The organism is Actinacidiphila polyblastidii (genome assembly GCF_036353415.1).
In the GTDB taxonomy this organism is placed as follows: Bacteria; Actinomycetota; Actinomycetes; order Streptomycetales; family Streptomycetaceae; genus Actinacidiphila; species Actinacidiphila polyblastidii.
This window is the reverse complement of record NZ_JAZEWV010000042.1, coordinates 1-57,671: the sequence shown is the minus strand read 5'-3', so window position 1 is coordinate 57,671 and position 57,671 is coordinate 1. Positions and strand designations below refer to the sequence as shown.

The following is a 57,671-nucleotide window of genomic DNA, read 5'->3' as shown; positions in this document are numbered from 1 at the left end:
CTCCCTTCGGCCGGCGCTTCCGGTGTCCGCACGTAGCTGCCCCGGCCGAGGACGGAGTAGATCAGCCCTTCGCCCTTGAGGAGCCGCAGGGCGTTTTGGACCGTCGAGCTGGCGATGCCGAAGCGCCGTTGCAGCTCGCGCGCGGAGGGAAGTCGCTCGCCCGGGCTCAACTCGCCGTCTTGGATCGCGGCGCGCAGGACGTCGGCGGCCTGGACGTACGGCGGCCGGGGGTCCTCTCCCAGGGGCAGCTTCATAGCACGAGGGTAGCGGCGGCGGCACTCGCGGGACACCCGGGCGTCCTCTGCGTCTCAGCCGCGCAGGTGTAGCGATACGAATCGACCGTTGCGCGCGTAGTGGGTGTGTCGCTAGAGTTGCGGCGAGCCGATCAAGCGGCTCCATCGAACGAGGATGTGATGGCGTGGCCATGACTCGAATCCGTGTTGCCCTGCTGCCGTCGGCGGTGTGCATCGCGGGCACCGAGCCGGTGCTGAAGATCAAGGACCAGCAGACCGGGGAGGTCGCCACCGACCGGGAGACCGGGGCGTCGCTGTACACGGTGACCGTGATGCTGATGGAGGACGGCCGGGCCGAGGTCCTGAAGATCACGGTCCCGGAGACGGGCCTGGCCGCCGGGCTCAAGCCCGGTGCGATGGTGCGGCCGGTGGAGTTGTTCGCGACTCCGTGGGCGCGGATCTTCAACGGTCAGCTCTCCGACGGCGTCGCCTACCGGGCCGCCCGCCTGGAACTGGTGATGGTGGAGGCGGCCCAGTGATCCGCTTCGGTGATCCCGCTCCGGAGCGGGAGACCTATCCGCTGCGGCCCCTGCCGGGCACCGAGAACGCCCTGACGTGCTCCGTGTCCCGGGCCGTACTCGATCTGCTGGGCCTGAGCCCGGCCGACGCTGCGGCCCTCGACCTTGGCGACGTGTTCCGTCTGCTGAGCGAAGCCGGGGGCGTGACATGGGAACCGTGATCGCCCACGCGCCGGACGTACTGCCGGTCGTCATAGCGCTGGTGGCAGGCTGGCTGCTGCTGGGTTTGCTGCGCTACGTGCGCGCCGACCGGGGCACCCGGGCCAGTATCCGGCAGGCCGTGCGGGTGTGCTTCGGGTGGATGCGCCTGGCGCGGATGGCGGGCCTGACCGTCACCGACAAGACTCCCGGCCTGCTGGGGCAGTTGACCGCGCCGAAGGGCACGACGCCCACGCCGCGCGTGCTGACTCCGAAGATCAAGGTGGCGGCTGATCAGTTCGGGGTGGTCGTGCGGGCAAAGTGCCTGCCGAAGGTCGGATTGGAGGAGTTCCAGGGCGCGGCCCGGTTCTTGGCCGACTCCTGGCGGTGTACCCGGGTGTCCGTGCTGCCGGACGGCCCCGGCCGGGTGGTGATCCGGGGCGTTCGCCTGGATCCGCTGGTCACGCAGACCGAGCACCGTCCCACCGGCCGCCCGCCCACGGACCTGTCGCGGTGGGAGCTGGGCGTGGACGAGTACGCCGCTCCGGTGTGCGTCTCGCTGGCCAACGTGCCCGGCGTGACTGTGGCCGGCGTCCCCGGTGCGGGCAAGACCTCGCTGATCAACCGGCTCGTCTGTGACCTCGCGCCGTCGCGGGCGGTGCAGTTCGCGGTGGCCGACGGGAAGGTGTCGGCCGCCTATGAGGGTGACTACGCCGACCTGCGGAGCCGTCTGTTCGCGTTCGTCGGTGACGACCTGGACGAGGCGAACGCGCTGTTCAAGCGCCTGGTCGCGCTGCGGCGTACTCGGTCCTCGGCGATCCGTGACGTGCTCGGGGTGAAGAACATGTGGCACGTCGGTCCCTCGGAGGTCTGGCCGCTGACCGTGCTGATCATCGACGGGGCCCACACCTACTTGCGCGACTACAAGGGCAACGACCCGCAGACAAAGCACCTGGCGGCGCTGACGGCGGACAACGCGCGCCTAGTCGAAGACCTGGTGAAGAAGGGCCGCAGCGTCGGCTTCCTGGTCATCCTGGTCAGCCAGAAGGTGACCGGCGACGCGATCCCCACCTTCATCCGCGACGTGTGCCCGGTCGGGCTGTCCTTCGCCCAGAAGACGGCGGAAGCCGCCGTTGCCGCGCTCGGGGACGACATCCGCAACTGGCCGGACGCCAGCCCGGTGACCTTGCAGGACCCCGCCTACGTCGGCGTCGCCGTCATGGCGATGCAGGGCCGCCCCGGCTTCACCCGCATCCGCACCCCCTATGTGCCGGACGCCGACGCGGCCCGCATCGCGGAAGCGACCACCCACCTCGCCATCGACCCGGCCCTGTACCTGGAGTCCGTCCCCGGCCCTCCCGGTTGGGCCGGCACCGCGCCGACGGACCGCACAGTCGTGCCGCTGGCCAAGCGCCTTCCGTGATCATCCCCGAACCCCACCCCGGAAGGAGGCCCCACACATGACCGAGGAACGGTTCACCCGGCGCACCGTGACCGTGGTCATGGCGGTCATCGCGGCCCTGGCCTTCGTCTTCTCCTTCGGCAACGTGTGGGCGCTCGCCCTGCGGCTCGGCGTACCCCACCCGATCGCCCCGCTGGTGGCGCCGATGGTGGACCTGTCGGTCGTCAGGCTGCCGGTCGCGCTGCGATTCCTCGCCCTGCACGGCGTCACCGAAAACGAGTTGAAGGCCGGTACCCGGCTGCTGCACCTGTGCGGGCTGCTCACCCTCGCGCTGAACACCGCCGAGCCGCTGCTGACCGGACGCTACGGACGCGCCTGCCTGGACACCGTCGCCCCACTCCTGCTCCTGGGCTGGGGCCGCGTCGGCCCCTCGTTCCTCGCCCAGTTCCACACACTCACCCAGCCACCCCCGCCCCCGGAGGCCGCCGCCGAACCCGTCCGCATCCCCGCCGCTGAGACGGTGCCCGCTGGGGCCTTCGCCCCTGCCACCCCATCCCCAGCCCCTGCACCGGTCACCGAACCCGCCCCGGCCCCTGATCCAGCTCCGGTCACCCCGACCGTCGAAGCCCCGGAGCCCAACCTTGCTCCGGCCCAGGCCAGCACGCCGGTCGCCATCGCCAGGACAACCGCGACCGCCTCCCGCCCGGCCCTGCCCACCGCTCTGCTCAACGCCGCCCGGCGCATCGCGGACACCCACCACGCCGAGCACGGTCAGCTCATCACCGCCGCCCAACTGGGGACCCGCATGGGCGTCGCCCTGCCAATCGCCACCGCCGCACTCGCTCACCTCTGAGCCCCGCCCCTCACCGGCCGAATCCCCCTCGCTGAACCCCACGCCCGCCTATGGGCCTGTTCGTCATGCCCCGAGCAGCACCAACCCGCCTCCCTGACCGGCTGGTTGCTGCTCGGGACCACCCCCCGACAGAAGGGACACGCCCCGAATGGTCACCCTGGACCTGCGCCACGTGGCAAGCCCCGCCGTGCGGGACCTGATCCACCTCGTCAACCACCCCGACTTCGACCGCGCACAGCGCCAGATCGAACACCTCGGCGGCTGCACCGAGCCCGTCCGCCTAACTGGCCAGAGCACGACCGTCGACACCACCACCGGCGAAGTTCTGCGCTCCTACACCTCCTCCGACGAACCCACCGGCAATCTGCTCACCACATGCGGGAACCGCAGGGCCTCGCGCTGCCCGGCCTGCTCCCGCCTCTACGCCGCCGACACCTACCACCTCATCCGCGCCGGCCTGACCGGCGGCAAGACCGTGCCCGACACCGTCCGCACCCACCCCCGCGTCTTCGCCACCCTCACCGCCCCCTCCTTCGGCCCCGTCCACAACCGCCCCACCACGCCCGGCGGCGACATCCGGCCCTGCCGCTGCCGCACCCGCCACGAGCCCACGGACCCGCTGCTCGGTACGCCGCTGAACCCCGCGACGTACGACTACGCAGGGGCAGTCCTCTTCAATGCCCACTCCGGAGCCTTGTGGGCCCGCTTCACCACCTACCTGCGCCGGGAACTCGCCGCCCGGCTCGGCATGACCCAGAAAGCCGCCCGCTCGGTCCTGCGCATGTCCTTCGCCAAGGTCGCCGAATACCAGAAGCGCGGCCTGGTCCACTTCCACGCCGTCATCCGGCTCGACGGCCCCGACGGCAGCACCCAGCCGCCACCCCCGCACGCCACCGCCACCGCGCTCACCGACGCCATCCGAGCCGCCGCACCCCGCGCGCGCATCTCCGTCGCATCGGACGCAGTCGGGGAACGCGAACTCGCCTGGGGCGAACAGCTCGACGTACGCGAGATCGCCGCCTTCGGCACCGACGCCGAACTCACCGACCAGGCCGTTGCCGCCTACGTGGCCAAGTACGCCACCAAGTCCGCCGACGCCTCCGGCACCCTCGACCACGCCCTGTTCTGCCGCCCCTGCCACGGACGCGGCGCCACTCTCCTGCCCCACGACACCCCACTCCCGTGCACCGCCTGCGACGGCACCGGACAGGCCCGCCCGCTGCCACGCCTCGGCGTCGCCCGCCACGTCCGCCAGATGATCCACACCTGCTGGGAGCTTGGAAAACGCCCAGAGTTCGCCGACCTCAAGCTCTGGAAATGGGCGCACATGCTCGGCTTCCGCGGCCACTTCTCCACCAAGTCCCGCCGCTACTCCACCACCCTCGGCGCGCTGCGCGCCGTCCGCCGCACCTGGCGCACGGAGCAGGCCCGCGCCCACGCCGGCCTGCCCGAGTCCGACCCGGCGACCACGCTCGTCGTCGGCCACTGGGACTACCTCGGCTCGGGCTACAGCCCCGGCGCGCGACTCCTCGCCGCTGACGTTTGGCACCGCCAAGGAACTGGAACGGCAGTTCTCGGCCGAAGGGGGCTCTTGATGGCCTCACGCCCGCTCGCCGTCCTCCACGCAGAGGGGGCGCCGGTGCTGGACCTGCTCACGGTGCCCCAGGTCATGGCCCGCCTCCAGCTCGGCCGCTCCGCCGTCTACGACCTCCTCCGCTCCGGCCAGCTCGCCTCGATCACCCTTGGCCGCGCCCGACGCATCCCCACCCACGCCCTCACCGACTTCATCCGCACCCGCCTCGACCAGGAAGCCGCCTGATGACCACGCCCCGAGACAGCAGCCCCTCCCGCCGCGCACGCGCCAACGGCGACGGCAGCGTCTACCAGCGCAAAGACGGGCGTTGAGAAGCCCGGATACGTCCTCGCGGCAGGCGACACCCGCAAGCGCGTCCGCGTCTACGGAGCCACCCGCAAGGAGGCCCTGGCCAAGATCACCGAGAAAATGGCCGCCAGCAACCGCGGCCTTCCCATCCCGTCCGCGCAGGGCAGCGTGGCCGCGTACCTGACGTACTGGCTGGACAACGTCGCCGTCCACCACCTCCGTGAGACCACCCACACCCGCTACACAGCCGTCGTCCATCAGCACCTCATACCGGGGCTGGGCTCGAAGAAGCTCTCGAAGCTCACTGCCAAGGACGTCCGCACCTGGCTCAACGAGCTGCGGACCGTCTGCCGGTGCTGCGCACGCGGCATCGACACCAGCCGCGACCAGCCCCAGTGTTGCGCGGCTGGGAAGTGCTGCCACAAGCGACTCTCCCCGCTGACCCTGGCCTACGTACACTCCGTGCTCAAGTCCGCCCTGGAGCACGCCGTCCGCGAGGAGGAGATTCCCCGCAACGTCCGCATGGGCACACCTCGCCCCCGCCGCTTCGAACCCCTCACCGCCAAGGAAGCACGAGCGTTCCTCGCCGCCGCCCAGGGGCACCGTCTCGCCGCGCTATTCGAACTGGCGCTGCGCACCGGGCTACGGAAGGGTGAACTGCTGGGCCTGCGCTGGGGAGACCTCGACCTCGACGGCGGCACCGCGAGCATTCGCCGCACCCTTCAGCGCACCCGCAGCAGCGGCCTGACCGGACTGCCGACCAAGACCATCAGCTCCGAGCGACGTATCGCCCTGCCGTCATCCTGCGTCACCTCGCTCCGCGCCCACCGCGAGCGGCAGGCCGGGGAACGGGACCAGACGGGCGCGGAGTGGCAGGGCAGCGGGTACGTCTTCACGCGGCCCGACGGGCACCCGATCGAGCCCGCCACACTCACCCGGCACTTCAACGCCCTGCTCCGCGACGCACACCTGCGGCCGATCCGGTTCCACGACCTCCGCCACTCAACCGCGACGCTCCTCCTGGAGCAGGGCGTCGAACTCGTCATCATCAAGGAGCTGCTGGGTCACGCGCACATCGGCGTGACCGCGACGGTCTACGCACACGTCCGGCTCCGCCTCCAACGCCAGGCCATCGACCTCCTCGGCCACGCCCTCGGCAACCTCGACCAGCCCTCTCCCGAGTCCGACGACGGCGACGGCGACGACCCGCCGGTTTGTGCAGCACCCGTCCGCTGACGTTGCCGTCAACTACTGCCGTCAACACTCCGGGACCCGCTCAGAAGGCCATCTGAGCGGGTCCCGGAGACATCTTCGCGAATTCATGCTGTTTGATGGTCCGACGACCCGTGAAGGTTGACGAACATCACGCTTAGAGCACCGTCGCGAAATGCTTGACGTCACCCAGGGCATCTTCAGCGATCCCGCCCAGCACGGGATCTCCCAGTAGCCCCTCAAGGGTGGCGAAAAGCCGAGCGCTCACAATTCCGCGCATCCTCCCAAGATGCCCCATGCACGTGACTGCGAGAGATCGCAACTGGGGATCATTTCCCTCTCGCAATTGCCCCAGTAGAAGTTCTTCAACCCAGGAGCGATCCGGGTCGTTGTATGTCAGCGACAGGAGGGCTCGAGTCGACCGAGAAGCGTCGCCGCTCGCAAGGTCATCCAGCATCTCCGCACGCCAGGCGTGGTCTGCAGATGTGTCGTCGCTCATGGCACTACTATATCCCCTGTCTTGATAGCGCGCCGCAATGCATTCCTTGCAGCTTGCATCCCTGGGTCAGAATTGATATCTGTGCGCACATGCCCGTGGAACAACTCGTTTGTACCGCCGCAGTCACAGGGGGCCTCAAGATGCCGATCGAGAATTACAACATCACCGTTACTGGGGTCAATTCCGACGCGGCGAGGCGATGTCCCCTTAATCTGAACCGAATTATCCAGTGCACCCTGGCCATCAGCGGGCTCAGCGCTACTCCCACCGCGGGAGGTCGCTCGCGCTTCAGACCCGTGCTTCGGATTCGCCTCGTAAATCTGGTTGTCACAGTTGTGAACCAGGACCGGCGTAACCCCAGCCAGCACATAGTACGTGTGCAGTTGGTCGACAGTGAGGTTGTACATGTCGGCCGCGCCGGGGACCACGTGGACGGCGGTGACGCGGACGTGGGCGTTGTGGTCTGTTTCGAGGGCGTGGCCGGGGATGAGACGGCCGGCGGCAACCCAGGTGTGGCGGGTGTCGTCCCAGAAGGGGTGTTTGGAGGTGGTGTGGATGGTGGTGACCGTGCCGGGGCTGGTCTCGACGGTGAGATCAATGAGGTCGTGATCGTGGTTGACGTGGGTCGCCGTTACCGTACGTGGACCCTGATGGCGCCCGTTGGCAGGGTCGGCAGCTTCGACGTGGTCGCCCGGCTTAATGTCACCGATGGGCTTAGTTTTGCCGCCATCCATCAGGACCGGAGTCGTGGGCGTGAAGCTGCATTTGACACCCTCTTCGACAGCCTGGGCGCCTTCGGCGGTCGCGTCGGCGGCGGCTTCCTCGCCCACCTCTTCCACGCCCCTGTAGGCGGCGATCTCCAGTTCGTCCTCACCGCCGGTGAGAACGAACCCCGCGGTGATCGCCGCGGCTGTGGCACAGCCTCCCACACTGGGATCGGTCACGCAGCCGACCACGTCCGAGGCGCCGCTCACGTGATACACGACGCGGGTCCCCTGCACGAACGTCCGGCTGGTTTCGTGGGCAGCGGAGGAGACCCAGCTGGTGAACCCGTTGTGGTGGTGGTGGGTCCGAGCGGGGGGTATGTCGTAGTCGACGTTGTCGAACCAGTCGTTCTTCGCGTTGCTGGGGCCGTGCGCCATGCCGTCGGGACTGCAGAACGGCGGACAGTCGTTGGCGGAGTGCCCGCCGACATTGCAGTTCGTCCCACAGTCACCGCCGCCGTCACGCATCAGCCCCGTGGGGTCGGAGGCGGTGATCGGGGTGTTGTCCGCGTAGGCGTAGCCGTTCAGCGACTGTGGGTCTGCCGCGTTCAGGACTGGGTCGGCGGAGAGGAACCGGCCGAGATCGGGGTCGTACTCACGTGCGCCCAGGTTGGTCAAACCGGTGGTGGTGTCGGGGGTACCGTCGACGTAGCCCTTGCCGCCCGGCCAGGTGGTCGGATTGCCGCCGGCGGTGCGGTCCTGTCCGAAGGGGGTGTACGCACGGCGGGTAACGGTCTTGTTGTCGGCGGTGATGTCGGTCAGCGCGCTGCCGTGGGGGTCTGCGGCCTGGAAGTGCAGCACCGTGCCGGTCTTGCCAGTGGTGGCGGTGCGTACAGCGGTGGGCCCTCCGGCGACGGCGTAGTAGCGGGTGTCGGATGTGGCGTTACCCGTGCCGTCGAGGGTGAGCTGGTCGGCGCCAAGGAAAAGCGTGGTGGTGGTTGTGCCGGTGTTGACGTCCGTGCGCGCCAGGAGATTGCCGCCAGCGTCGTAGATGTACGTGGTGGCGGCGGTGCCGCTGCTACCGGCCTGGGTGGTAGTGGCAAGGCGGCCGGTGTCGTCGTAGGTGAACTTCAGGTCGTCGGCAGACCGGTCGTATGTGGAGGTTTTGGTGTCCCAGTACTCGGTGCCGTCGCTGGTGGTGACGACGAGTCGGCCGTCGTCGCCGAGCCTGGCGAAGGAGCCAGCGGTGACGGTGGAGACGGGGGCGGACCACAGCGTGGTGCCGGTTGCGGTGTGGACGGTGAAGTTGCCGTCCGTGCCCATGGTTGCCACTGCCCCGGCGTGCCCAGCTGTTTCGGAGGACCACAGGGACTGTCCGGACTTGAGCGAGTACAGGACGAGGTTGCCGTCGGCCTGCATGCTCAGTCGGACGCTGTTGGAGACCATGCTCTGGCCGGATTGCAGGGTGGCGCCGGCGGCCAGGTCCTTGTTGCCAGGGTCTTTCTTGATCTCAGTGGTGTTGCCCGACGCGTCGTAAGTGAAGGACTGGTTGCCGCCACCGTTGCCGGTGATCGTGGCGGTGGCCACGGTGTGCGGACCGCTGGCACCAGGCACGGAGCCGGGGTAGGCCTCGGTGGTAGTGGTGTCTTGGCTACTGACACCGGTGACTGAGTGATCGGTCAGGCTCGTGCGATTACCGGTGGCGTCATAGCCGTAGGACTGCCAGTACGGGTCCGGCCCCCCGAGGCTCCCGGTGCTGGGCGTGGTGTTCGCGCAGCCGCCGACGCCCTGGATGGACGGAATAGGCGCCGTGGTGGTGGTTCCGGAATCGGTCCACGCGTCGGTCAGACGCTGCAGGTAGTCGTACTTGAAGCACTGAGTGTCCGTCTTGGCCGCGCCGCCACCGTCCTGCACATCGCTGATGGAGGTGATCGAGCCGGCGGGGTTGTATGTGTAGCTCGTGGCGTCCACATGTGTGGCGCCGGACTCCATGTCGAGGTCGCTGTTGAGGAGGCGGCCTGTGGAGGCTTCCCAGTTGTAGGTTTCGGTGACCTCGGATGGGGTGACGCCCATGTAAGCCCGCAGAGGCTGCCCGAGGTGGGTGTAGTCCATCCACGACAGGTAGCTGTCCTTGCCTCCCATGTCGACGGTCAGTCCGTTGTCGTCATACCCATAGGTAAGGGACTCGGTCGGCATGGGGCCGACTGCGGGAAGGTTAGCGGTATAAGTGCTGCGGGTGATCGGCTGGTACGACGTCGTCGTCGGATAGCTGATCGCCGCGGTGTTGTGCACCGCCCCTACCGGGATCGTGGTGGTCGTCCCGGTGGGGAGGTAGTCGGCGGTGTAGCCACTGACCGTGTTGGTCCAGGCGTTGCCAGCGCTGTCGTAGCTCGTGGACTCCGCTACCTGGCCGAGTGCCCCGGTGGGGTCGTAGTCCGTGTGCGTGAGATGAACAAATGTCTTGCCACCGGCCGGGCTCGCGTAGGTGTCAGTAGGTCGCCCGAGCGTGTCGTAACTGGTGCTGACACCACCCGACGGGCTGTGGCGAGCGTCCGTGACCTCGGTGATCTCCGCGTCATCGTCGTAAACGCTCTTCGTGGTGCCGGTGTCAGGATCAGTGGTCTTGACCTTGTTGCCAAGCTGATCGTATGTGGTCGTCCACGTGTTGCCCGACGAGTCCGTCAGGGCAGTCCGTCGGCCGGCAGCGTCGTAGGCGTAACCAGTGCCGTCGTAAGCGCCCGTCGGTGTGCTGCTGTGGAACTGGCGTACTTCGGTGGTCTGCCCTCGCCCATCGGTGACGGTGGCGGTCGGCGTGCCGCCGGTCGGCGGCGTTACATCGGTCTCGTCGCCGACAGGGTAGGTCGTGCTGGTAGTCGTCTGGGCTACGGCGTTGTAGTTCAGCGTCGAAGAGGTGACGCGCCCCATGCCGTCGTAGGCAGTGACCGTCTGACTCGGCACCTGTGCGTCGACGGGCAGTTTGAACGTCGGCCCCGGATCGGCCTCGGTGTTGACGAACGCGGAATCGGCGACCCTGGCACGGCCCAGCGAGTCGTAGTACGTGGCCGATATCAGACGCGCTCCGGCAGTGTCGTCTGCCGTGGTGGTCTGGTCCTCACGCAGTTGCAGCAGCGAGTCGTAGATCTTGTAGTCCGGCCGGTATGTCGATTGATCGTCACGGAGCGTCTGCTCCTCTACCCAGGTCGGACCGCTGTTGGAGACGTTGTAGACGAATTGGGCGTTGGGTGTCGAGGCGTTGGTGGCCTTCGGGTGAGCGGGCGACCAGCCCTTGATGAGCCGTGCCAGACCGTCGTAGACGTACGAAGTGACATGACCGTTGACGTCCGTGGTGCTCAGGATCAGCGAACGGGCCACGTCATATGTGGTCGTGGTAGTCCAGCCCTTGTTGTTGGTGACCGTGGTCGAAGTGGGCAGTGCAATGGAGCCGGCGGGAAGATAGGCCGTACCAGTGGTTCGGCCCATGGCGTCGGTGGCAGAAATGATGCGGCCGTAGCTGTCGTAGGCGGCCTTGGTGGCCGCGGTCCACGTTGCGGCCCCACCAGTCCCGCCGAAGTCCTTCAACGCCTGCATCGACGTGACGGCGCCTGCACCGGGCACCTTCCCCAAGGTGGGTGAGTCGTCGTAGTACATCCTGCTGTCGGACAGGGCGTGAGCGGCGTCGACAGCCGTGCCGCACGGGCCGGCCACGCTGTAGATCTCCGCCGGAAGCCCCGTCGTGTCCCCTGCGGTGGTGGTGGCGTAAGTGGTGTGGGTGCACTTCTCCGGTGTGGTCCCACCAGCTACTGGCCGGTCCGAGGTGTCGACCTCTCCCCGGTCGTCCACGTCGGTGGCCAGGCCCGTCGCGTCGTCGAACGACGTGAAGGTGCCTGAGGTGCGCCAGGTGGTGCCGCTGATCAGCGTCTGACCATAGGTGGCAGCGGTATCGGTGTACTGCGCAACCTGGGCGGGCAAATTGTCGGCGCGCGTGTGGGTAGCAGTCGGCGTCGAAATCCATGGAATGGTGACGGTGCGCTTGCTCGGGCTGCCACCGCTGCGGTCGTAGGAGACAGTCTGGTAGGTCTCCCCTGACCATGCGTCCCGATCGGTGATCGCCCCTCCACGGGCGGGGGCGACGCTGATGGACTTGTGGCTACCGTTCGCGTTGAGGTCGCCGTCCATGCCCTGCAGGTAGAAGGAGGCGGACTGGCTGACAGGATCATTACCCGAGCCAACTCTGGTGATGACCTGGGAGTAGCCCCGCCATTCGTCCCAGGTGCGGTATTTGGCCAGGGTGATCTCGTCGTCGTCATGGTGCCAGGCCGCAGATCCCTGGGAGTAGTCGTACTTCGTGACGTGGGCGGGAGAGGCCGTGGTGGCATTGTCCGATACGTCCACCTCGCCCACGACGTATTTGTTGAACCAGTCGAGAATTGGCGCCGCGTAGCCACTTGGTGTCCACCGCACGGGATAGCAGGTGGTGTGGTCGTTGTCCTCCGACGGTGGCGCAGAGCGGCTGCAGGTGTCGTTCTGGTAGGAGATCGCGGTCTTCGCGCCGGTCTCGTTGGTGATCAGCGTCATGCGCTGCCGCTTGAGTGGCGTCACAGCGGGCTGGATCAGGCCGGGGACGCGGTTTGCATAGAAGGCGCCCTGGAACGTCACGGCCTTCTCCGGCACCGCGGAGCCCCCGCCACCGGTGTCGTTGCCGGTGTGCTGGACGGAGTCCAGCCACATTGCCTTCGGCGTAACGGAGTTGTTGACCCCGGCAGTTCCGTCCTTGGGGTCGGGGTAGTCCTGGTTGGCCAGGTTGTAGGTGTCGACGGTGCGGTAGCCGGGCGTGCTCAGACTGGTGTCCCATACCGAGGTGGTGATGGTGGTGAGCCGGTCGTTGCTCCAGAAGCTAGGCGAGTAGATTGCGCACGACGCCGAACCGCAGTTCTGGTCGAACGGCACGTCGGGCCAGTGCGACGCGTTGGTCGAGTTCAGCGTCGCACCGGTGCACGTGAAACCTGTGGGGTCGCAGCGTCCGTCGGGCGCCGGGGTGAAAACGACCTTAGCGGCGGCGTTGTGGGCCGCTTTGTAGTCGGTCACGCTCTGGCCATAGGTAATGGTGTTCACCAGGCCACTGCGTATGTAAGGAGTAGTGGTATGCGTGGTGCCGCGGCTGTAGTAATTGGTCCTGGCGTTGTAGCGGTAGACGGTGATGTTCTGGTGCGCGTCGATGACGAAGTCCAGGTTCCACTGCCAGCCCTGCGTGCACCAGGAGGCATCCAGGGTGCTGGCGTGGCAGGGCTCGGTAGCTCCGTTGCCGTAGACAGGCGCGCCCCAGGCACTGGCAGTCGACTGGTCGGTGCCCGTGCCCTTCTGGGCGGCGGGAAGGTGATCGGCGCCGAAGATGTAGGTCATGCCGGCACGGTCGGTAACCTGCCAGTAAGTGCCGCCGTTCAGACCGTTGGTCGCCCCGGTGAGCTCCTTGACGACCGATCCGTCGTCATCGGCGAACCGCCAGGTGGAGATGGTGCCATCGGCGTTCGGAGCGCTGGCCGGCACCAGCTCGTGAGTCGCTCCGTTCAGGGTGAGGCTCGCGTTGTCGCCTGCCCAGCACTGCTCCTGATTCGTGCTGGCCTCGCCGTCGTCCGAGCACGACCGGTAGGAACGGTTGACCGAACCCGGCCACAGCGTCCAGGAGTCACCGACCCAGGAACCCTGGTTGTTGGTCTGCGAGGTACGTCCGTCAGCGCTCTGGGAGTTGTAGTTCAGCGTCAGACTCGGCGCCTTCCCGCCCAGGGCGGGCGGAACGGCAATGGAATAGGAGTAGGTGAATGCGCCCGTGGCTCCCGAAGCGCCCCACTTGCCAGACGACGACAAGGGCGATGCCTTGAACGTGCCGGACGTACCTGATGCATCCGGTGTAGTTCCCAGGACGACCGCTCCAGACACCACTGACTTCGAGAGTGCCACCGTCTTGCTGTCCGCGGCATCCGGTACAGCCGACGGCACGGAGGTCTTCGGAAGGGTGACGTCGGCGACCAGGCGGTCGTGCGCGGTGTCGTTGGCTGACGCGGCAACCGGTGTGCCTACGCGGCACGATGCCAGCTCCGGCGTGGTGAGCACGCAGGTCGGGTACGACGCCAGACGCAGCCGTTCGCCGTATCCGGCTCCGAAGGCATCCTTGATCCCTGAATAGTCCAGAGCTACGGACACACGCTCGGCGCTACTGCTCGTGTCCGTGCGCGACAGCGAGATCAGCAGACCGTTGACCCCCGCACGCTGCGCGGTCGTGTGCGAGGCCACAGCGGCGTGCACGCTCTGCGGGATGAACGCTTTGCCGTTGGTGGCGCGCTCCGCGCGCACGGCCGCCGTCGGTGGCAGCAGGTTCGTGTCCAGGCTGCCGGCCGGCCCCAGCAGGATCGGTAGGCGAGCCGCGTGTACTGGAGCAGTCACCGAGACTTGTGGTGCCGAGATTGGCCCACTGGTGACGGCGCGTGAGACCACATCGGGGACGCGAGGGTGCACCACGATGGAAGTCCCCTTGGTGAGCGGGACATCGACTGCGGCGGCACTCGGCCACACCACAGGCGCCGGCATCGAGCCCTTCGGGTGCTGAGCCTGAAGAGCTGCACGCAATGCGGCCGGCTCCTGGACTGGACCGGTCGCGGCAACGGGGTCCATAACCGAGACGGACGGCTGATCCGGTAGTGGGCGTGGAGACCACAACGTGGACGGCCGCGCATCTGCCACCGCCACAGAAGCTCCCAGTGGAGCCGCCACGACTGCCAACGCAACAGCGCACGAAACAAAACCGAAACGTGCAGCTGCACGCTGACGACGACGCATCACAACTCCCCCACCAGCCACGCCTGTCGCGTGGACCTCCCCATAGCGAGCTGACGCTAAGGCATTTTGCCGACACACATGGTCATGGATTGGCAAAGGCTGCATATGCCACGGAATCTTGGACGGATTGCGTACCGAACATGGTAGAAATTTGTCTTACGTAGAGTAAGAAGGTAAAAGTCATAGAATGTCTGTAAATGTTCTCTGAGCGGGTGGCCGAATCGCCTTGTCGTACTCCCTCGAAGCGAACTAGCGTCCGGGAGACTCACGTCCACATCCACCGAAAGCGGACCTGTGATACCTGTGAACCCACCGCCCGGTCGGTACCTGCCTAGGCTGATCGGGCTCGTTGCCGCGAGCGGAATAGCGGCATCTCTCCTCGTAGCATCTGTTCCCGCGCAAGCCGACGACGTTCCAGGTACGTCTCCCGGGCCTCTCCAGACGGCGGAGATGACAGCCGCCACACAAGCCCGGGAAACCGGCGAACCCACACAGGTCGCCTATGCAACCGACGCCTATTCGGTGTTGACAGCCAACCCTGATGGAACATTCCTCCAGGAAATGAGCGCCTCCCCGCAGCGCGTGCAGAAGGACGGCGCATGGCTGCCACTGGACGCCACACCGCACCGCAATGAGGACGGCACCTACTCCACTGCGGCCACAACCGCATCCCTGACGCTGTCCGGCGGTGGAACGACACCTCTGGCAGCGATGAATGACGGCGGTAAGCAGCTGGAGTTCTCCTGGCCGACGGCCCTACCGACACCCAGCGTCAGCGGCTCCACTGCGGTGTACAGCAACGTGCTGCCCGACGTGGATTTGTCCGTCCAAGCGAATGTGCAAGGCGGATTCAGCGACACCATCATCATCAAAACCGCTCAGGCCGCACAGAATCCCGCGCTCAGTACCCTGAACCTGACGACAAGTACGACCGGCGTGACTCTCTCCGCCGACAGCGCCGGTAACCTGTCAGCCATCGACGAGAGCGGCACCCTGATATTCCACGCTCCCTCACCAGTCATGTGGGATTCCACCACCAGCGCCACTTCGGCTGCTACTCCAGCGGTGAAAAGCATGGGGATCAGCGCGCAAGCAGAAGCTGGGGCCGCCACGCCAGACGAGGGCCCTGGCCCCGGTTCACAAGTTGCTGCCGTCGGTGTCCAACTCTTGCCTGGCGTCCTCCAGCTCACGCCGTCCGCCATCCTGCTGACCGCGGATGACACGACCTATCCGGTGTACATCGACCCCGACCCAACACCGACCTGGGTGCCCGGGTCCACGAAGAGTGCCGACTACACCTACATCCAGTCCGGTCACCCCGATACGTCCAACTGGGACGCTAACACCAGCTACGACACTCACGGAATCGGCGTCGGTTACCAGGGCTACGATAGCCCCACTGGCACCGAACGCAGTTTCTACCAGTTCAACGTCGGCACGGGCATCGATGCGAAGACCATCAAGAACGCAACGCTGACCGTTGACGAGACTTATACGGCCAGCTTCGGATGCGACACGCACGACGTGAAGGCCTACTCGATGGCCTCCCACATCGATTCCTCCAGCACCTGGAACAACTTCAACGGCCGAACGGCGACTTTTCTCGACAGCCAGCCGATCGGCGGCGCATACAACACCGGATGCGCCGGCGCCTTCTCCAGCGCGTTCACCGTCACCTCCTCGCTGAGCAGTGACGGCGACGGCGTCGTCACCCTCGAACTCGTGGGTAACGAGAGCGACCGTGACCTGTTCAAGCGCTTCGCCAAGACTGCGACTCTCAGCTATCTCTACAACACCATCCCCAATATGCCCACCGCGCTGGCAGCCGCGCCGGTGCCGCAGAACGCACCGGGCGACACCACCCAGGGCTGTAACGCCACCGGCCCGTGGGGTTGGATTCCCAAGGGCGGCTCCGGCGGCTACGTCACCCTGGCAGGCAAGATCAGCGACCCGGACGCCAGCCACAATCAACTCGCATACGGCCAGTTCGCCCTATGGGACGACAGCACCCCCGGCGGGGCAACCGCCATCATCTCGCTCGGCAGCAGCCCCGGCGGTGCCCTCGACAGCAACTCCGACGAGGGATGGCAAGGCTCGGGAAGCACCGCGCACAAGCGCGTCGCCACCACCAACCTCGTCAACGGCCACCTCTATGGCTGGCTCATGCGCACCAACGACGGCATCAACTACTCCGACAGCACCACCGCCTGCCACTTCCGGTACGACTCCAGCGCCCCCACAGGCGTGACAATCAACAACTCCAATACATCCTCGGGGTCATGCACAGACGGTGGCACCTTGGGCGTGGTCGGCACCTCGGTGCGGCTGCCCATCGCCGGTACCGACGCGGAAAGCGGACTGCACCACTTCGACTGGACGCTCGGTGCCGCCTCCGACCTCGCCAGTGACGGCGGAACCCTTCTCGTGCCAGGGTTCCCCCTCACCCTCACCCCGACCAGCTGGGGCACCTACTTCCTCAACGTCGCAGCAGTCGACAATGCCGGCAATGAAAGCGGCGCGGTCTGCTACAGCTTCTACCTCAGCGACAACCCCAGCGCACACGTCACCCCAGGCGACATCGACGGCGATGGACTGCCCGACCTCGCTGCCGTCCCCACCGCCGGCAGCTACCCCACCAACCCGGGCCTGCGCATATTCCCGACCAATGCGCTCAACCCCGCCGGCGCCATCGCCTCCAACAGCACCGACGGCCCCAACGCCGACAACAGCTGGACCGGAGCCCTCACCGCACACCGCTCTACGCCCCAACGCTCAACTTCCGGCACCACAAAGGCCGATGAACTCTGGGCACTGGGCACGAATCATGCGCTCTCGCTGTACCGGAACAACGTCGACACACCAGAAGGCATCGCCTACTACAACAATCAGTACTACTCACGCGGGCTCCGCATTTCTATCACTAGGCCGTCTTGCAACGCCTGCGCTGGATACGCGGCGACGTGGAGCTCGGTCGCTCAACTCATCGCACCGGGCGACATGAACGGCGACGGCATCCCTGACCTCGTTACCGAGGAAACGGGCGGCCAGCTGTGGTTCTTCCCCGGCAACGCTGCTGGTAACGGCTTCGACACGCCCCAAGAAATCGGCACAACCAGCTGGGATTCCTACACCGTCATCGCCCCGGGGAACACCTCGGGCGACAACGGCCTGGCTTCCCTCTGGGCCCGCAACAAGACCACCGGCAGCCTCGACCAGTACACGCCCTCTAAGGACGCCACCGGTAAGATCACCCTCACCAAGACGCAGATCGGAAGCAACTACACTGCAGCGGCGTATCCCTTGATCATCAGCGTCGGCGATATCAGCGGCGACAACATTCCCGACCTCATCGCCACCACCGCCACAGGCTCTCTCGTCGACCAACTCGGCACTGCCACGCCCTCCACCACCGAATTCGACGGCACACCCGGCAAACCCGGCCGCATCGCCGCTAGCGGCTGGAACCAGATAGCCAGCATCAGCTGACCCGCCCCGATCAGTGATCCACGAACGCCGGGACGCGGGTGAGGGCAGGCAACCCGCGCCCCGGTGCTTCCACTCAGCTTGTTCTTCCATCTGCCAAGATCTTCCGGGCTTGCCGATGGCCTTGAGGGTCTCGGGGTGTTTGACGGTTTTGCCGACGTCGTAGCGGGGTACCCGGTGTTTGTCCTTGGCGCCGGGTGGCCGTCCGGGTCCGGTGCCGCGGGGTTTGGGAACTCGGGTCGGGCAGGCGAGGTGAGCGCGAATGTTCCTGAACCCCCGGCGGACCCGGCCTGGTGTGAGCCGGTCGGAGGTCGTGGGTTTCTCCCACGGCCGGCGGAGGTCTTCGGCAAGCGGTCGGGCGAGTCGGAGCTCGGTGTGGGCAACGATCAGAATCCAGGTCCAACGGTCCGCCGCCTCCGGGGGGGCGGAGTTTCGGGGTGGTCCAGCCGAGGGTCTGCTTCGCGAAGCGGAAGGTGTGCTCCAGGTCGAAGCGGCGGAGAAATGCCCGCCAGCAACGGTCCACGTCGTCGGGGGCGGCACCGGTCCTGGAGGACCATAACCACACCGGCGGAGCATCGCGTTCCTTCGACAGGTGCTCGACCGTTAGACGGATCAACATGCCGTCGACCAGGGTCAGTTCGCCGTCGTGGTCGAGCCGTGAAGAGCGGTGGGTGAGCCGGGGATGGACCCGGTCCCACGCCTGGGTCTCGGCCTTGCCGTAATTGCTGGTGTCGGTGACCGTGGTGATCGCGGGCTCGGGCCAGGTCTCCGGCTTGGCGAAGCGGAACTCCGGGCCGTGCTTGGGCGGCCGGCCGTTGACCCCATACATCCTCGGTGGCTTCGGCAGCCGCATCACGCGGTCGGAGCGGACCCGGCCGACCAGCTCGACGGGGAGGTCACGCAGGACCCACGCCAGGCGGGTGACGTCGTAGCCGGCATCGCTGACGATCACGATGTCCGGGTCCCCGGCCTGCCACTGGCCCGCGGCGATGAGCCGTTCAACAACTCCGCGGAGCTGGGCGGCGGTGACCGCGGTCGCGTCGTCGACCGGGCCGAGCCGGACCGCGTCCAGGAGACGCCCGGCTCCAGCACGGCGACGAAGGAGTAGGGCCAGCCCGGGATGAACTGCGAGGCGCTCTTCGCACGGCCGTAGACGTGGCAGAACAGTCGCTCCGCCGAGCACGGCGCGTCCGAACGGAGCCACGGCGACACATCGACCGCCAGGACCAGGCGCCCGTTGTCGAACCGCGGCAGCGGCAGCCCGGCCAGCAGTGTCCGCAGCCGGCCGACGTCGATCCGGCCGTGGTTCAGACCGCCATACATCGCTCCGTGCCCACGACGGTGCTCCGGCAGCAACGTCAAGTCCACCGGGGACTTCACCGCACCGTCCGCACACAGCACCGCGTCCACCAGCTCGAACAACTCATCGCGTCGAGCGGCCAGGCACTCGTAGAACTCAGCCCGGAAGCGTGACGCTTCCGCGAACGCTTCCCCCCGGACAGCATCAGGCAGCAGACTCACCCTCACGGCTTTCGTCGTGGTCACGTGCACCTTGGTCGGAGCACATGATCAGACGAAGGCCGCCCCCACGTCCGCCCAATCCCCAGGTGAGCGACCCAGTTCGAGGCCGCTTTCGAGTGGGAGGCAGGGCTTGAAACGCAGGGACGGCAGGCTCCAGCAGAAATCAGGCGCCCCACCACTCGCCGGTGCCGCAGCCGACTTCGTAATGCCACCATTCCTCCGTCTGCCCTCGTGCCAGGAGAGCCTTGATGCCGGCGAAGTCGGCGCCTGCTGGCACGGTGAAAGCCACCATGGGGAAGTTCTCACTGAAGACCTCACCTCCAAGCCCGAACGGCGAAAGTCGTTGATGGACCGCCTGTGGGCTGTCACCCAGGGGACCAGTGGGTATGGGCACAACACGGACCGTGCAGTTACCGGAGGAGCTGACCTGTCCGACAGCCCAGTGGAGCCCGTCGGAGTCGGTCTGGTACTTCACCACGTCGCCCTCGGCCACCCCGTCTTGAAGGAACGGGGCATTCTCGACACGGGCCGTGCCGTCACTTAGCTTCGTCGCCCACAGACCCTCGGTGTCCTGCGTGAACCACCCTTCGCGGGGGACAAACCGGAACCAGACCTTGATCGTCTCGACCACGCTCTCCATGACGGTCATCATGCGCCAAGTGCCAACTGCCCGACCATGCCCATTCCCCTCACGTCGAGGAGGCAGGACTGCCCACCACCCAAAGCCGCCATCCGCACGACACCCCGAACGGCCCAACCCGACCCGCCGGTGTCCCCCTTCTGCCAGCGAAAACCAAGGTCACCCAGCGCAACCGGAAAGCACGTGCGCCCAAACGCACTCCTTCACCCCCCAACGTCGGTCCCGGCCAGGGATGCCAGCCCGCCGGGAGGGGTACCGACACCGGATGACCGGACCGACACCGGACAACCTGACAGCACCTCAGGTTTCAGCCCGGAGCGAGTGGCGTATTTGTGACGCGGAACGCATGATGAAACGTCAGATAACGCTCTGACCTGCGAAAACTCTGGAAAGAGCTCCGGCCTCCGGAGCCGTTGCTCTTTTTTGCGCTGCCGAGCTACCCTCCCGGCGTACGGGCCTCCTGTCGCAGCTGAAACGAATCTTCCCCCGTCTCCAACGCTGCGCCCACTCATCGCGCCGAGGCGACCGGCTGCTCTCTCGGCGGCATCCCGCACCCACCTACCAGTCCCTCTGCAGATTCCCCCCGCCTGCCCCACGCTGCGAGCATCCGGGCGACGGAAGGCAGCCTTCCGATGGGCTGATAACACGGAAAATGCCGTCAGGCAAAACGCATTTCTTGATGAAGATGGAAACAAGACCTGGTTCAGCCGGTGGCTGTTCTCCGATGGAGAAACCACCTGGTTGGACTTGAAAGGGCTTCCGCCCATCGCTACGTCTTGCTCCTGAAGCCGACATCGAGGAAGTGCATTGCCGCAGGACTCCGCCATACCAACAACTGATACGGGCGCGCACCGGCACACCGCCGAAGTCGCCCCAGCAAGGCTGCTGAGCTCACCGCTGCTGACCACCGAGGAAATGGCCCGACTGCTGCGGGTCGACCCGTCTTCGGTGCGGCGGTGGAGGGCCGAACGTCCACCGCAGGGGCCGCCGTTCATCCGCCTGTCCGACCGGGTCGTCCTCTACGACGCGGGCGACGTGCAGGACTGGCTGGATGAACGCCGCACCGTACCCGGCCGCCGATCGAAGGCGGCCTGATTGCCCTACCGCCACCAACTCCCCACCGCCGTCCCGCTGTCCCACGACATCGAGCACCGCCCCGGCCGCAAGCTCCCCTACAAAGCCCGTGTGCGCTGGGTGGACCCCCACACCAAACGCCGCCGCAGCGTCGCCATGATGCACGCCACCGACGACGCCGCGCAGGAGTGGATTGATTCCCTCCTGGCCTCAGCTGGCCGCGGAATCGACCCGTCCACCGCCACACAGACCCTCGCGGAATACGGTACCGCCCACATGCAGCTGGCCCTGCGCGGACTCGAGCCCAAGACCACCGACCCCTACCTGGCCGGCTGGCGGCTGCGGGCCGTGCCCGCTCTCGGACACCTGCCCATCACCATGGTTACCAACGGTGCGGTCGACCGTACGACCTATGCGTGGATCGCCGACGGCGAGGGCCGCTCGACGGTCAAGAACACCCTCGCTGTGCTCGTCCGGGTCATGGAGCAGGCCGTCCGCGACGGACTCATCACCGCCAACCCCGCCCGCATAAAGGACTGGCAGCGGCAGTACCAGCTGGCCGAGGACGAACTCGACGACCCCCGCTCCCTCGCGCTGCGAGACTGGGACTCCCTCCAGGAACTCAGCCAGGCCCTGGTCGTCCGCTCCTTCGACCAGTACCCCGGCTGGGGCGATGTGGTGACCTTCGCCGCTTGCACCGGCGCCCGCATCGGCGAAGTCTCCGGTGTGCGGGCCAAGGACATCGACACCACGAACTGGATCTGGAACCTCCGCCGGCAGACCACTCCCTCCCCCGGCGGCCTGGTCGACAAGAACACCAAGGGCAAGGTCGCCCGCCGTGTCCCGCTCATCGACGAAGTGCGCCCGACGGTCGCCCAGCGAGTCCTCGCCCTCGGCAACAGACCCGACGCCCGCCTGTTCACCGGCCCCCGCGGCGGGCGGATCACCACCGCCGTCCTGCGCGACGCCACCCACTGGGACGAGGTCGTCCAGTCCCTCGGCTACGAGCACCTGCGTCGGCACGACCTGCGCCACACCGGCCTGACCTGGATGGCGGACGCCGGAGTCCCCCTGCATGTCCTGCGGTTGATCGCCGGACACGGCTCCTTGCAGACCACCCAGCGCTACCTCCACCCCGACCTGCAGTCCGTGGTCCGCGCCGGACGCACCCTCAGCGACCACCTGACCGCCGTCCCCGGCATGTCCGCGACCCTGCGGAGGTTGTAGGAACCGGACAACTCCACACCCGGCTGAGACGATCTTGGTCCCTGGCGAAATGACGCTGACCTGCGGGTTTTCCCCGACCGTGGTCCCCAGGTGGTCCCCAGAACTCTGACGCCACGTCAGATGAAAACCGTTGCCGACAAGTCGAAGGGCCCGCTGACCTGGCCATATGCCAGTCCAGCGAGCCCTTCGTGCACCGTCGGGACGACAGGATTTGAACCTGCGACCCCTTGACCCCCAGTCGCGAAGATCAAGGGGATTTCCCCGTCAAACGGGACTAACCCTTCGGGTATTATGACCACTTACGCGAACAGTGCTCGCAAACGCGTACGCCGCGTGGTCCCCAGATGGTCCCCGGCAGGTCACGGGATCCTCCTCCTTCAGCTCTGCTACTCGAGCATCGCGCTGTTGGCAGGAATACACAACCCAGACATCCGTTCGACTGCATCGAGTACGCACAGGACCCACCAGCCACCAGACCGGAACCACATCTGGAATCACCACCACCCCGCTCAATGTCCCCCGCGAGTCCGAACAGTTCTACGACGGGCACCGCCGACGTGAGGCAACTGCACCGGTGGCCGCCGCCAACCGCCAATCGAGCGAAGATCGCCCGCCGCGCGGTACAGAAACGCGACAGACGCGCCAGCGGGAACTCCATCGACCCGCCCGAGCAGATCGCCCTCACCCGCACCGCCGACGCCTGCCCCGACCAGGACATCCCCTACACCCCGCCGCCCCCTGACCCACGACTATCAACCGACGGTGTCCAGCTGCTGATCCCAGCTCGGGTGGCCCTAATTGCCGGACTACCACCTGCGGGCCGGCGATCCCGGTGGCCAGCGGGTATGGGCTTCGCGTGAGCAGCCGTGACCGCGGACAGCGATTCCCGTCGGCTGGTGCGATGGTATGTCGAGGTGATGAGGATGGTCGATCTTCCTGGTCAGTCTCGACGGAGGTGGACGGGCTTGCCGTCGACCGCTGCGGCGATAGTCCGGCCGGTGGGGTCGCCGATAAAGTGGGAGACATCCCCGGGGTCGAAGCCCTGGTCGGACAGCTGGATGATTGCCCAGTCGGGAAGCTCCGAAGGCGGACGACCAGGACCTCGGTGGGTATCCAGGGCGCTCTGGACGACGGAAAGAATGGCGCGCAGGTCGCCGAGCCGAAGCCCAGTCCACGGCGCGTCGTCGTAGATGCCCGTAGTGGCCTGAACCATGACGGTATCGTCAGGCTGGTCGGCGTACACCGCGATGACGTGAGCGAGCGCTTCAACGGGGTTCGTCGGTGCGGGGCCGTACTTCTCGGCGGCCTCGCGGCGGCTGCGGTTCATATGGCGGTCCATGTCGAATGGTCCTTCCTGGTCAGGCGCAGATGACGAGTCGGTCGGTGCGGAAGTCGCGGCGTGCGTTACGGAACAGGTCCCAGATGGTGCAGGCCCAGTGGACTCTTTCACGTGGACCACGGTCTGCTCCCGCACTCGCGGAGTTAAAATCCCCCGACCAATGGTCGGGGGATTCGTCGTTACGCACCATCACGCGCCGCGGCCCACAGCACCTTCTGCCCGGCCACGATCGCCCACCGGCCGCCGTCGACCCGGGTCCGCGCCGCCTGCAACTCCCGCATCGCGTCCCATTCGGCCTGCCGCCGGTCTCGGACACAGTGTCGGTCTGGGCCATCAGCGCGGCGTGCGCCGCGTCGAACGCCCGCTGCGCGTCGATCAGGGGCTGGGGGACGCGGGGAACCGGTGTCGGCCATACCGCGACCCTACGACCCGCCCCCGAGCGTACCGCGCCCCACCCGCGCTGCTCCGCGACAACCAGGCCGGCAGCTGCCGCACGCGCTCCTGAGGGACGTACGGCAGGTCCTTGATGAGTCCGTTTGTCAGGACTCGGGATCCGGCGCTGGTTGGCCAACGGCATAAATTCGTTTGCGGAGTTCTTCCTCCGCCCAGTCCAGATCCGTCCAGAGGTCCAGCCAGATCTGGTCTTTCCGGTCTGGTCCAGCCGGACCGCCACCCAGGAGAAGACGCCCGTGAGGATCTCCCTCTTGCGTTAGGTGACGGACAGGGCGAAGGAGACGGCCAGTCCGGCTCGCGTGACGAGCATGACGTTCTCGTCGTCGCGCGAGGGCCGGCCGCCGGTGAAGAAGCGGGAATCCTCCCGGATCTTGGCCCACTCCAGGACTGCGTTCGGGGCTTGCTGGTGCAGGCAATTGGCGATTGCATCACGGACTGCCTTGGCGGGATCTTCGCCGAGCCAGCCAAGCCAGTGATCAGGCTCAGTAAGCTTGGCGAACTCGTCCTTGGGTGGTCCGTAGTTGGGGTTCTCCTCGAACTCACCGGTCAGGTTGCCGTCCGCGTCAACGAGCCAGATCCCCTGGATCGCCTCGCCGGGGATGAAACCGTCCGGATGACCGATGTAGTCGGAGTCGATCGGGGCGACCGACCCGCCCGGGTTCGCCGCCGCCTCCGCCACCAACTCCGGTGGCGGCGACTTTCGTATGCGCTCTCGCTCGGCTTCGAAATCCTTCATTCGTTCCATCCCCCACCGTGTTGATCGCCGCAGCCAGCCGTCGACAGCCTGCACCGCACCGGGATGCTCGCATGGGCTGTGATCGGCCGCGCAGGCAGGTGCCACCCGAGCACCGCCATCACTTCCAGCCGGGTCGAGCGGACCGGCATGATCTCCCTCGGCCGCGTGGCCATGGACGGGAACCTGGGCCATGAGCAGGCAAGCGTGGACTAGAGCCTGTCCGGTCGATCATGTGCGGAGCCAGATGGTGAGGGCTGCGACGGTAACGGTGCCGAGGTAGACGTAGCCGCGTTTGTCGTAGCGCGTGGCCACGGCCCGGGACTGCTTCAGCTTGTTGATGGCCCGCTCCACGGTGTTGCGTTTCTTGTAGTGCTGTTTGTCGAAGGCGGGTGGCCGTCCGCCGCGTGAGCCCTTGCGCCGGCGGGCGGCCTGGCTGTCGGTCTTCTCCGAGATGGTGCAGGGGATGCCGCGTCGGCGCAGGCTGCCCCATCAGGGCCCGTTGCTGTACGCCCTGTCTGCGGCGAGGCTGTCGGGTTTCTTGCGCGGCCTGCCCGGCCCGGTGCGGAGAACGCGGATCTTGTCGAGCACCGGATCCAGCTGGGTGCAGTCGGCCCGCTGCCCGGGTGTGATGAGCAGGGAAAGCGGCCGACAGCGGCCCTCGGCACTCAGGTGGATCTTGGTGGTGAAGCCGCCCCGGGAGCGGCCAAGGCCCTCACCTGCCTCACCACCTCCGCCAGGCGGGCACGCAGGCTCTGCCATGGCAGTTCGTCCTGGTGCTCCACGCCCGGATCCCCTTTTGACGTGGCAGGGACGGGTGGCGGACTCATGCGGGCTCCCGCCGCGTGCTGGTGAGCGCGCACCACCGTGGAATCCACCCCGATGTCCCAGTCGATCCCACCCGCGGCATCGGCTGCGGCCTGGACCTGCTGGAGCAGCCGCTCCCAGGTGCCGTCCGCCGACCACAGCCGGTGCCGCTCATAGACCGTCTTCCACGGCCCGAACCGTTCCGGCAGGTCACGCCAGCGCACCCCGGTCCGCACCCGGTGAAGAATCCCGTCGATCACCTGCCGATGATCACGCCACCGCCCGCACCGACCATTGCCCACCGGCAGAAAAGGCCGCAACCGGTCCCACTCCGCATCCGTCAGATCACCCCGCCCCATACCCAGCCCAACGAGCAGAACATCAGACGGTCACATGATCGACCGGACAGGCCCTAGCTGGGCCGCGTCAGGATGACGATCGTGGACGTGAAGTACTCGTGCGTGAGCCATGGCCGTCTGACGATGGACGGGCCTCCCGGCTCGTATGAGATCTGCCCCGTGTGCTTCTGGGAGGACGACCAGGTTCAGCTTCGGTGGCCGGACTGGGCGATCGGAGCGAACCCGAGAACCTCCCTGATCGCCCAGCGCAACTTCGAGGCATTCGGCGCCAGTCATGAGCGGTTCCTCGAACATGTCCGCCCTCCCACCGAGGACGAGCCATTGGACCGGAGTTGGCGCCCCATCGATCCAGATCGTGACCGCTTCGAACCCCAGGGAGTTCAGCTCGCGGCCTGGCCGGATGACCGCACGGTCTTGTATTGGTGGCGATATCGCAATCCGGGATTCTGGCGGCCTCCGCTCGACGACCGCGCGTCCTGAGGCAGACCCCGACCGTTGCTCCAGTCGCATCGATGAACGACCTCAAAGGCGGTCCAACCGCGCCGGGTTTGGTGGAGACTCGATTTCGTGCAGGGATTCGAGTTAAGGCACGTCCTTCTTCCTACCCGCCTGAGCTGAGGCGTCGTGCGGTGCGCATGGTCGCTGAGGTCCTCGGGGACTATCCGAACGAGTCGGCCGCGCTGAGGGCCGTCGCTGAGAAGCTGGGCATCGGTTCCGCGGAGACCCTGCGCAACTGGGGGCGGCGGGAACAAATTGACTCCGGGCAGCGCCCGGGGACGACCACCGAGGAATCCGCGCAGATCAAGGCAATGAAGAAGGAGATCGCCGAGCTGAAACGGGCGAACGAGATCCTCAAGGCCGCGGCGAGTTCCTTCGCGGCCGAGCTCGACCGGCCACACTCACGCTCGTAGCGTTCATCGACGAGCACCGGGCCCGCTCCGGCGGTGTCGAGCCGATCTGCCGCGTCCTGACCGGGCACGACTGCAAGATCGCCCCCTCCACCTACTACGCGGCGAAGAAACGGCTCGCCGCCCCCTCGGCCGGACAGACGCGCGATGCCGTCCTCAAGGAGCTGATCGCCGAGGTCCACGAGGCCAAATTCCGTGTCTACGGCGCCAGGAGAGTCTGGCGTGAGCTGCACCGCCGGGGCCACGAAGTGGCCCGGTGCACCGTCGAACGCCTCATGCGGGAACTCGGCGTCACCGGCGCCGTCCGCGAAAAGAAGGTCGTCACCACGATCCCTGACGGCACCGTCGAGCGGGCACCGGACCTGCTGGACCCGCAAGTTCGTCGCGCCGGCCCCGAACCGCTGCCGGGTCGCCGACTTCACCTACGTCAGCACCTGGTCAGGAGTCGTCTACGTCGCCTTCGTCGTGGACACTTTCTCCCGCCGGATCGTCGGCTGGTCAGCCGCGACATCGAAGGAGACCAGGCTCGTCCTGGACGCCCTGGATATGGCCTTGTGGCAGCGCGCCCGCGAAGAACGCCCCTATCAGCGAGACGAGTTGATACATCACTCGGATGCCGGTTCGCAGTACACGAGTTTCCGGCTCGCCGAGCACCTTGACGCCGTCGGCATCGCCGCGTCGATCGGCTCGGTCGGCGACGCCTACGACAACGCCCTCATGGAGTCCGCGATCGGCCTGTTCAAGACAGAGCTGATCAAACCGGGCCGCCCCTGGAGGACGCTCTCCCAGGTCGAGCTGGCCACCGCTGAATGGGTTGACCGGTACTGCCACCGCCGTCTCCACGGTGAAACAGGGCACATCCCACCCGCCGAATACGAGACCAACTACTACCTCACCACCACGAAACCCCAGGTCACAACCACAAACTGAGATCTCCACCGAACCCGGGGCGTTCAAACCTCACTGCCTGTCGTAGTATCCCTTCCCCTCCTTGGGGACGAAGAAGGTGCCGCCTCCTGCGTCGCGGGAGATGAAGGTCCCTCTGCCCGGATCATCCGGGTCTCCGTGATACTTCCAGTATTTCGTCCCTTCGCCCCTGTTTGTCGTCCTCAGAGGCTCGCAGGCATCGGGGGATTCGAGAACATCCGTAAGATGGTCCTCTACCTGTTGGGGAGTCATTCCAGGGAACTCCTCAGAATGCTTGGGCCAGGAGTGATCGTTGCCCATCAGTTCACGGGCATAGCCCCTCGCCTCGGCCTTTCGGGCGTTCTCCAGATCTTCCTCCGTCGGAGTGCTGTCGGTGGACGAGTGCTCCGCGTCGATCTCGTCCTCGGTGGGGTCCGGGTAGTCCAGTAGTTCCCGACCGTCCTCCTTGTCCGATCGCCCGGAGCCCGGGTTGGCCTCGGCCCACGCGTGGGCGGGCACGTCGTCCCAGGCGGAATCCCAGTCGTCCCGCGGCGGGGGCATGTCGGGCTGCTGGTTGACCTGATCCGCGAGGCTCGGTCTTTCCCCGGACGCATCCGAGCTCCTCCCGTCTCCAGGGAACGCGAGGTCGTCCTGGTCGCTCACTGTGGTGCCTTCCTGTCTTGTGCGTGTCGTCGGAAGCGCTGGACCCAGGGCAGGATTTCGTTGCGGTAGGCGGCGCGGCTGGTGTGGACGAACACGCAGGCTTCGTAGTCCGCTGTCCCGGCCATGGTTGCTTCGTGGGGGGCGAGGGGGGCGGCGGCTTCACGTATGAACGCGGTTATCTCCGCCCACCAGGGGCCGCGGTCCTCGGCCCCTTCCGGGTATCGGCTGATCCGCTCTCGGAGGGCAAGTGCGTGTTCGTCGGTGACGATCGTGGCGGCGCGGGAGCGGAACTGGCAGCGGTGGGCGCAGCCGTCGCATTCAGGGAAGGGGGCGAGGGCCTGGTCGATGGTGGCTTCAGTGGTGGTGAGGGTGTGGAAGCGCCGGCGGAGTTCGGTGTCTGTGGCCAGGGGTGCGCGGGGGATGCCGGCAGTGCGGGCGGCGTCGGCGCGGATGTCGGGGACCTGGATGAGGGCGGGGCGGTCGAGAGCGTCGTGGTGGGCGAAGGCGGTGAAGGGGGTGAGGGTGGCGGCGTAGCGTTTCTGGTCGTCGGAGAAGCGCATGGCCGAGCCGACGACGGTGCGGTCGTCCTCGGCGGGCAGTCGGTGCATGATCTTGAGGTTGGTGTTCTTGTAGGCGTCCTCGACGAGTTTGCCGGGGACCTGTTCGACGATGAGGAGGGCTTCGCCGTACTTGCGGTTCTCGGCGAGGGTGTTAGCGAATGCCTGGGCGGCGCGGGCCTGGGCGTTGCCTTCTTTGGCGTCGCCGCCGGTGACGGGTTTGCCGAGCAGGCGGTGGGCTTCTTCGATGACGGTGACGTGGGCGAGGGCGCCGCCGGGGCGGGTGGCCTTGTAGTGCTCGGTCATGGTCTGCAGCAAGAGCGCGGTCAGGAGGGACTGTTCCTTCTCGTTGTCGCCGACGCCGGCGAGTTCGATTACGACGGGGCGGCGCAGCAACTGGTCGACGGGGTAGGAGTGGGTGCAGTCCAGGGTGCTGGCACAGGCACCTTCGGCGAGGGATTCCGCGCGCAGGCGTGAGGCGGCGATGATGTTGGAGCGGACCTCGCCGGAGTAGTCGAGGTTGCCGGTGGCTTCGCGCATGCGGGTGACGAAGTCGGACAGGGTGGGCCAGTTGCCGTCGTGGCGCGGTGCGGAGATGTCGGTGGTGACGATGCCGCGGCGGGCGTAGGCGGCGCGCAGGGCTCGGTTGTAGATGGCCGGCAGCGGGTCCCACAGGCCGAAGGCGGCGTCGAAGCAGGCCAGCAGCGCGGCGATGTGTCCGCTGATGCGCACACCGTGGGGTACGGCGAACGGGTTGAGCCGCAGGGGGGCGATGCTTTCGTCGCCGGCGGTGAGGACCAGCAGGTCTTCCATGCCGGGGCGGGTGGCGAGCCAGCGGTAGTCGTCCAGGGTGGTGTTGACCGGTTCCAGGACGAGGAAGGGGATGCGGTGGTCGCGCCATAGTTGCTCGCACAGGTTGAGGCTGGTGTTGGTCTTGCCTGAGCCGGTGGTGCCGACCAGGAGAGTGTGGCGGGTCAGTGCCGGTAGTTCGATGCCGAGGGGACCGGTGGGCCGGTCGTCGACGAGTTGGCGGCCGAGGACGAGGTGGGGGCCGGTGGGGGTGTAGGCGCTCTCCAGGGCCATGCCGGGGCGGCGGACGGGGAAGCCGGGCACGTGGCCGTGCACGGCCAGGGGAAAGCGCAGAATAGCGCCGGCCTCGCGGGTGTCGGCCAGTTCGGCGGTCAGCCGGATCACGGCGGGCGGCGGTTGCGGCAGGTCCCGCAGGTAGGCGGTGTCCCAGCGGCGCTGGTCCAGGGTGACCAGGTTGTGCCGGGCGATGCCGGCCTCCTCGCCGACAGGCCGGATGACGATGTGCGCGGGGCCGTTGAGCGCGGGGCTGCGTTCGGAGTCCTCGGTCGCCCGCTCCGGTGGGGACATCACGGAGGCGACGAGCTGGGTGAGCGCGTCGGTCAGCGGGGCCGGTGAGGCGAGGGTGACGCGGGTGCGGAAGGAGCGGGCGGGGTAGCGGCGGGCGGCGTCGGAATACCAGCGGGCGGCGTCGATCGCGAACGCTTCGGGTGCCAGGTCGGCGCCCTGGGACCACAGGCCGTCGGGCTGCCGGCCGGGGGCGGCCAGCCGGCCGTAGGCCGTGGCCAGCTCGTGCAGGGCGATCCCGAGCTCACCGCCATCGTGATACGGCGCCAGTCCGACCGCCAGCAGGACCTGTTCGGGGTGGACGGCCAGTGCCTGCCACAGCGGTTCCCAGGAGGGGGCGGCGGCGGTGTAGGGCTGGACAGCCAGGTAGTGGTCGACCCCGGCGTCCGGACGGTTGGGCCGGCCCAGCCGGATCCGCTTGCGGATGTCGGCCAGACCGGCCGGGTGCGGATCGAACGGGTCCAGCCACGCGCCGAGTTCACCGGCGGCGGTGATCTCGGTGGCCTGGACGTGGCGCGGGGTACGGGCGAGCCGGGCGCGCAACGCCAGCGCCGCGGTGACCGCCTCGGGCTCGCTCGGGGCGGTCACCCGGCCCAGCAGCGCGCAGGAGATCCGCTGCGTCGCGGGGTCGTTGCGGTAGCGCAGTTCGACGCGGGCACGGCGTGCGTGCTCCCACTGCCCGGCCAGCCACGCCGCCTCCGCGGCCGCGGCCTTGACCAGGCGTTCCTGCTCGGACAGGTCGGCGTACTCGCGGGTCTCGGTCAGATCCGCTGCGGCATCCACCCGCACCCCGACCCAGGCCGTGACCGCCCCGCCGCCCCGGGTGAGCAGCACACCGGGCACGTCGGCGGCAACGACCTCGCCGGCCGGGCTCGGTGCGAGGGCGCCGGGGCGCGGTGGGACAGCCGGGGGCCGAGGGACCGGCTTGTCGGCCGCGCGGGTGCGATCACGTCGCAGGCGCATCGGGGCCGTCCAGGTCGTGGATGGGCAGATCCATTCCGAAGGTCGCGGCCAGCGGAACCTCGACGCGGTTCATGGCCGCCTCGGCGCCCTCCAGGACCGCGGAGTGCACCGCCTCACGCATGGCCCGCACCTTCTCGGTGCGCAGCATCTGGTTGACGTCGCCGGAGCGGCCGCCGATGCCGCCCAGGAGGTCCTTCCAGATCAGGTCCTTCCAGTAGGTCCTGACCAGGATGTGGCGGCGGCGGTTGCGGTACATCGTCCAGCCGATGTAGAGGCTGGTGCCGTAGGCGAAGACGGTCACGTAGATCTCGTAGGACCGGTCGCGGACCAGCAGGCGGTTGTTGACGACCTCGCGGTTCAGGATGTCGCTGCGGATCCGGGTGGGCTTGGCGCGCACGGGGATGTGCCGCTGGTCAAGAGCGGCGAACACCGCCGCGTAGGCCGAGGTCGCCGCGTCGGCCCGGTCCTCGATCACCGTCCGGTACTCCGAGATGGTGTCGGTCTCGATCGGCAGGAACTGAAGGATCGTGACCAGCAGCCACCACACAAGGAGCTGGTACCAGGGAGCGGTGGGCACGAAGGTGAGGCCGTGGGTGTGGAGAGGGATCACTACCAGGTTGAGGAAGATCGCGACGGGCACGAAGGCGAGCGACCCCAGCACGAAGGACGACAGGGCGTTGTGCAGCACCCACTGGAAGGAGACGGCCTCGCTGAGGCTGGTCTCCACCGGCAGGTATCCGGGCCGCTGAGCGGGGAAAGGGCTGGTTCCGGCGGCGGCCGGTCGGCCGGTGGGCGGAGCTGTCGCGGAGGGCGGCGGAGCAGTCATTGCGGTTCTCCTGTCGGTTGCGCGCGGCTGAGGGGGCGGTCGGGTGGTGTCGGCAGGCAGCGTGGTCACTGGAAGGTGACGGCGATCCCGTCGGCACCGGAGGCCGCGGTGCCCTGCACGTCGAAGTCCACGTCCCCGCTGGTGTGGGCGGGTGTGCCGAAGTCGTCGTAGGTGGCGGTGTAGTGGACCCGTCCCTGGTGACCGTCGTCGCTGAAGTCGGCCTCGCCCGCGTCACTGGACATCGAGTCGGGGTCGCCGGCCGTGACGGTCAGCGCGGGATGGCGGGTGATGCTCCAGGTGATGGCGGTGACCTCGCCGGAAACGGCGTTGAGCGCGCTGAAGGGACAGCCCTGGGGGGAGCCCTCGTGCGAGGTGGCGCAGGTGTCCAACGCCTGGTCGACCTCGGTGGTCACCAGGGCCTCGGCGCCCGGCAGCAGCCGCGGCTTCCCGAGGTCGGCGGTCAGCCGCGGGTCGCCGGGAGTGCTGTCCGGGTCCGTGCGGGTGGTGGCGCGCTGCCCGGCCAGCAGGGAAGTGGCGGGAACGGACGCGGTGTAGGAGCCGGGCAGCACCCGCAGCGGCGACGAGGTGGCGTCCCAAGGGATCGTGATTCCGTTGACGGTCACCTCGCGGCCCGCCGCCACGCTGATGTCGAGGTCGAGGAACGGGTTGTCCAGCCGGAAGCGGCCGTGCGCGCCGGAGTCCTTGCCGACGCCGAGGGTCTGGCCGACCGTCCGGTGGCCGGTACGGTAGGTGACCTCCACCTGCGTCTCGGACATGCCGCCGAAGCCGACCTCGGTGCTGCTCACCACCTTCAGGTCGGTGGGCCGGTCCGACGCGGCGGACAGCGCCTTGTCCACCAGCAGCGGGTCGCGGCCCGTGACCGGACCGTTCGACGAGTTCACCAGGGCGAGGGCGTCCGCGACCTCGCCGCGGGCCAGATCGGAGAAGTACTCCCGCACGGTGGACGTCGCGGTCACCGGAGCGGGACGGGTGAGCGCGTACGCGGCCACGCCAGCAGTCAGCGCGACGGCCGCGGCGGCGGCGGTCAGCGCGGTTCGACGGCTCGGCCTGCGCAGCCGAAACGCCGGCCGCGCGGGATGGTCGGACAGGTCCAGCACCAGCCCGGACCCCGCCCGTCCGGTGGCCGGCGCCCGAGTGGCGAGCCGCGGGCCGGGGCCCGGTGCCGGGACGGCGGGTGCCGCGGACGGCGCGTAGGCCGGCAGGGGCGGAGGCGCCGGTACGCCGCCCGTCGTGGCGAGACCGCACGAGCGGCAGACTCCGTCCTGCGGCGTAACGGGCTCCTGGCACCGGCCGCACCTGCGGGCCGCGTTCGATGTGATGTGGTTCATGACTCCCCCTCGCCTGCACGCCATCGAGTTATCGAAGGACTCAGGATCTGTTCCGGGCAGCGGCCGGGGGCCGCGGGGCCCGTCTCCAGCCGTCGCGTAAGGACTGGACCTGTCAGAAACGTACGAGCGGTGCCCGGGGCGGAAACAGTCGTCCGTCTGTCGGTCCTTTGCACCACAGTGGCCGCACCACAGCGGCCGAACGTCCCTGCGGTGCACCGCAGCAGGGGTGGCTCGACCTTGTCGCTACGGCGGGGGAGGGCCCGGGGACGATGAGGGCCGAACCTGGGCGTCGAAGGCGTCGGGGTCGTCGACCGCCCGGCCGTACCGGGCGGCCGGGTCGTCGCTGTGGGCGCCCTGGAAGCAGGACGCGGGCAGCCAGGCCCGTACGGCGGTGAGCGCGGCTGGCAGCCAGCGGGTCTGCCACTCGAGCTGGGCCCGGCCGTCAGCTCCCGCACCCTCGTAGGCGGCGCTCCAGGCGTTGTGCAGCGCGGTCACGGTGTCCACCGCGGCGGGGTGCCGCCACCAGCACGCGGGCAGGTCGTCCGCCAGCGGGTAGCGGGTGTGCAGCCACCCCAGCCACTCAGCGACCGCCGCCCGCACGGGTTGGGCGCCCAGGCCATCCCGAAACCGCGGACCGTGCTTGTCCGCTGCCCCCATGGCCTCGTCCAGCCGGCCGGTCAGCGTCCTGAACGCCCGGTCCACCTCGGACAGCAGCAGGTGCACGTCCTGGCGCAACCGGTCAATCTCCGTCTGCTGCCGTTCGCTGTCGCGCGTGACCGCGTGGAGCCGTTGCAGCAATGAGGCGTACCGGGCGTCGGCGTCACCCGCGGCGCGGCCCGTCACCGTTGGCCCCGCCGCCCGGCCGGTGACGGCCGCCCCGAAGCCGGCCGGGGGCATGCCCGCCACAGGTGACAGAGGGCGGTCACCGGACGTGAATGTGCCGGCCGCGCCGTACAACACCCGCCGGCCGAGCGGGTGTGCGGCGACCGGACCGCCCGGCGGAACGTCTGCGCACTGCGGTGCGCGGTTCCGCCGGTCTCGGCCGTCGCGCGGTGGCGGCCTGTGCCACGGTGATGCCGGCGCATCGCATCCCCTGTCGAAACGTTGGACCGCGGATCGGATCCGCCCACCGTGACGCCGCCACCCCCCGTGGAAACAGTCGGCTATTCGCAGGACACCGGCCAGTGGCGCGCTTGCCCGGCGGCCGGCCAGCCGTCCAAGCGGCCGCCGTCATCCACGTGGTCTCCGTACGCGGCCACGATCCTGGCCCGGGAGCACACAGTGGAAGCCCTTGCCGGGTCGGCCGCCCATCCGCGAAGGTGACCTCATGTCAGATGCCATCCGGATAGCGATCGTGGACGACCATCCGCTGACCCGGCGCGGTGTGGAGTCGATTCTGCGGGAGCAGCCGGACTTCGAGGTCGTCGGTTCCTGCGACGACCCCGGCGTGCTGCCGGCCCCGGCGCGGTTCGACGTCCTGGTCCTCGACTTGTACCTCGGCACTGACGAGCCGTCCCTGGACGTGGTCGGGCAGTGGGCTGAACAGGTCAAGGTGCTGGTGGTCTCCGCCTCGGGCCGGGCCGCCGACGTCGTGGCGTGCATCCGCCGTGGCGCCAGCGGCTACCTCACCAAGAGCGCCGGCACCGCCATGTTCGCCTCCGCGGTCCGCACCGTCGCCACCGGCGGCTTCGCGCTGTCACCCCAACTGGCGGACATCCTCAGCGGGGAATTGGCCCGCGAACGGCGGATGCGCGGCGGCCGTCCACCGGCTGCCGCCTTGCCCGCGAGCACCGACCGGCCGGAGCTTTCACCGCGGGAGGAAGAAGTCCTCGGGCACATCGCCAACGGCTACACCCACGCGCAGATCGCCACCCGCATGAAGCTCGGCAAATCCACCGTCGACACCTACGTCGAACGCATCCGCCACAAACTCCAGGCCGGCAACAAAGCCGAACTCACCCGACTCGCCATCGAACGCGAGACCGCCGAGCGGACTCCGCCCACCGACCCGCGGGCCACGAGGTGAGCAGGTTCCCAGCCGATCCACACCGCCCCGGCCCCCTTTTCGCGGTGACCGCTCCCATGGACCCGGCCGGCCCCCCGCCCGGCTCCGCGCTGGCGCGGGTGGACCGCCTCGAAGTGCTCATCGCGATCCTCGCCAAGGCCGCCGGACTGGCCAACATCGCGATCGCCCTGCTGTCGGCGGGATCACACTTCCCGACCCTGACCGGGCCACTGTTCCTCGCCCTGGCGGTGGCCGCCGAAACGATCGCCCTGTGCGGCTACCTCCACCACCGCGGCCTGCTGCCGCCCAAGGCGGTGGCCGCCGACGCCCTTTTCTGCGCCGCGGCCCTCACCGCCAACGCCCTGCTCGAAGCATCCGACCCCCGGCTCCTGCACACCTGGGGGTTCTTCGTCTACCCCTTCAGCGTCATCAGCCCCGTCCTGATCGGCGCCTGCTTCGGCCGCTTCCCGGTCATGTACGCCTGGAGCGCGCTGCTGGGCGCCACCTACATCGCTATCTCCACCACCCTGACCGGTGAACCGGTATGGAACGCGGTGCCCAACTCAGTCACCTATTTCGTGGTCGGCCCGATCGCCTGGCTCATCGACCGCGAACTGCGCCGCACCGCACGATCAGCCGACCACAACCGGGCCGAAGCCGTCACCCACGCGGCCATCGCGGCCAAGGAACGCGAACGCGCCCGGCACCAACGACTTCTGCACGACCGTGTCCTGCAGACCATGGAACTCCTCGCCCAGGGCCAGCCCCTGCCGCCCACCAGAATCGCCGAGGAAGCCCTCTGGCTGCGCGCCTTGGTCAACGGCACCGACCCCGACCAGCCCGGCGACCTGCTCACCGCCCTGGGCGTACTGGTCCGGCGCCACACCCGCGACGGCCTGACCACCGACCTGCTCGCCTCCACCCTCCACCAGCCCGACAGCCCCCACCACACCCTCACCCCGGACGCCACCGCCGCCCTCCTGGGCGCCACCCACGAAGCCCTCACCAACATCCGCAAACACGCCGGCACCGACCACGCCACCCTCCACGCCACCGCCGACACCCGGCACGTCACCATCAGCGTCCTGGACCACGGCCGCGGCTACGACCCCGCCACCATCACCCCCGGCACCGGCCTCACCCACTCTGTCCACGGCCGCATCCACGACGCCGGCGGCACCGTCACCATCGACACCACCCCCGGTGACGGCACCCGCGTCGAACTCTGCATCCCCCTCACCGGTTCACCCCCTCGGTTACGGGAGACGACGCAGCCGCTGGCATCCAGGGCCCGGCAACGCTTTGCACACGCCGAACCACTATGTGATGTGGACAGAAACGGGTGCCGGACTCCGGACAGGGAGTGATCAGTGAGCCAGGTCGAGCCTGTACGGCGGATCGGGCGGCATCCGCAGCATTCGAAGAGGACTACCGGGCGAACGTCGAGCAGCTGACGCACTTCCTCGCGCGGCGGGTGAGCGACCCGTACCTGGTCGCTGACCGACCGCCGCGGGATGCTCCGGCACGCCGTCACCAGCGCCGAGACGTACCGCGGCGCATCGCCATCTGCCGGCTACCTGCCGAGCCACACCGATGACCGCAGGCAACTCGATCGCGGCGCGCGCCGATTTCGAGGCCACGAGGCGTTCGAGACGCTGCCTGCAAATAGTCGGCCTGTGTCGGGGCCGCGCGCCTCGCTCCACGCGTCCGGATTCCGACACACCGCCCCACCGGTGGCGAACCAGCACCGAAAATAGGGCTACTTGTGAACCTGCCTGCTGGAGATCGCAGCTACACGCTGTGATGAACTTCCGCCAGCTTGAGGCAATTTGACGGATGAGGTCTCACGGACGGCAACCCATGCGGGGCTGGTGCATACCGGAATCGGACCGCGTACCGCAACGAAGGTGACGCATAGACCCCTTTCCCCCGCAGCGTCGGGGCTGTCACTACCTCACACGTCTGGGAATACCGGGGTGATCGCTCCTATGATCTGCCGTCGGTTCCTGCAATCCGTTCCTGCAAGCAGAAGGAAAAAATCTCGTGAACGGTGTGGCGAGAAGGTCACGGTCCCGCAGACGGCTGGTGGTCTCAGCAGTCGCCTCGGCGATAGTAGCGGGGGCCGCGGTGATCGGTGTGCCGGGCTCCGCGCAGGCCGCGGACGTGGAGATCACCCCGTCGGCCTCTGGTGTCACGGCGAGCACGGACGACGGCGATGTACCTGGCAACGTCGTCGACAACAGTTATGCCACCCGCTGGTCTGGGCAGGGCCACGGTGCCTGGCTCCAGTTGGACCTGAGCGCGGTGCACACCGTCACGCATGTCAAGATGGCTGTCTACAAGGGCGACACGCGGAAGAACGTCTTCCAGCTCCAGTACTGGGACGGCGTCACGTGGCAGAGCGTGTACAGCGGTCACACCAGCGGCTCCTCGACGGGCTTGGAGTCGTTCTCCTTCTCGGCCGTGCAGACCTCGAAGGTCCGCTACGTGGGAGATGGCTACACGCTGGACAGCGACGGCTCCGCGGGTGAGTGGAACAGCCTCACCGAGGTCGAGGTCTGGGGTGGCCCGGCGACCGGTGGGGGTGGGGTTGGGACGCTGCCGGGGCAGGCACTCGATTTGACGAACTGGAAGGAGACCCTCCCCACCGGCCCGACCGAGGACCCCACCGAGATCTCGCAACCCCAGCTCGCCACGTACGACGACGCCCCGTACTTCACCGTCGCCCCCGGCGGCAAAGCCGTCCAGTTCCGCGCCGGCGTCAACGGCGTCACGACCAGCGGCTCGGGCTACCCGCGGTCCGAGTTGCGGGAGATGACCAACAGCGGTGCCAGCGAGGCGAGCTGGTCGTCCACCTCTGGTACGAGCACTTTCGTCGTCGATGAGGCGTTCACCCACCTGCCGAACACCAAACCGCAGGTCGTTGGCCTCCAAATCCACAACTCCTCGGACGACATAAGCGTCTTCCGCCTGGAGGGCAGCAACCTGTACGTCACCGACGGCAACGACACCCATCACAAGCTCGTCACCTCCAGCTACACCCTCGGCACCGAGTACGAGGCGAAGTTCGTCGTCGTCGGCGGCCAGATCAAGGCCTACTACAACGGCACGCTGGAGACGACGATCTCGTACTCCGGCTCCGGCAACTACTTCAAGACCGGCGCATACGTCCAGGCCAACTGCAGCAACTCCTCCCCGTGCAGCGACAGCAATTACGGCGAGGTCGACGTCTACAGCGCCACCGTCTCTCACACCTGAGGCACTTCGCGCACGACCACGCGCGCACGACCGAGCGCGCCACACCAGGAAGAGGCCGTCTCATGAAACGTATCCTGGTCGCTGCCCTGTGCGCCTCCGCGGCGCTCACCTCGCTGGTGATGCTGGGGCCGCCGGCGTCGGCGGCGACACTGCCGATCGTCGCGGCCACCGACAGCTCCGACGACGGTAACACCGCATCCAATGCGATCGACGGCAATCTGTCCTCGCGATGGTCGGGCGCCGGTGATGGGGTCTGGATCCGCTTCGACCTGGGGTCGGTCGCCACCGTCAACTCCGTGGCGCTGGCCTGGTACGACGGTGACAGCCGGAAGTCCACGTTCGACGTCCAGCTCTCCCAGGACGGCTCGGCGTGGACGACGGTGCTGTCCCGGGCGACCAGCAGCGGCACGACGCTGAACCTGGAGACGTACGCGTTCACCGGCGGGCAAGCCCGCTACGTGCGGATCGTCGGGCATGGCAACACCTCCTCCGACTCGTCCAAGTGGACGAGCGTCACCGAAGCGGCCGTCTCGGGCACCGGAGGGGGGACCACGCCGCCCCCCACGCAGACGCTCGGCGTCGGTGGCGTGGCGACACCCCCCGGCGCGATCCTCATCGCGAGCCAGACCTCGGAGTACACCATCACCTCCGGTGGAACCACGACGTCGCCCAAGGTCTACGATTGCCAGGGCCGGACCATCCGCGGCGGCGTCCTGATCAAGACGTCCAACGTGGTGCTGCAGAACTGCCGGGTCGATGCCGAGCAGAACTACGGCATCTACGCGGACAACGCCGACAACGTCACCGTCCAGAACAACGATATTAAAGGTATCAAGGGCCCCGGCGACCTGAACGCGATCACGTTCTTCGGCAACAAGACCAAGATTTTTTACAACACCGCCGTCAACTTCGTGACCGGCGATCCCGGCGACAGCCACACCGACTTCGTCCAAACGTGGGTCTCCAGCTCACACCCGACCGCCAGCGACAACGTGCAGATCCGCGGCAACCAGGCTATCGGTCCGGCGAACCCGGGCCGTGACAACGGCATCGGCAGCATCCACCAGTTCCTCATAGCCGAGGACTACGGCCAGGGCGGCAACAGCGGCGGGAACAGCGACGGCATGAAGAACTGGATCGTTGCCGACAACGAAGTCGGCGACAGCTGGAACCAGGCGATCAAGCTCGATGGCCCGGACAACGTCTCTCTCACCCGCAATCGGTTCGAGGGCTCCTCGGACCACGTGATGGACGTGACCTCCGCCTCGACGGGCGTGAAGTTCTACAACGACAACACGGTCGGCCCGAACTACAGATCCATCGGAATGAGCGTCACCCCGGGTACTGGACCCGCGTGAGCGGAGCGTCCTGACGCGTCCGAGCACGACCGCGGAGACACTGCGAAGACGATGAAGGGAACGGCCGAGGCGGCGCGCCGCCTCGGCCGCCACCGCTGGGACCGCCCGGAGCGCACTTTTGATGGCCCCGACGCAGGCACAGGCAGCCTGCGGGGTGATGGAAACGTTCTCCATCCAGGACACCAATCAAACCCAACCGGCAGCACAGTGCAGCTCGGCCAGCACGCCGGGGGCTCAACGCCGGCCATCATCCTGCTCACGTCGCGTGGGCATACTCAGCATCCAGGGTTAGAGCCGCCTCTTTGACGGTGGCCCAGTCGTCCGCGAGGAGACCGAGAATGACCTCGTCGGCCCATGTTCCCTTAAACCCATGAGCTGAGGCGCAGGATTCCTTCGACGGTGAACTCCGCCCGCTGGGCGCCCCGGAGCATCGGTGTGTTGTCCGCGAGGGCTTCCACTTGGAGCAGGTGGAAGCCCCGGACGGCGAAACCGTACGTGCACATGGCGGTCACGGCGTCGGTGGCCAGGCCCTGACCACGGAACCCGGGACGCAGTGCCTCCCCAGGTGGGCACAGCGGTTGTGCAGGTCCGCGCCCCAGACGACTGCCTCACCCGCTACCGCCTGCGAGCCCGCGTCCTCCACGGTGACGCAGGGGGCTCGTTGTCAGGCCCCGGTACCGCGAACGGCGACTGGGCCCCTGTCGGCAGGGGCCTCCAGGGGCGGTTGTCTCCCCGGACACGGGTGGCGACGTCCTCGTACAGCTCACTGCGCAGAAGATCCACATGGCTGTCACGCCGCGCTCGCAGCACGACCTTCCCGAATCTGATCACAGACGCATACGTAACGGACTCCTACCGGTGGCCGCAACGGCACTCCTAGAAACCAAGAACGGCTGTGAGGATTTGGGTGCTCCCGCTGCGGGTGTCAGTCCACACGCCGTGGAGGCCGTCATAACCGCAGGCAGCGAGCCTCTGGTATTTGCCAAGCCAGACGGTGGCGCCGGTACCGGCAGCCCGCAAGGGGTCGAACGGAGCCGAAGTGATCTTGACCGGCGGCAGGAACCGCGGCGCAGACCCGCCGGACGCCTCCGGCCGGGAGCAGAACAGCAGGACATCCATGAGGTGCGTATGCAGGTCCAGGGCGTAGACGCTGATGGCCAGGTGGCCATGGCTGTCAGCAGCGATCTGGGGCTGCAGACAGACCGTGCCGGTACGGGCGGCAGTCTCTTGCGCCGGCTCCCACGGCCCCTCGGCGCTACATGTTGCTGTGAGCAGGCGCGAGGTTCCGGTCGCCTCATCGAAGGCCGTCACCGCGGAAAAGCCCCGGCCGCCCGGGAGCGCGCCCAGCGTGGGGCCGCTCCTGGCCGACAGTGGGCTGAGGTCGGGGGCGGTCTCCCCCACCTCGATCAGGGTCTGGGTCGGACCGAAGGTGGTTCCGTAGTCGGTGGAAAACAGTGCCCGTACCGCAAGCCCTCCCGAGGACAGGTCAGTTGTGAACACGACACCGAGTCTGCCGTACCCAGCAGCCACGAGGACAGGTGAGGATGCGTGCCTCCCTACGCGAGGGCCCAGCGGTCGTAGCTGCTCGAAGGTCCGTCCCCCGTCCAGGGAGTGGGCCAGCACCAGCTCGTCGGTGGAGGTGCCGAACAGCCGGCCCACAACCACAACCTCGGCGACGCCATCGACGTGCTCGACCACGGACTCGACCTCAGCCGCCCCGGCACCGGCCGCCTCCTCATCATCGTCACCGACGCCCAGTACACCCCCGACGAAACCGCCGGGGCCGTCACCCGCATCAAACGCCTCACCACCGCCGGCTGCGTCGTACTCCAACTCACCCTTACCGCGAACTCCCGCCACCTGCCAGGGACCACCCCGCTCCACCCGCCCCAGCCCTCCAGCGCCCCCACCGCCATCGCCAAAGCCGCCACCGACGCCATCCGCAAAGCACGCTGAAACGCTGCCACACGACCAGCAGGACCAGACGCACAAGCCCCTGCCCGCCGACGCGCCGTCCCCCGAACCCACTCACGACCGAGTGACGGCGCATTCGTCTGCAGTAGACAACCCGCACCACCCCCTCGACGTGACTCTGGATTCATGCTCCCTGCGCGTCGGTGTGCGGCGCAGCTCATCGCAGACAGGCCGCCTGGCATCCGCCGAAACGCTCAGTACGAAATAGTCGGCTCACAGCCAGCCAGCTTGCACCAGCGCGCCGAGCATCTCCCGCAGCAGCGCACCGTGCCCGCCCCCCGGCGCGGTACTCCCCGCCCGCGCCTCAGCCTCAGCCTCAGCCTCAGCCTCATCGACCAAAGCCGCACTCGCTCCACTCGCTTCGGGGCCTCGACGAGGGTCTGGGGTCAGGTGCCTTCGGGGTGGGCGACCGTGTCGAGGAAGAAGTTGTCGATGCCGCGGACGGCACGGTTGAAGTCGTCGAGGTTCACCGGCTTGGTGACGTAGGCGTTCGCGTAGCTGCTGTAGGCGGCGTTGATGTCGTCGGGCGCCGACGAGGTGGTGAGCACGACGATCGGCACCGTGACCAGGGCAGGATCGGCCTTGAGGACGGCGAGGAGTTCCTGGCCGTTCATGCGCGGCATGTTCAGGTCGAGTACGAGCAGGTCTGGACGCGGCTGGGTCTCGTCGCGCAGGCGGGCGAGCGCGGCGATCCCGTCGGTCGCACGGTGCACCGTGCGCGCCATCCCGTGTTCGAGCAGGGCCTCCTCGATGAGCATCGCGTCGGCGTCGTCGTCCTCGACCAGCAACACCGTGTAGGAGCGGGTGGGCGCGGCGGAATCCATGGAGCGTCCTCGTGAGGTTTGGGGAACGTGATCAAAAACAAGGCCGGGCCAGCGTTTGCGGGCACCCTGGCGGGTGATGTTCCAGGCTGCGCCGAGCTGGCCGTAGTTGGCGCCCTGCGCCGCCGCGTCGCGGGCGGCCTGGAGCACTCGGGGCTGGAGTGCCTCGTTGAGCAGCGCCAGGGTGGCGAGCCGGTGGAGCGCGTCCGTCCGCGTGTCCGCGGGACCGGCTGCGCCGTCCGGACTCGCGGTCATCGCGGTGACGAGGCCGTCCAGGGCTCCACGAGCCCATCCCACCGGGTTTTCCCGTGTCGGAGGCCGCTCGTCGATGGTCACGGGTACAGCTTACGCACCCGCTCACCCGTGCGACAACCATGGTTGTCGCACGGGGTAGACTGCCGCCACCGTGCAACGGGTGCGGTCCGTTCACACGGGTGTGCCGAGTGCGGGAGCCGAGGGCTTCCGACGGCTTGGAGGCAGTCATGTCCACTCAGCCGCAGGTGCCTGCTCCGGTGTCCTCCGAGGAGGACCGCGCGCCGGACAGCGGCACTCGTCCGGCTCGCCCGCCTGCGGACACGCGCACCGTCGCGGGACGGTGGACCACCTCGCGCTGGTTGACGGTCGGCGTATCCGGTGCGCTGGTGGCCCTGCTCACGCTCGCTGTCCTGGTCGCAGGCTTCTTCCGGCACTCCGGCGCGGTCACCGACCAGTTGGTCGACCACAGCAGCCCCGCCCTGATCGAAGCCGTCCGGCTGGAGTCAGCGCTCGTCGACCAGGAGACCGGCACCCGCGGATACGCCCTGTCGGGACAGCGGCAGTTCCTCGAGCCGTACACGCAAGGACTGGCCCAGCAGAAGAGCGCCGCAGACCAACTGCGCGCCCTCACCTCCCACGACCGCACTGCGTCGGCAGATCTGGAACTGATCCTCGCGCGGGCCGATCGCTGGCGGACCGACGTGGCCGGGCCCATCGCGGCAGCGCCGGCGGGGCAGCCACTACCCGCCTCCGTGGCCCAGCCGGACCGCGGCAAGGCGGAGTTCGATTCCCTGCGCACGGCGCTGCGGGCGCAACAGCAGCACCTGGGAGACAGCCGCACCCGCGCCCGCGCGGACCTCGCGCACACCCGCCGCATGCGCAACTGGATCTTCTCCGCGATCGGTCTGGCCGTCTTGGCGCTCGCGGTCCTCGCCTTCATCGCGCTGCGCCGCGGTGTCAACGCGCCGCTGGACCGGCTGGCGCGGCAGGCGCGCGCGGTGGCCGACGGCGACTTCGACCACCCCATCGACAGTGGCGGCCCGGCCGACATGCGCGCGCTCGCCCGCGACGTGGAGGCCATGCGCCGCCGACTGTCGGCAGAACTGGCCACCAGCAGAGCCGCCAGGCAGACCCTGGACGCCCACGCCGCGGATCTGGCCCGCTCGAACGCCGAACTGGAGCAGTTCGCCTACGTCGCCTCCCACGACCTCCAAGAGCCCCTGCGTAAGGTCGCCAGCTTCTGCCAGCTCCTCCAGCGCCGCTACGCCAACCAGCTCGACGAACGAGCCAACCAATACATCGAGTTCGCGGTCGACGGTTCCGTCCGCATGCAGACGCTCATCAGCGACCTGCTCAGCTTCTCCCGCGTCGGCCGTTTTCACCGAGAGTACGTCCAGGTCGACCTGAACGAGGTCTGGCGGGCCACCGAGTCCGCACTGAGCATGAGCATCACCGAAAGTGACGCCGTCCTCGTCCACGACGAGCTGCCCACCGTGGCCGGCGACAGGACCCAACTCGGCATGCTTCTGCAGAACCTGATCGGCAACGCCATCAAGTTCCGCTCCGCTCAGCTCCCTCCGCGCATCGAACTGGCCTGCCGACTCGACGGCGACCTGTGGCGCTTCTCCATCACCGACAACGGCATCGGGATCGAGCCCGAGTTCGCCGAACGCGTCTTCGTGATCTTCCAGCGCCTGCACGCCCGCGACGCCTACCCCGGCAACGGCATCGGCCTGGCCATGTGCAAGAAGGTCGTCGAATTCCACGGCGGCACGATCGCCGTCGACCGCGGCCACACCGGCGGCACACGCATCCTCTTCACCCTCCCCGCCACCGAACCCAGCCTCCCCCACCCTCCGACCGTCCCCGACGCCGAACCCGAGGCCCCCACCGAATGACCCCGGAAGCGATCACCGCGCGGCCCCGCCAGCGACCGCCGTGTCGGGCCAGGCTGGAAAGCCTGGGTACAAGCCCTGGGAAGCGGCGCTTTTCCCAGGGCGTGCCGTGTGTCGGCTGCTGCGGGCACCGCCCCCACCGCAGGGGACAGTGGCAGAGCCCGCGAGCAGTACAGGAGTCAGCCGGGCCAAGTCCCGGTGAAGCGGCGGGTGGCGGCGGCGCCGGCGCGGTCGACGGTGGCCTTGACGACCGCGAAGATCGCGCCCTGCAGAGACGCGGCGAGCAGGATCTCGCCCCAGGAACGGTCCTCGTCGGTCGCGTCGGGCGCGTCGTCGTCGTGACTGATCGCCTTCCACGCCTGCTTGAAAGCCGCACCCGCGAGCATGCCGCTCACGGCGCCCAGCACGAGACCGACGGGCTTGTACGCGATCTTCGGCGTCTTCACCCGGCCGTCACCCCTTCCTGCTGCGCCAGACCAGCAGCGCCACGGTGATCGCACCGAGGGCCGCCAGCAGCGCCGTGCGGTGGTCGCGCGCCACCTGGGTCCCTTCGGCCGCCTTCTGCCGGACGTGCTCGGGGGCCTTCTCCTCCCACACCTCCCCGGCGTGCGCGGCGGTAGTCTTCGCCTTCGCCTTCAACTCCGACGCCTTGACGGCGACCTGTTCCTTCACCTGAGCGGTCTTCTCCTTGGCCTGCGCTGTGACGTCGGTCTTCGCGGACAACGCCGCCACGGTCTCGCCGAGTTCGGCGCGCGTCTGCTCGACGTGCTCGCGCAGGTCCTCGGGTGTAGGGGTGGTCTGCGGGTCCTTCGACGGCTCGCTCATCGGTGGGCACTCTCCTTGATCTCGGCCACGTCGGCCTTGAGGTTCTCGATCGCCTGCTCGGGGGCAGGCGGCGCCGCCTGGGCGATCTCCTTCTTGCCGGCCAGCGCCATGGCTCCAGCGACGGCACCGAGCAGCGCGGTCACGATCAGCGCCGCGGCCCACACCGGCAGCGGCACCGCGAGGGCGGCGATCGCGGCGACAACCAGCGCTTCCAGCGTCAGGAACCCGACCAGTCCGGCTCCGCCGAACAGCCCGCCGCCCTTGCCGTAGCGCTTCCCCTTCTCCGTCATCTCCGCCTGGGCCAGTCGGAGTTCGCCTCGCACCAGCTCCGTCAGCTGTTGCGAGGCGCGCTGTACCAGCTCACCCACCGGCTCCGACATCGACGCGTGCGCCGGCCCTCCGGCGCCCGTGTGCACCTGCGCACCCGACACGGCAGTCGCCTCCCATCCATGCTCCGATTCGTGAGCGGAACACCCCGGGGGCGCCCCGCCGTTCTCATTTGTCACGGACCGCGTACCCCGTCAACGGCGATTCAGGACCACCCCTGGGCAGCTGTCTCAGCGTTACCGGTCAACTGGAATCCCCCATCGGCCGCTATCGACTGACTACGGTGAGAGCGTCGCCAAATGAGGGGAAAATGCGGCCGGTGTTCGATGGCGTGGGCCCGGGCGCGGGGTTTCTGCGCTCACTGAACGTTTTCTGATGCCCTGTTAGCTATCAGTGCATGCTGCCGTCGTCGCTGTGGCTTGATCGCCCGATCAGCGGCTGCTTCGACCGCCCGGGTCCGCGCCGGAAGGGGCCCCTCCGTCGCGTCGGCGTTGGGGCCGACAGGGAATGCAGCAGCAGCTTCCGGGCGTCGTTCACCTCCGCCTCAGTGAATGTGAAGGATTGCCAGCCTGCTTCGTGGTGGCACTTCGAGCGCCCATGCCCGGTCTGGGTTCATCCGGTGGAGCAGTCGCGGGCTCCGGTCGAGCGGCGGCGACTTCGTTGGCAACGGAGCGCCCGTCGACCAGTTCCATCACCAGGTGGGCACAGGTGTCCGGACCGTCCTGAGACTCACCGAAGTCGTAGACGCCGACGATGTGCGGATGACCCCTCAACCCCGCGGCGATCCGCGCCCCCCGCTCGAACCGACCGCACGGCGTACTGGGGCAACGGCAACGGCGTGAACTCTCGGATCACGCGCACAACATCCTCGTGCTCCGGCCACACCGGGAAGGCGCGAGCCGGGCCCGCGCTTCCGGCGGGCCCCGACATCACTCAAGCAAGTTCCATGGCGTGACGGCCCTTAGCTCTCCCGGTACTTCTCCGCGGTGGCCTCGCTCAGCGTCATGCCGTGCCCGGGGACGCCGTCGGCGCCGGGGCGTACCGCGCCGCCTGAAGGGTCGAGGGCCCCGGTGAACAGGGTGTTCTCGATGGCGACGTGGTCGTGGAACCACTCCAGGTGCCGCAGGTTCGGCACGGCGCCAGCGGCGTGTGCGTGCAGGTGCGGGGCGCAGTGCCCGGAGATCTGCAGGCCGCGGGCCTCGGCGAGGGCGGCAGCGCGCAGCCACACCGTGATGCCGCCGCAGCGGGTGACGTCGGCCTGCAGACAGTCGACGGCCTCGGCGGCCAGCATGTGGTGGAAGTAGCCGAGGGTGTAGCCGTACTCCCCCGCGGTGACGTCGGCGCGTACGCCCTGCCGCACCTGGGCGAGCCCGGCGAGATCGTCGGAGGAGACGGGCTCTTCCAGCCAGGTGACGTCCTCCGCGTCGAGGTGCGCGGCGAGCCGGATCGCCTGCTTGGCGCCGTAGGCGCCGTTGGCGTCGACGAACAGCCGCGCGGTGTCGCCGATGGAGCGGCGGGCGCGGGTGATCCTCGCACGGTCCCTGGGCTCGTCGCTGCCCCAGGACTCGCCGATTTTGATTTTGACCCGGGGGATGCCGAGGTCCTCGGTCCAGCCGCGCAGCTGGCGATCCTGCTGCTGGTCGTCGTACGTGGTGAAGCCCCCGCTGCCGTACACCGGCACCTCGTCGCGGGCGCCCCCGAGCAGCCGGACCAGCGGCAGCCCGAGCAGCCGCGCCTTGAGGTCCCACAGGGCGATGTCCACCGCCGAGACGGCGTGGCCGGCGACGCCGGGCCGTGCGGCGTTGCGCACGGCCCTGGTCATCGCCTCGTTCGCCGCGGCCACGTCCCAGACCGAGCGCCCGGTGACGACCGGGGCCAGGTGCTTCCTGACCGCTGTGGCGGCGGCCGGGGAGCCGTAGGTCCAGCCGAGCCCGGTGCGCCCGGCGGCCTCGACGTGAACGGTCACCACGGTGGTGGCGTTCCAGGCCAGGGTGCCGTCGGCCTCCGGCGTTCCGGTGGGCACGGTGTACACGGCGGTTCTGACCGAGGTGACCAACGGATCGCCGCCGGGCACGGCGGGCACGTTCACTCCTGGCCACCGGCTCCGGGGCGGTCCTCGCGGTGCCGGCGGCCCGGGAGCATCTCCTGGAGCTTGGCCTTAACGCCCTGCCGGACCATGCCGGCGCGGTCGGTGTCGCCGTGCAGGATCGCGGAGGCGGCCGCCTCGATCTGGTCCCAGGAGGCGTGCGGCGGGATGGGCGGCACGGCGGGGTCGGTGCGGAAGTCGATGACGAATGGCCGGTCTGCTGCGAGCGCCTGCCGCCAGGCGTCCTGCACGCCCTCGGGCTTCTCCACCCGCAGTCCGTCGAGCCCGATGGAGCGGGCGAAGTCCGCGTAGGCGACGTCGGGTAGGGACTGCGACGGCAGGAATTGTGGGGCGCCCTCCATAGCGCGCATCTCCCAGGTGACCTGGTTGAGGTCCTGGTTGTTGAGCACCGCCACGACCAACCGGGGGTCCTGCCAGCCCTGCCAGTACTTGGCGGCGGTGATCAGCTCCGCCATGCCGTTCATCTGCATGGCGCCGTCGCCGACCAGGGCGATCGCGGGCCGGTCCGGGTGGGCGAACTTCGCCCCGATGACGTACGGCACGCCCGGGCCCATGGTGGCCAGCGTTCCGGACAGCGAACCGCGCATCTCGCCGCGCATACGCAGGTGGCGGGCGTACCAGTTGGCCGAGGAGCCGGAGTCCGCGGCCAGCATGACGTCGGGCGGCAGCAGGTCGTCGAGGGCGTGGACGACGTACTCAGGGTTGACGGGGTCGGCGTCGACCGCGGCGCGGCGCTGCATCACGTCCCACCAGCGGGCCGTGTTCTTCTCCACGGTCTTGCGCCAGTCGCCGTGCGTCTTTGCCTTCAGCAGCGGCAGCAGCGCTTGGAGGGTGGCCTGGGAGTCACCGACGAGGTTGACCTCGAAGGGGTAGCGCAGCCCGATCATGAAGGGGTCGACGTCGATCTGCACGGCCCGCGCCTGGTCGAACTCCGGCAGGAACTGCGTGTACGGAAAGCTGGAGCCGATCACCAGCAGGGTGTCGCAGTCCTGCATCAGCTCGTAGGAGGGGCGGGTGCCGAGCAGGCCGATGGAGCCGGTGACGTAGGGCAGTTCGTCGGGCAGCACGTCCTTGCCGAGCAGTGCCTTGGCCACGCCCGCGCCCAGCAGGTGCGCGAGTTGCTCGACCTCGGCCCGGGCGCCGCGCGCGCCCTGGCCGACGAGGACGGCGACCTTCTCGCCCGCGTTGAGGACCTCGGCGGCTCGCTGCAGCTCCGAGGTTGCGGGCACGGGCGCGGACCTGGCCATGCCGAGGCTGGACGGGACCATCTTGAAGGCGTGACCGGGCGGGGTGTAGTCCAGCTCCTGGACGTCCGCCGGGATGATCACAGCGGTGACGGTACGCCGGGCGTAGGCGGTGCGCATGGCCCGGTCGATGACGTTCGGGAGCTGCTCGGGGACGGTGACCATCTCGCAGAACTCGGAGGCGACGTCCTTGTAGAGGCTGAGCAGGTCGACCTCCTGCTGGTAACTGCCGCCCATGGCGCTGCGGTTGGTCTGGCCAACGATCGCGACCACCGGCACATGGTCGAGTTTGGCGTCGTAGAGGCCGTTGAGCAGGTGGATGGCGCCGGGGCCCGAGGTGGCCGCGCACACGCCCACCTTGCCGGAGAATTTGGCGTAGCCCACCGCCTCGAAGGCGGCCATCTCTTCGTGCCTGGCCTGGATGAACTCGGGCTTGTTCTCCGCTCGCCCCCACGCGGCGAGTAGGCCGTTGATGCCGTCGCCTGCGTAGGCGAAGACGTGCTCCACGTCCCACTCGCGCAGTCGCTGCAGCACGTAGTCGGAAACCTTGATCGACACGGGCTCTTCCTCTCTCCTGGTCGTCAGCCGTCGGCCGGCCCGGTGCCGGTGGCAGCTCTTTCACGTCCCTCGGGGTACGGCGGGGTCAGGGTCGCCGTCGGCGCAGCGCTGCCCATGCCGCCGCGCCGACCGCCGTGGCCACGCCAGTCACTACGGCGCCGGTGACGAGCCGGGCGGCGGCGGCGGTCAGAGCGGCGGGGCGCTGCACGGCCTTCTCGGGGTGATCGGCCGGGGTGGGCCCGTCCAGGCCGAGGGCGAGGAGCTCCGCGAGGTGCACAGCACGCCGTCCGGTGTCGCCCTGCTCGATCTGAGTGCGGCAGCTGAAGCCGTCGGCGATCACCGCGGCGCTCGGCGCGGCCGCGCGGACCGCGGGCAGGACGCCCTGCTCGCCGATGGCCATGGACAATTCGTGGTGGCCTCGCTCGAAGCCGAAGTTCCCGGCCAGTCCGCAGCAGCCCTCGTCCAGGACGTGGGCGTCGAGGCCGGCCCGCCTCATCAGCTCGCGGTCGGCGTCGAAATGAGTGACGGCGTGCTGGTGGCAGTGCGTCTGCACGGTGGCAGCCCGGGTGAGCGCGGGCGGCTGCCAGCCCTCGGGCGCCCGGTGCAGGAGCAGCTCGGAGAAGGTGAGGAACTGCTCGGAGAGCCGTTTAACGTCCTGGTCATCTGGCATCAGCTCGGGGGCGTCAGCACGGAAGACCGCGGTGCACGACGGCTCCAGGCCGACGACGGGTGTGCCCGCGGCGATCCACGGCCGCAGCGCGGCGACGCTCTGGTTCAGCACCCGCCGGGCGACGCCCAGTTGGCCGGTCGAGATCCAGGTCAGTCCGCAGCACACCGCCTGTTCGGGCACTGCCACCCGGAACCCGGCGTCCTCCATGACCCGGACCGCGGACCTGGCCACCGATGGATGGAAGTAGGTGCTGAAGGTGTCCGGCCACAGCACCACGGCCCGCGGGTCGCCGGGCTCCGGCTCGGGGACGCGGCGATCGCGCCACCAGCTCAGGAACGACTGCTCGGCGAACAGCGGCGCGTCACGGTCGGCGACGCCGGCCAGCCGCTTTCCGACCCGCGCGATGCCGGGCGCTCGCAGCAGCGCGTTGACGACCGCGGGGGCCAGTTGCGCCGCGCGCGCCCACAGCGGCAGCCAGCCCAGCGCGTAGTGGGCGGCCGGACGCAGCCGGCCCTCGTAGTGGTGGGACAGGAACTCCGCCTTGTACGTGGCCATGTCGACCCCGACCGGGCAGTCGGACTTGCAGCCCTTGCAGGCCAGGCACAGGTCGAGAGCGTCGCGGACCTCAGTGGATCGCCAGCCGTCGGTGATCGGCGAGTCCTGGTGGCCGCCGATCATCTCGAACAGCAGCCGCGCCCGGCCGCGCGTCGAGTGCTCCTCCTCGCCGGTCGCCCGGTACGACGGGCACATCACGCCGCCTTCGTGGCCGCGGCAGTTGCCGATGCCCACGCAGCGCATGACCGCCTGGTTGAACGAGTGGTCGTCGTCGGGGTAGCCGAAGCGCGCGTCGGAGTCATCCCGCGGCCGCCAGAGCGGGCCCAGCCGCAGCTGGCCGTCCACCGGGTTCGGGTCGACCACCTTGCCGGGGTTCATCCGGTTGTCCGGGTCGAACAGCGCCTTCAGCTCGCCGAACGCGGTCACCAGGCGCTGCCCGAACATCTTCGGCAGCAGTTCGGCGCGGGCCTGCCCGTCGCCGTGCTCCCCGGAGAGCGAACCGCCGTAGGACACCACGAGGTCGGCGGCCTTGTGCACGAACTTTCGGAAGTGCGCGACGCCTTCCGCGGTGCGCAGCCCGAAAGGGATGCGGGTGTGCACGCAGCCCTGCCCGAAGTGCCCGTAGAGGGAGGGGTGGTCGTAGTGGAACTCGGAGAACAGCTTCTTCAGGTCGCGCAGGTAGTCGCCGAGGCGCTCCGGCGGCACCGCGGAGTCCTCCCAGCCCTCCCAGGTCTCCCGGCCGTCCGGCGGGCGGGCGGTGACGCCGAGCCCGGCCTCGCGAGCCTTGAGCATGCGCTGCTCACGCTCGGTGTCCTCGGACAGCGCGACGGTGGGGTCGTCAGTGGAGCGGCCGAGGGCGTCCAGCAGTTCGTGTGCCTGGCGGTCCACGTCGTCCTTGCTGTCGCCGGCTAACTGGACCAGCAGCCAGCTGCCGCCCTGCGGGAACGCCTCCAGCGACTCCAGGTGGCTGTGCTCCTGTCGCATGAGCTGGGCCATGCGGTCGTCGAGGGCCTCCAGCTGGCTGGGCCGGCAGTGCGCCAGGATCGCCGGGACGTCGTCGGCGGCCTCGCAGATGTCGGGGTAGCCGAGCACCAGGATGGCGTCGGTGGCCGGCACCGGCACCAGGTCGAGCTCGGCGTGCAGCACCGTCACGAGGGTGCCTTCGCTGCCGACGAGCGCGCGGGCGACGTTGAAGCCCTTCTCCGGCAGTAGGTCGTCGAGGTTGTATCCGGAGACCCGGCGGGGGATCTGCGGGTAGCCGCGGCGGATGTCGGCGAGGTAGCGGTCGCCGATGCCGCGCAGGCCGCGGTAGATCTCCGCCCGGCGGCCGTCGCCCGCGGCGATGGCGTCGAACTCCTCGGTGGAGGTCGGGCCGGTCCAGCAGCGCACGCCGTCGTACGTGAGGATCTCCAGGCGGCGGACGTTGTCTACGGTCTTGCCGTACGCCTGCGCTGAGGCGCCGCAGGAGTTGTTGCCGATCATCCCTCCGATGGTGCAGTGCGTGTGCGTCGACGGTTTTGGCCCAAACTTCAGTTCGTGCACGGCCAGTTGGCGGTTCAGCTCGTCCAGCACGATGCCGGGCTCGACCACGCAGGTGCGGGCCTCGGGATCGACGGAGACCAGCCGGGAGCAGTACTTCGTCCAGTCGATGACGACAGCGGTGTTGGTGCACTGGCCGCCCAGGCTGGTGCCGCCGCCGCGGGACAGCACCGGGGCGCCGAAGCGCGCGCACACCGCGACTGCCGCTGCGCCGGCCTCGACGGTGCGAGGTACGACCACGCCGATCGGGACCTGGCGGTAGTTCGAGCCGTCTGTGGCGTACGTGCCGCGGCTACCCGCGTCGAACCGCACCTCGCCGTCCACCTCGTCCCGCAGCGCGGCCTCCAGCGCAGCGGCGTCCAGCTCTTTGATGGAGGCGGACTCTTGAACAGTGCTCATTCCTGCCCTTCCGGTGAGCCGGGCCACGTCCCCGTCTGCATGATCGGGTGCCCGGTCGGGAACCGCGCATGCGCGGCGACCGGCTGTCCGGGTGAGGAAGCACCCCATCCGGCCGTACCCTCCGCATCCGGGTGCCCCGGTGCATGCCGGCAACCGCTGCGCGAACTGGGTGGTTCACACGACCGGAGACCCAGATGACGACGTACGGCTACAAGCCGGTGATCGGTGGGCTCAACGTCTGCTGAAAACGGACCGGGAACGGGCCGTGGACACCGTGCACCAGCTGTGGCCGAACGAGCAACTGCTCGGCGAACTCGCCCAGATCCTTCCCACGCCTCAACACTTCGAGCAGGCGAGCATGCTCGTCGGGCGAGGCCGGACGGCCGGCAGCGGGACATTCGGTGATGATCCGCAACAGCACCTGACGGCCGTCCGTGCCTGCGCCGAGGCGGGCTTCGACGAGGTCTAAGTCGACCAGATCGGCCCGGACCAGGGGCAGTTCTTCGACTTCTACCGCACCGAGGGTGCTGCCCGAACTCGCCGAGGCCGGCTGATCGCGGCACCGCGGGCGGTGGCGGATGCCGCATGGGCAGGGCGGCGCAGGCAGGCGCTCCCTACGTTCCTGCCTTCGCCCGCGCCGCGCCCCTCAGGAGCGGCGGAGCCTGCTGATGCCGGCCGCAGCCGCGACACCGGCGGCCGCCGTCGCGCCGAGCAGCAGCGCCGGATGCCGGGCCGCCCGTGCCTGGGGCGAGCGGGTGTGGGACCGGTCGTCGAAGGCTCCGTGGGCGCCGAAGTCCCGGGCGTGCTCACCCTGCCCGTCCAGCGGCTCCCATAGGTTGTCCGGCTGTTCGGGGTCGCTGCGCTCTCCGGTCTGCTGCGCAGCGTACCCGGTGCGCGCGAGGTACCGGTCGAGAAGGCCCGCGGCCACCTTGTTGCCGAGGATCGTCGCCACAGTGGAGGCGCCGACGTAGAACTGCTTGCGGGCCGGGTGCTCGGCGGCGTACAGGACCGCGCGGGCGGCGACTTCGGGCTGGTAGATCGGCGGGACCGGCTGCGGGCGGCGCGGCAGCCTGGACAGCACCCAGGAGAACTGCGGGGTGTTGACCGCGGGCATCTGCACCACGGTGATCCGCACCGCGCTCTTCAGGTGCATCAGTTCGGTGCGCACGGACGACGTGAAGCCGTTGATCGCGTGCTTGGCACCGCAGTAGGCCGACTGCAGCGGGATGGAGCGCTCGCCGAGCGCGGAGCCCACTTGCACGATCGTGCCCCGGTCGCGGGGTGTCATCCGCGACAGCGCTTCGCGGGTGCCGTTGACGTAGCCCAGGTAGCTGACCTCGGTGACCCGGGTGAACTCCTCGGGAGTGATCTCAGTGAAGGGCGCGAACACGGAGGTGAACGCGGTGTTCACCCACACGTCGATGGGCCCGAATGCCTCCTCGACCCGGTCGGCGGCCGCGTGCAGGGCCTCGTGGTCGGCGACGTCCGCCGGCACCACAAGGGCCTGCCCGCCCAGCTCGTGCACGTCGCCGGCGGCTGCATCGAGGCCGGTGCGGCCGCGGGCCAGCAGCCCGATCCGGTCGCCGCGCCGGGCGAACTCGCGGGCTGCGGCGCGCCCGATGCCGCCGCTGGCCCCAGTGATGAGGACGGTCTGGGACATGGTCAGCCTTTCCTGTGGTCCTGTGGTCTGCGAATTCTGGGGTTCCTGGGCCGTTCAGCGGGCGGCCCAGGGCTTCGCCAGCCTGGCGGCGGACTCGAGCATCAGGGCGTGCACGAACGCCTGGGGGAGATTGCCGCGCATCTCCCGCTGGACGACGTCGTACTCCTCGGCGAACAGACCCGGCGGGCCGCAGGCTGCCCGGTTGCGCTCGAACCAGCGCAGCGCCTCACCGGTGCGGCCTTGCTGGTGCTCGGCGAGCGCCATCATGAAACCGCACAGCACGAATGCGCCCTCGGCCTGCGTCAGTGGCCGCTCGTCGTGCCGGAACCGGTAGGCGTAGTGGTCCTCGGTCAGCTCGTCGAGGAACGCGTTCAGCGTGCGTACGGTGCGCGGGTCGTCGGCGGGCACGGCTCCGCGCACGGCGGGCATCAGCAGCGCGGCGTCCAGCGCTTCGTCGTCGTCGGCGCGCTGCCAGCGGCCCGAGCGGTGAAGGCCGCTGCCCTCGACGTCCGCGAGCAAGGCGTCGGCGAGGTGCCGCCACTCCGCCGCCTCCCGCCGGGACCGAGCCGAGGTTTTGCCGTGCTGCGCGTCGGCGGCGGCCCGTAGGCCCGCGGCGCAGATCAGCCGGCTGTGGGTCCAGCGACGGGGGGCGAGTTCCCAGATCCCGGCATCCGGCTCATGTCGGCGGCGGGTGATCGCATCAGCCGCGGTCCGCATCGCACGCACGCCGTCCGCGTCGAGCCGGTCGTGGTCGGCGGCGGCCGTGAGCAGCAGCAGGCATTCGCCGAACGCGTCGAGCTGGAACTGCGAGCCGACCTCGTTGCCCACCAGGTCGAAGCCGCCCGGGTAGCCTCCGAGGTCCAGCTGCCGCTGTTCGGGGACGGGTCCTCCGGCGGCGGTGTAGGCCGGCGCGAGCCGCGGACCATCTTCGGCCAGCCGGGCGGTGACGAACCGCACGGCGTCGTCCAGGAGGGGAAGGTCGCCGGCCGCGGCCATCGCCTGGCCCGCGTAGCACTGGTCGCGGATCCACACGTACCGGTAGTCGTAGTTGCGACCCGCCTCGGCGCGTTCCGGCAGGCTGGTGGTGGCCGCGGCGACCATGCCGCCGCAGGACGAAGTCAGGCCGCGCATGACGGCGTACGACCGGCGGGCGTCGGCCTCGGCGATGGTGCCGGGCAGCGCCGGCACCTCCCGGCGCCAGGCGGCCTCCGTCTCCCGCCAGGCGCGAGGCGCGTCGACCGGGACCCGGCCGAGCGGGCGCTGCGACATCTCCAGCACCAGCTCGTGGGTCTCGCCCGGCTTCAGCGTGAGGTCCATGGTCAGGGCACCGTCGTCGAGTCGGGCCCGAGGCGCCCCCGACCAGCGCATGCGCAGGCTGCCGGAGGCCAGGTGCCAGACGCCGTCCTCGTCTTGGCGGACGGCGTCCATGGGCTGCGACCCGAAGCCGGCGCGCGGTTCGAGGACTACGCGCAGTCGCGCCGGCCGGTCCTGCGCGGTGATCTGCCGGAGCAGCACCGCCGTGTGCGGGTCGCCGGGGAAGGCCAGCGCCTCGCGGCACTCCACGACGGCGTCCTCGGTGATCCACCGGCTGCGCCAGATCAACGACCTGGACTCGTAGTAGCCGCCCCACACGTACCGGCCCACCGGGGTGACCGCGTACACGCCGGCGCCTCCGATGAGCTCCGCGAACACCGCGTCGGAGTTCCATGCCGGGGCGCACATCCACACGTACTCGCCGTGCGGGCCGACCAGCGCGCCGCGCTCGCCGTCGGCGATCAGCGCGTAGTCGCGCAGGGCCTGCGACGGATAGCGCTGCCCTGTCTTACCCTGCTGCGGATCATCCGCCATACGTCCCGTCCTCGGTTCCACGCCGCCCGCCTTCAGCCCTCGCCCTGCCGGTCCGTGCCGGACCTGGGCGCTGGCCTGTAGCCGCCGGGCCGCGACCGCTCCTCGGCCGCGTCCGCGCGCTGCCGGCGCAGCTGCGCCACGAGCAGTCGGATGACCTGGGCTCGCCGCTGGCCGGCGGTCTCGTAGCGCACCAAAGCCTCCAGTTCCCGACTGGTGAGCGAGCTGGCGCGGTCCTCGATGCTTCGCACCGTCGCGTGGTCGTAGCCTTCGATGGAAGAGCTCTCGCTCTCGGCGCATGCTCGGTTCTTCGGTCGTCTCGCACTGCTGTCACCCCCGCGGGTCCACCGAACCGGTTGCCCCTGCCGCCGGGACCCAAACGCGAGTGCGAGCGCGGGCGCGCCGTCGCCCGGGTGCTCCGCCGGGAGCGACAGCGCGTCCGTGGACCCGGCGCGCCACTACCAGCCTCGACGAACCTTGAGGAGACATGCGCGTGACCGACGGACTCGTTTCCCCCGCAGATGTCGGGAACGGCCTCGACGACCTGCGCACGGTGGGCCCGGACTTCTGGTATCCAGTGGCGGCGTCGGGCAGCGTGCGCAGGAACACGGCGGTGGCCGCCTCGTTCGCCGGAGAGCGCATCGCCCTGTACCGCACCGCGTCGGGGCGGATCTGCGCGCTGGAAGACCGCTGCGCGCACCTCCTCGACATGAACCACCAGTTCCTGCACCGCGGCGTCCTCGGGCGCATCCAGCCGGAACTGCTGGGCCACCGCACCGGGCCGAGCTTCGTCGAGGCGAGCTACCGCTTCACCTCCGGCGGCGGCAGGAAGGACAGGGGAGCGGGCCTGCTGTCGCGCGAA

41 protein-coding genes and 6 pseudogenes (1 of these 47 running past the window's edge) are annotated in these 57,671 nt (G+C 68.8%); 22 read left to right on the top strand and 25 right to left on the bottom strand.

Annotated features, from left to right (window positions below):
• Nucleotides 1-254, bottom strand: the start of a protein-coding gene (locus tag V2S66_RS30465; RefSeq protein WP_330799975.1) for a GntR family transcriptional regulator. It extends 628 nt beyond the left edge of the window; only the first 254 of its 882 coding nucleotides appear in the window; it begins with the start codon at nucleotides 252-254; its stop codon lies off the left edge, out of view.
• A gap of 164 nt (nucleotides 255-418) precedes the next feature.
• Between V2S66_RS30465 and V2S66_RS30460 the strand changes: the two genes are divergently transcribed.
• From V2S66_RS30460 to V2S66_RS30430, 7 genes and pseudogenes are all read left to right on the top strand, one after another.
• A complete protein-coding gene (locus V2S66_RS30460; RefSeq protein WP_330799974.1) occupies nucleotides 419-772 on the top strand; it encodes an SCO3933 family regulatory protein in 354 nt (117 codons plus the stop codon).
• Nucleotides 769-972: a hypothetical protein gene (locus V2S66_RS30455; protein ID WP_330799973.1), complete on the top strand. Its 204-nt coding sequence runs from the start codon at nucleotides 769-771 to the stop codon at nucleotides 970-972. The genes V2S66_RS30460 and V2S66_RS30455 overlap by 4 nt, the downstream gene beginning before the upstream one ends.
• Entirely contained in the window at nucleotides 960-2,372 is a 1,413-nt protein-coding gene (locus V2S66_RS30450) for an FtsK/SpoIIIE domain-containing protein (RefSeq protein WP_330799972.1), read from the top strand. The genes V2S66_RS30455 and V2S66_RS30450 overlap by 13 nt, the downstream gene beginning before the upstream one ends.
• 37 nt (nucleotides 2,373-2,409) lie before the next feature.
• Nucleotides 2,410-3,204 carry a SpdA protein gene (locus V2S66_RS30445; protein WP_330799971.1) on the top strand — a complete coding sequence of 265 codons (795 nt, stop codon included), beginning with the start codon at nucleotides 2,410-2,412 and terminating at the stop codon, nucleotides 3,202-3,204.
• A 148-nt stretch (nucleotides 3,205-3,352) separates the two neighbouring features.
• Nucleotides 3,353-4,799, top strand: a pseudogene (locus V2S66_RS30440) (replication initiator).
• Nucleotides 4,799-5,023 (top strand): helix-turn-helix domain-containing protein, encoded by a 225-nt coding sequence (locus tag V2S66_RS30435; protein WP_330799970.1) that lies wholly within the window; start codon nucleotides 4,799-4,801, stop codon nucleotides 5,021-5,023. The pseudogene V2S66_RS30440 and the gene V2S66_RS30435 overlap by 1 nt, the downstream one beginning before the upstream one ends.
• Nucleotides 5,023-6,322: pseudogene (locus tag V2S66_RS30430) on the top strand (tyrosine-type recombinase/integrase). The gene V2S66_RS30435 and the pseudogene V2S66_RS30430 overlap by 1 nt, the downstream one beginning before the upstream one ends.
• 133 nt (nucleotides 6,323-6,455) lie before the next feature.
• On the opposite strand, the gene V2S66_RS30425 reads toward V2S66_RS30430, so the two are convergent.
• On the bottom strand, nucleotides 6,456-6,797 hold the full coding sequence (locus V2S66_RS30425; protein WP_330799969.1) for a hypothetical protein: 342 nt from the start codon (nucleotides 6,795-6,797) through the stop codon (nucleotides 6,456-6,458).
• On the bottom strand, nucleotides 6,794-13,939 hold the full coding sequence (locus V2S66_RS30420) for a polymorphic toxin-type HINT domain-containing protein (protein WP_330799968.1): 7,146 nt from the start codon (nucleotides 13,937-13,939) through the stop codon (nucleotides 6,794-6,796). The genes V2S66_RS30425 and V2S66_RS30420 overlap by 4 nt, the downstream gene beginning before the upstream one ends.
• Nucleotides 13,940-14,782: 843 nt before the next feature.
• Between V2S66_RS30420 and V2S66_RS30415 the strand changes: the two genes are divergently transcribed.
• Nucleotides 14,783-17,818, top strand: coding sequence for a hypothetical protein (locus V2S66_RS30415; protein WP_330799967.1), 3,036 nt, complete (start codon nucleotides 14,783-14,785; stop codon nucleotides 17,816-17,818).
• 120 nt (nucleotides 17,819-17,938) lie between these two features.
• Here the strand turns inward: V2S66_RS30415 and V2S66_RS30410 are convergent.
• Nucleotides 17,939-19,336: pseudogene (locus V2S66_RS30410) on the bottom strand (NF041680 family putative transposase); the annotation flags it as partial.
• Between the two features lie 163 nt (nucleotides 19,337-19,499).
• A complete protein-coding gene (locus tag V2S66_RS30405; RefSeq protein ID WP_330799966.1) occupies nucleotides 19,500-19,988 on the bottom strand; it encodes a DUF4265 domain-containing protein in 489 nt (162 codons plus the stop codon).
• Between the two features lie 795 nt (nucleotides 19,989-20,783).
• Between V2S66_RS30405 and V2S66_RS30400 the strand changes: the two genes are divergently transcribed.
• Both V2S66_RS30400 and V2S66_RS30395 read left to right on the top strand, forming a co-directional pair.
• Complete coding sequence (locus V2S66_RS30400) at nucleotides 20,784-21,071, top strand: helix-turn-helix transcriptional regulator (protein WP_330799965.1); 288 nt, start codon at nucleotides 20,784-20,786, stop codon at nucleotides 21,069-21,071.
• Entirely contained in the window at nucleotides 21,072-22,277 is a 1,206-nt protein-coding gene (locus V2S66_RS30395; protein ID WP_330799964.1) for a tyrosine-type recombinase/integrase, read from the top strand.
• A gap of 940 nt (nucleotides 22,278-23,217) precedes the next feature.
• Here V2S66_RS30395 and V2S66_RS30390 read toward each other — a convergent pair.
• The 3 genes and pseudogenes from V2S66_RS30390 to V2S66_RS30380 all read right to left on the bottom strand — a co-directional run bounded on the left by V2S66_RS30390 (nucleotide 23,218) and on the right by V2S66_RS30380 (nucleotide 25,968).
• Entirely contained in the window at nucleotides 23,218-23,616 is a 399-nt protein-coding gene (locus tag V2S66_RS30390) for a hypothetical protein (protein WP_330799963.1), read from the bottom strand.
• A 709-nt stretch (nucleotides 23,617-24,325) separates the two neighbouring features.
• The gene (locus V2S66_RS30385) at nucleotides 24,326-24,805 is read right to left on the bottom strand and encodes a hypothetical protein (RefSeq protein ID WP_330799962.1); all 480 of its coding nucleotides are present in this window, start codon (nucleotides 24,803-24,805) and stop codon (nucleotides 24,326-24,328) included.
• A gap of 228 nt (nucleotides 24,806-25,033) precedes the next feature.
• Nucleotides 25,034-25,968 (bottom strand): annotated as a pseudogene (locus tag V2S66_RS30380) (IS5 family transposase).
• Nucleotides 25,969-26,049: 81 nt separating this feature from the next.
• Here V2S66_RS30380 and V2S66_RS30375 point away from each other — a divergent pair.
• The 4 genes and pseudogenes from V2S66_RS30375 to V2S66_RS30360 all read left to right on the top strand — a co-directional run bounded on the left by V2S66_RS30375 (nucleotide 26,050) and on the right by V2S66_RS30360 (nucleotide 27,806).
• Complete coding sequence (locus V2S66_RS30375) at nucleotides 26,050-26,448, top strand: CPCC family cysteine-rich protein (protein WP_330799961.1); 399 nt, start codon at nucleotides 26,050-26,052, stop codon at nucleotides 26,446-26,448.
• A gap of 32 nt (nucleotides 26,449-26,480) precedes the next feature.
• Nucleotides 26,481-26,879: a transposase gene (locus V2S66_RS30370; RefSeq protein ID WP_330799960.1), complete on the top strand. Its 399-nt coding sequence runs from the start codon at nucleotides 26,481-26,483 to the stop codon at nucleotides 26,877-26,879.
• A 5-nt stretch (nucleotides 26,880-26,884) separates the two neighbouring features.
• Nucleotides 26,885-27,133 (top strand): annotated as a pseudogene (locus V2S66_RS30365) (IS3 family transposase); the annotation flags it as partial.
• Nucleotides 27,072-27,806, top strand: a complete 735-nt coding sequence (locus tag V2S66_RS30360; protein WP_330799959.1) for an IS3 family transposase — start codon at nucleotides 27,072-27,074, stop codon at nucleotides 27,804-27,806. The pseudogene V2S66_RS30365 and the gene V2S66_RS30360, both read left to right, overlap by 62 nt.
• Nucleotides 27,807-27,836: 30 nt before the next feature.
• On the opposite strand, the gene V2S66_RS30355 is transcribed toward V2S66_RS30360, so the two are convergent.
• From V2S66_RS30355 to V2S66_RS30335, 5 genes are all read right to left on the bottom strand, one after another.
• Nucleotides 27,837-28,445 (bottom strand): hypothetical protein, encoded by a 609-nt coding sequence (locus V2S66_RS30355; RefSeq protein WP_330799958.1) that lies wholly within the window; start codon nucleotides 28,443-28,445, stop codon nucleotides 27,837-27,839.
• Nucleotides 28,442-31,219 carry an ATP-binding protein gene (locus V2S66_RS30350; RefSeq protein ID WP_330799957.1) on the bottom strand — a complete coding sequence of 926 codons (2,778 nt, stop codon included), beginning with the start codon at nucleotides 31,217-31,219 and terminating at the stop codon, nucleotides 28,442-28,444. Before V2S66_RS30350 ends, V2S66_RS30355 begins: the two co-directional genes overlap by 4 nt.
• Nucleotides 31,220-31,322: 103 nt before the next feature.
• Nucleotides 31,323-32,066: a hypothetical protein gene (locus V2S66_RS30345; RefSeq protein ID WP_330799956.1), complete on the bottom strand. Its 744-nt coding sequence runs from the start codon at nucleotides 32,064-32,066 to the stop codon at nucleotides 31,323-31,325.
• A gap of 164 nt (nucleotides 32,067-32,230) precedes the next feature.
• Nucleotides 32,231-33,283 (bottom strand): hypothetical protein, encoded by a 1,053-nt coding sequence (locus V2S66_RS30340; protein WP_330799955.1) that lies wholly within the window; start codon nucleotides 33,281-33,283, stop codon nucleotides 32,231-32,233.
• 474 nt (nucleotides 33,284-33,757) lie between these two features.
• Nucleotides 33,758-34,357, bottom strand: coding sequence for a hypothetical protein (locus V2S66_RS30335; RefSeq protein ID WP_330799954.1), 600 nt, complete (start codon nucleotides 34,355-34,357; stop codon nucleotides 33,758-33,760).
• Nucleotides 34,358-34,841: 484 nt separating this feature from the next.
• Here V2S66_RS30335 and V2S66_RS30330 point away from each other — a divergent pair, with 484 nt between their 5' ends.
• From V2S66_RS30330 to V2S66_RS30315, 4 genes are all read left to right on the top strand, one after another.
• Nucleotides 34,842-35,540 (top strand): response regulator transcription factor, encoded by a 699-nt coding sequence (locus V2S66_RS30330; RefSeq protein WP_330799953.1) that lies wholly within the window; start codon nucleotides 34,842-34,844, stop codon nucleotides 35,538-35,540.
• Between the two features lie 44 nt (nucleotides 35,541-35,584).
• Nucleotides 35,585-36,886 carry a sensor histidine kinase gene (locus tag V2S66_RS30325; RefSeq protein WP_330799952.1) on the top strand — a complete coding sequence of 434 codons (1,302 nt, stop codon included), beginning with the start codon at nucleotides 35,585-35,587 and terminating at the stop codon, nucleotides 36,884-36,886.
• Nucleotides 36,887-37,571: 685 nt separating this feature from the next.
• Entirely contained in the window at nucleotides 37,572-38,777 is a 1,206-nt protein-coding gene (locus V2S66_RS30320; protein ID WP_330799951.1) for a polysaccharide lyase family 7 protein, read from the top strand.
• 62 nt (nucleotides 38,778-38,839) lie between these two features.
• On the top strand, nucleotides 38,840-40,135 hold the full coding sequence (locus V2S66_RS30315; RefSeq protein WP_330799950.1) for a galactose-binding domain-containing protein: 1,296 nt from the start codon (nucleotides 38,840-38,842) through the stop codon (nucleotides 40,133-40,135).
• A 362-nt stretch (nucleotides 40,136-40,497) separates the two neighbouring features.
• On the opposite strand, the gene V2S66_RS30310 is transcribed toward V2S66_RS30315, so the two are convergent.
• Together V2S66_RS30310 and V2S66_RS30305 are read right to left on the bottom strand one after the other, a co-directional pair.
• The gene (locus V2S66_RS30310) at nucleotides 40,498-40,638 is read right to left on the bottom strand and encodes a GNAT family N-acetyltransferase (RefSeq protein WP_330799949.1); all 141 of its coding nucleotides are present in this window, start codon (nucleotides 40,636-40,638) and stop codon (nucleotides 40,498-40,500) included.
• A gap of 373 nt (nucleotides 40,639-41,011) precedes the next feature.
• Nucleotides 41,012-41,635, bottom strand: a complete 624-nt coding sequence (locus V2S66_RS30305; RefSeq protein ID WP_330799948.1) for a hypothetical protein — start codon at nucleotides 41,633-41,635, stop codon at nucleotides 41,012-41,014.
• A gap of 159 nt (nucleotides 41,636-41,794) precedes the next feature.
• On the opposite strand from V2S66_RS30305, the pseudogene V2S66_RS30300 reads away from it, so the two are divergent.
• Nucleotides 41,795-42,091: pseudogene (locus V2S66_RS30300) on the top strand (hypothetical protein); the annotation flags it as partial.
• A gap of 404 nt (nucleotides 42,092-42,495) precedes the next feature.
• On the opposite strand, the gene V2S66_RS30295 reads toward V2S66_RS30300, so the two are convergent.
• Nucleotides 42,496-43,227, bottom strand: a complete 732-nt coding sequence (locus V2S66_RS30295; RefSeq protein WP_330799947.1) for a response regulator — start codon at nucleotides 43,225-43,227, stop codon at nucleotides 42,496-42,498.
• Between the two features lie 185 nt (nucleotides 43,228-43,412).
• Between V2S66_RS30295 and V2S66_RS30290 the strand changes: the two genes are divergently transcribed.
• Complete coding sequence (locus V2S66_RS30290; RefSeq protein WP_330799946.1) at nucleotides 43,413-45,083, top strand: sensor histidine kinase; 1,671 nt, start codon at nucleotides 43,413-43,415, stop codon at nucleotides 45,081-45,083.
• A 176-nt stretch (nucleotides 45,084-45,259) separates the two neighbouring features.
• Here V2S66_RS30290 and V2S66_RS30285 read toward each other — a convergent pair whose 3' ends face one another.
• The 6 genes from V2S66_RS30285 to V2S66_RS30260 form a co-directional block, all read right to left on the bottom strand.
• Complete coding sequence (locus V2S66_RS30285) at nucleotides 45,260-45,526, bottom strand: DUF4235 domain-containing protein (RefSeq protein WP_330799945.1); 267 nt, start codon at nucleotides 45,524-45,526, stop codon at nucleotides 45,260-45,262.
• A gap of 7 nt (nucleotides 45,527-45,533) precedes the next feature.
• On the bottom strand, nucleotides 45,534-45,905 hold the full coding sequence (locus V2S66_RS30280; RefSeq protein ID WP_330799944.1) for a DUF3618 domain-containing protein: 372 nt from the start codon (nucleotides 45,903-45,905) through the stop codon (nucleotides 45,534-45,536).
• Nucleotides 45,902-46,285, bottom strand: coding sequence for a phage holin family protein (locus V2S66_RS30275; RefSeq protein ID WP_330799976.1), 384 nt, complete (start codon nucleotides 46,283-46,285; stop codon nucleotides 45,902-45,904). The genes V2S66_RS30280 and V2S66_RS30275 overlap by 4 nt, the downstream gene beginning before the upstream one ends.
• A 908-nt stretch (nucleotides 46,286-47,193) precedes the next feature.
• Nucleotides 47,194-48,315 carry an enolase C-terminal domain-like protein gene (locus V2S66_RS30270; RefSeq protein ID WP_330799943.1) on the bottom strand — a complete coding sequence of 374 codons (1,122 nt, stop codon included), beginning with the start codon at nucleotides 48,313-48,315 and terminating at the stop codon, nucleotides 47,194-47,196.
• A gap of 2 nt (nucleotides 48,316-48,317) precedes the next feature.
• Nucleotides 48,318-50,141, bottom strand: a complete 1,824-nt coding sequence (locus tag V2S66_RS30265) for a thiamine pyrophosphate-requiring protein (protein WP_330799942.1) — start codon at nucleotides 50,139-50,141, stop codon at nucleotides 48,318-48,320.
• An 85-nt stretch (nucleotides 50,142-50,226) separates the two neighbouring features.
• Nucleotides 50,227-53,304: an FAD-binding and (Fe-S)-binding domain-containing protein gene (locus tag V2S66_RS30260; protein ID WP_330799941.1), complete on the bottom strand. Its 3,078-nt coding sequence runs from the start codon at nucleotides 53,302-53,304 to the stop codon at nucleotides 50,227-50,229.
• Nucleotides 53,305-53,569: 265 nt separating this feature from the next.
• Between V2S66_RS30260 and V2S66_RS30255 the strand changes: the two genes are divergently transcribed.
• Nucleotides 53,570-53,773, top strand: coding sequence for an LLM class oxidoreductase (locus tag V2S66_RS30255; protein ID WP_330799940.1), 204 nt, complete (start codon nucleotides 53,570-53,572; stop codon nucleotides 53,771-53,773).
• 177 nt (nucleotides 53,774-53,950) lie between these two features.
• Here the strand turns inward: V2S66_RS30255 and V2S66_RS30250 are convergent, their stop codons facing one another.
• Genes V2S66_RS30250 through V2S66_RS30240 form a run of 3 tightly spaced genes read right to left on the bottom strand, consistent with a single transcriptional unit; the run spans nucleotide 53,951 to nucleotide 57,060 of the window.
• On the bottom strand, nucleotides 53,951-54,964 hold the full coding sequence (locus V2S66_RS30250) for an SDR family oxidoreductase (protein WP_330799939.1): 1,014 nt from the start codon (nucleotides 54,962-54,964) through the stop codon (nucleotides 53,951-53,953).
• Nucleotides 54,965-55,018: 54 nt separating this feature from the next.
• Nucleotides 55,019-56,812, bottom strand: coding sequence for a glycoside hydrolase family 15 protein (locus tag V2S66_RS30245; protein ID WP_330799938.1), 1,794 nt, complete (start codon nucleotides 56,810-56,812; stop codon nucleotides 55,019-55,021).
• Between the two features lie 32 nt (nucleotides 56,813-56,844).
• On the bottom strand, nucleotides 56,845-57,060 hold the full coding sequence (locus tag V2S66_RS30240; protein ID WP_330799937.1) for a hypothetical protein: 216 nt from the start codon (nucleotides 57,058-57,060) through the stop codon (nucleotides 56,845-56,847).
• A 242-nt stretch (nucleotides 57,061-57,302) separates the two neighbouring features.
• Between V2S66_RS30240 and V2S66_RS30235 the strand changes: the two genes are divergently transcribed.
• Nucleotides 57,303-57,671: Rieske 2Fe-2S domain-containing protein (locus V2S66_RS30235; protein WP_330799936.1), on the top strand; the 369-nt coding region annotated here is incomplete at its 3' end.

Excerpts from the sequence above, each read along its gene's own strand:
- V2S66_RS30450 (WP_330799972.1), top strand. The coding sequence starts at position 960 with ATGGGAACCGTGATCGCCCACGCGCCGGACGTACTGCCGGTCGTCATA.
- V2S66_RS30390 (WP_330799963.1), bottom strand. The coding sequence starts at position 23,616 with ATGGACCGCCATATGAACCGCAGCCGCCGCGAGGCCGCCGAGAAGTAC.
- V2S66_RS30310 (WP_330799949.1), bottom strand. The coding sequence starts at position 40,638 with ATGTGCACGTACGGTTTCGCCGTCCGGGGCTTCCACCTGCTCCAAGTG.
- V2S66_RS30275 (WP_330799976.1), bottom strand. The coding sequence starts at position 46,285 with ATGTCGGAGCCGGTGGGTGAGCTGGTACAGCGCGCCTCGCAACAGCTG.
- V2S66_RS30280 (WP_330799944.1), bottom strand. The coding sequence starts at position 45,905 with ATGAGCGAGCCGTCGAAGGACCCGCAGACCACCCCTACACCCGAGGAC.
- V2S66_RS30425 (WP_330799969.1), bottom strand. The coding sequence starts at position 6,797 with ATGAGCGACGACACATCTGCAGACCACGCCTGGCGTGCGGAGATGCTG.
- V2S66_RS30370 (WP_330799960.1), top strand. The coding sequence starts at position 26,481 with ATGAACGACCTCAAAGGCGGTCCAACCGCGCCGGGTTTGGTGGAGACT.
- V2S66_RS30290 (WP_330799946.1), top strand. The coding sequence starts at position 43,413 with ATGTCCACTCAGCCGCAGGTGCCTGCTCCGGTGTCCTCCGAGGAGGAC.
- V2S66_RS30245 (WP_330799938.1), bottom strand. The coding sequence starts at position 56,812 with ATGGCGGATGATCCGCAGCAGGGTAAGACAGGGCAGCGCTATCCGTCG.
- V2S66_RS30405 (WP_330799966.1), bottom strand. The coding sequence starts at position 19,988 with ATGATGACCGTCATGGAGAGCGTGGTCGAGACGATCAAGGTCTGGTTC.
- V2S66_RS30435 (WP_330799970.1), top strand. The coding sequence starts at position 4,799 with ATGGCCTCACGCCCGCTCGCCGTCCTCCACGCAGAGGGGGCGCCGGTG.
- V2S66_RS30415 (WP_330799967.1), top strand. The coding sequence starts at position 14,783 with ATGACAGCCGCCACACAAGCCCGGGAAACCGGCGAACCCACACAGGTC.
- V2S66_RS30315 (WP_330799950.1), top strand. The coding sequence starts at position 38,840 with ATGAAACGTATCCTGGTCGCTGCCCTGTGCGCCTCCGCGGCGCTCACC.
- V2S66_RS30385 (WP_330799962.1), bottom strand. The coding sequence starts at position 24,805 with ATGAAGGATTTCGAAGCCGAGCGAGAGCGCATACGAAAGTCGCCGCCA.
- V2S66_RS30445 (WP_330799971.1), top strand. The coding sequence starts at position 2,410 with ATGACCGAGGAACGGTTCACCCGGCGCACCGTGACCGTGGTCATGGCG.
- V2S66_RS30260 (WP_330799941.1), bottom strand. The coding sequence starts at position 53,304 with ATGAGCACTGTTCAAGAGTCCGCCTCCATCAAAGAGCTGGACGCCGCT.
- V2S66_RS30330 (WP_330799953.1), top strand. The coding sequence starts at position 34,842 with ATGTCAGATGCCATCCGGATAGCGATCGTGGACGACCATCCGCTGACC.
- V2S66_RS30250 (WP_330799939.1), bottom strand. The coding sequence starts at position 54,964 with ATGTCCCAGACCGTCCTCATCACTGGGGCCAGCGGCGGCATCGGGCGC.